The 57522-nt window shown below is 69.8% G+C and carries 42 protein-coding genes (1 of these 42 cut by a window edge); 15 read left to right on the top strand and 27 right to left on the bottom strand.

Annotated features, from left to right (window positions below; genetic code table 11):
* Positions 1–125: 125 nt before the first annotated feature.
* The 5 genes from ACFVH5_RS10880 to ACFVH5_RS10860 all read right to left on the bottom strand — a co-directional run bounded on the left by ACFVH5_RS10880 (position 126) and on the right by ACFVH5_RS10860 (position 9148).
* Positions 126–2597, bottom strand: coding sequence for a galactose oxidase-like domain-containing protein (locus ACFVH5_RS10880; RefSeq protein WP_385833203.1), 2472 nt, complete (start codon positions 2595–2597; stop codon positions 126–128).
* Positions 2597–3841 carry a glycosyltransferase gene (locus ACFVH5_RS10875; protein ID WP_385833202.1) on the bottom strand — a complete coding sequence of 415 codons (1245 nt, stop codon included), beginning with the start codon at positions 3839–3841 and terminating at the stop codon, positions 2597–2599. Before ACFVH5_RS10875 ends, ACFVH5_RS10880 begins: the two co-directional genes overlap by 1 nt.
* Entirely contained in the window at positions 3838–5544 is a 1707-nt protein-coding gene (locus tag ACFVH5_RS10870) for an ArnT family glycosyltransferase (protein ID WP_385833201.1), read from the bottom strand. Before ACFVH5_RS10870 ends, ACFVH5_RS10875 begins: the two co-directional genes overlap by 4 nt.
* Positions 5541–6917 carry a glycosyltransferase gene (locus ACFVH5_RS10865; protein ID WP_385833200.1) on the bottom strand — a complete coding sequence of 459 codons (1377 nt, stop codon included), beginning with the start codon at positions 6915–6917 and terminating at the stop codon, positions 5541–5543. The genes ACFVH5_RS10870 and ACFVH5_RS10865 overlap by 4 nt, the downstream gene beginning before the upstream one ends.
* A 200-nt stretch (positions 6918–7117) precedes the next feature.
* Positions 7118–9148, bottom strand: coding sequence for a thioredoxin domain-containing protein (locus ACFVH5_RS10860; RefSeq protein ID WP_385833199.1), 2031 nt, complete (start codon positions 9146–9148; stop codon positions 7118–7120).
* 635 nt (positions 9149–9783) lie between these two features.
* Here ACFVH5_RS10860 and ACFVH5_RS10855 point away from each other — a divergent pair.
* Entirely contained in the window at positions 9784–12987 is a 3204-nt protein-coding gene (locus ACFVH5_RS10855; protein ID WP_385833198.1) for a tetratricopeptide repeat protein, read from the top strand.
* A 127-nt stretch (positions 12988–13114) separates the two neighbouring features.
* Here ACFVH5_RS10855 and ACFVH5_RS10850 read toward each other — a convergent pair whose 3' ends face one another.
* Positions 13115–13396 carry a hypothetical protein gene (locus tag ACFVH5_RS10850; RefSeq protein ID WP_385833197.1) on the bottom strand — a complete coding sequence of 94 codons (282 nt, stop codon included), beginning with the start codon at positions 13394–13396 and terminating at the stop codon, positions 13115–13117.
* 1 nt (position 13397) lies between these two features.
* Positions 13398–14258, bottom strand: a complete 861-nt coding sequence (mca, locus tag ACFVH5_RS10845) for a mycothiol conjugate amidase Mca (RefSeq protein WP_384812519.1) — start codon at positions 14256–14258, stop codon at positions 13398–13400.
* 147 nt (positions 14259–14405) lie between these two features.
* On the opposite strand from mca, the gene ACFVH5_RS10840 reads away from it, so the two are divergent.
* Both ACFVH5_RS10840 and greA read left to right on the top strand, forming a co-directional pair.
* On the top strand, positions 14406–14798 hold the full coding sequence (locus ACFVH5_RS10840; RefSeq protein ID WP_385833196.1) for a DUF4307 domain-containing protein: 393 nt from the start codon (positions 14406–14408) through the stop codon (positions 14796–14798).
* Positions 14799–15067: 269 nt separating this feature from the next.
* Positions 15068–15565, top strand: coding sequence for a transcription elongation factor GreA (greA, locus tag ACFVH5_RS10835; RefSeq protein ID WP_385833195.1), 498 nt, complete (start codon positions 15068–15070; stop codon positions 15563–15565).
* Between the two features lie 93 nt (positions 15566–15658).
* Here greA and ACFVH5_RS10830 read toward each other — a convergent pair whose 3' ends face one another.
* The 3 genes from ACFVH5_RS10830 to ilvA form a co-directional block, all read right to left on the bottom strand.
* A complete protein-coding gene (locus tag ACFVH5_RS10830; RefSeq protein ID WP_384812459.1) occupies positions 15659–16516 on the bottom strand; it encodes an ABC transporter permease in 858 nt (285 codons plus the stop codon).
* Complete coding sequence (locus ACFVH5_RS10825; RefSeq protein ID WP_384812461.1) at positions 16513–17541, bottom strand: ATP-binding cassette domain-containing protein; 1029 nt, start codon at positions 17539–17541, stop codon at positions 16513–16515. The genes ACFVH5_RS10830 and ACFVH5_RS10825 overlap by 4 nt, the downstream gene beginning before the upstream one ends.
* A 215-nt stretch (positions 17542–17756) precedes the next feature.
* Positions 17757–18986: a threonine ammonia-lyase gene (ilvA, locus tag ACFVH5_RS10820; protein ID WP_385833194.1), complete on the bottom strand. Its 1230-nt coding sequence runs from the start codon at positions 18984–18986 to the stop codon at positions 17757–17759.
* A 162-nt stretch (positions 18987–19148) separates the two neighbouring features.
* Here ilvA and ACFVH5_RS10815 point away from each other — a divergent pair, with 162 nt between their 5' ends.
* From ACFVH5_RS10815 to ACFVH5_RS10805, 3 genes are all read left to right on the top strand, one after another.
* Positions 19149–19649, top strand: a complete 501-nt coding sequence (locus ACFVH5_RS10815; RefSeq protein ID WP_381833057.1) for a MarR family winged helix-turn-helix transcriptional regulator — start codon at positions 19149–19151, stop codon at positions 19647–19649.
* A gap of 193 nt (positions 19650–19842) precedes the next feature.
* A complete protein-coding gene (locus ACFVH5_RS10810; RefSeq protein ID WP_385833193.1) occupies positions 19843–20352 on the top strand; it encodes a sigma factor-like helix-turn-helix DNA-binding protein in 510 nt (169 codons plus the stop codon).
* A complete protein-coding gene (locus ACFVH5_RS10805; RefSeq protein WP_385833192.1) occupies positions 20349–20600 on the top strand; it encodes a hypothetical protein in 252 nt (83 codons plus the stop codon). Before ACFVH5_RS10810 ends, ACFVH5_RS10805 begins: the two co-directional genes overlap by 4 nt.
* 22 nt (positions 20601–20622) lie before the next feature.
* Here ACFVH5_RS10805 and ACFVH5_RS10800 read toward each other — a convergent pair whose 3' ends face one another.
* Complete coding sequence (locus ACFVH5_RS10800) at positions 20623–21777, bottom strand: cystathionine gamma-synthase (RefSeq protein WP_384812472.1); 1155 nt, start codon at positions 21775–21777, stop codon at positions 20623–20625.
* 221 nt (positions 21778–21998) lie between these two features.
* Here ACFVH5_RS10800 and ACFVH5_RS10795 point away from each other — a divergent pair, with 221 nt between their 5' ends.
* From ACFVH5_RS10795 to ACFVH5_RS10785, 3 genes are all read left to right on the top strand, one after another.
* Positions 21999–23120 (top strand): hypothetical protein, encoded by a 1122-nt coding sequence (locus ACFVH5_RS10795; protein WP_385833191.1) that lies wholly within the window; start codon positions 21999–22001, stop codon positions 23118–23120.
* A 101-nt stretch (positions 23121–23221) separates the two neighbouring features.
* Positions 23222–23956 carry a peptide-methionine (S)-S-oxide reductase MsrA gene (gene msrA / locus ACFVH5_RS10790; protein ID WP_385833190.1) on the top strand — a complete coding sequence of 245 codons (735 nt, stop codon included), beginning with the start codon at positions 23222–23224 and terminating at the stop codon, positions 23954–23956.
* Positions 23957–24010: 54 nt separating this feature from the next.
* Positions 24011–24604 (top strand): DUF4291 domain-containing protein, encoded by a 594-nt coding sequence (locus ACFVH5_RS10785; protein ID WP_385833189.1) that lies wholly within the window; start codon positions 24011–24013, stop codon positions 24602–24604.
* 77 nt (positions 24605–24681) lie between these two features.
* On the opposite strand, the gene msrA (ACFVH5_RS10780) is transcribed toward ACFVH5_RS10785, so the two are convergent.
* The 3 genes from msrA (ACFVH5_RS10780) to ACFVH5_RS10770 form a co-directional block, all read right to left on the bottom strand.
* Entirely contained in the window at positions 24682–25194 is a 513-nt protein-coding gene (msrA, locus tag ACFVH5_RS10780; RefSeq protein ID WP_385833188.1) for a peptide-methionine (S)-S-oxide reductase MsrA, read from the bottom strand.
* A 200-nt stretch (positions 25195–25394) separates the two neighbouring features.
* Entirely contained in the window at positions 25395–25946 is a 552-nt protein-coding gene (locus ACFVH5_RS10775; protein WP_385833187.1) for a DUF3455 domain-containing protein, read from the bottom strand.
* 281 nt (positions 25947–26227) lie between these two features.
* Positions 26228–26908: an NADPH-dependent F420 reductase gene (locus tag ACFVH5_RS10770; protein WP_385833186.1), complete on the bottom strand. Its 681-nt coding sequence runs from the start codon at positions 26906–26908 to the stop codon at positions 26228–26230.
* Positions 26909–27072: 164 nt separating this feature from the next.
* On the opposite strand from ACFVH5_RS10770, the gene ACFVH5_RS10765 reads away from it, so the two are divergent.
* Complete coding sequence (locus ACFVH5_RS10765; RefSeq protein ID WP_385833208.1) at positions 27073–27468, top strand: winged helix-turn-helix transcriptional regulator; 396 nt, start codon at positions 27073–27075, stop codon at positions 27466–27468.
* Positions 27469–27474: 6 nt separating this feature from the next.
* On the opposite strand, the gene ACFVH5_RS10760 is transcribed toward ACFVH5_RS10765, so the two are convergent.
* Both ACFVH5_RS10760 and ACFVH5_RS10755 read right to left on the bottom strand, forming a co-directional pair.
* Complete coding sequence (locus ACFVH5_RS10760; RefSeq protein ID WP_385833185.1) at positions 27475–29550, bottom strand: restriction endonuclease; 2076 nt, start codon at positions 29548–29550, stop codon at positions 27475–27477.
* Between the two features lie 67 nt (positions 29551–29617).
* The gene (locus ACFVH5_RS10755; protein WP_385833207.1) at positions 29618–30007 is read right to left on the bottom strand and encodes a VOC family protein; all 390 of its coding nucleotides are present in this window, start codon (positions 30005–30007) and stop codon (positions 29618–29620) included.
* Between the two features lie 192 nt (positions 30008–30199).
* Here ACFVH5_RS10755 and ACFVH5_RS10750 point away from each other — a divergent pair, with 192 nt between their 5' ends.
* From ACFVH5_RS10750 to ACFVH5_RS10740, 3 genes are all read left to right on the top strand, one after another.
* On the top strand, positions 30200–31273 hold the full coding sequence (locus ACFVH5_RS10750; RefSeq protein ID WP_385833184.1) for an ABC transporter substrate-binding protein: 1074 nt from the start codon (positions 30200–30202) through the stop codon (positions 31271–31273).
* A gap of 67 nt (positions 31274–31340) precedes the next feature.
* Positions 31341–32342, top strand: coding sequence for a FecCD family ABC transporter permease (locus ACFVH5_RS10745; RefSeq protein ID WP_385833183.1), 1002 nt, complete (start codon positions 31341–31343; stop codon positions 32340–32342).
* On the top strand, positions 32339–33460 hold the full coding sequence (locus tag ACFVH5_RS10740; protein ID WP_385833182.1) for a FecCD family ABC transporter permease: 1122 nt from the start codon (positions 32339–32341) through the stop codon (positions 33458–33460). Before ACFVH5_RS10745 ends, ACFVH5_RS10740 begins: the two co-directional genes overlap by 4 nt.
* A 191-nt stretch (positions 33461–33651) precedes the next feature.
* Here the strand turns inward: ACFVH5_RS10740 and ACFVH5_RS10735 are convergent, their stop codons facing one another.
* Positions 33652–34692 carry an NAD(P)-dependent alcohol dehydrogenase gene (locus tag ACFVH5_RS10735; protein WP_385833181.1) on the bottom strand — a complete coding sequence of 347 codons (1041 nt, stop codon included), beginning with the start codon at positions 34690–34692 and terminating at the stop codon, positions 33652–33654.
* Positions 34693–34875: 183 nt separating this feature from the next.
* On the opposite strand from ACFVH5_RS10735, the gene ACFVH5_RS10730 reads away from it, so the two are divergent.
* Positions 34876–35808 carry a helix-turn-helix transcriptional regulator gene (locus tag ACFVH5_RS10730; RefSeq protein ID WP_385833180.1) on the top strand — a complete coding sequence of 311 codons (933 nt, stop codon included), beginning with the start codon at positions 34876–34878 and terminating at the stop codon, positions 35806–35808.
* Positions 35809–35985: 177 nt separating this feature from the next.
* Here the strand turns inward: ACFVH5_RS10730 and ACFVH5_RS10725 are convergent, their stop codons facing one another.
* From ACFVH5_RS10725 to ACFVH5_RS10700, 6 genes are all read right to left on the bottom strand, one after another.
* Complete coding sequence (locus tag ACFVH5_RS10725; protein ID WP_385833179.1) at positions 35986–36765, bottom strand: antibiotic biosynthesis monooxygenase; 780 nt, start codon at positions 36763–36765, stop codon at positions 35986–35988.
* A gap of 126 nt (positions 36766–36891) precedes the next feature.
* Positions 36892–40140, bottom strand: a complete 3249-nt coding sequence (locus ACFVH5_RS10720) for a S8 family serine peptidase (protein WP_385833206.1) — start codon at positions 40138–40140, stop codon at positions 36892–36894.
* Between the two features lie 210 nt (positions 40141–40350).
* Complete coding sequence (locus ACFVH5_RS10715) at positions 40351–41034, bottom strand: ABC transporter ATP-binding protein (protein ID WP_384800007.1); 684 nt, start codon at positions 41032–41034, stop codon at positions 40351–40353.
* Between the two features lie 253 nt (positions 41035–41287).
* A complete protein-coding gene (locus ACFVH5_RS10710; RefSeq protein ID WP_385833178.1) occupies positions 41288–42772 on the bottom strand; it encodes an ABC transporter permease in 1485 nt (494 codons plus the stop codon).
* 194 nt (positions 42773–42966) lie between these two features.
* Positions 42967–44238: an Ig-like domain-containing protein gene (locus tag ACFVH5_RS10705; protein WP_384800013.1), complete on the bottom strand. Its 1272-nt coding sequence runs from the start codon at positions 44236–44238 to the stop codon at positions 42967–42969.
* A gap of 211 nt (positions 44239–44449) precedes the next feature.
* Positions 44450–44791 (bottom strand): hypothetical protein, encoded by a 342-nt coding sequence (locus tag ACFVH5_RS10700; RefSeq protein WP_210880640.1) that lies wholly within the window; start codon positions 44789–44791, stop codon positions 44450–44452.
* A 110-nt stretch (positions 44792–44901) separates the two neighbouring features.
* Between ACFVH5_RS10700 and ACFVH5_RS10695 the strand changes: the two genes are divergently transcribed.
* Positions 44902–45273 (top strand): cell wall protein, encoded by a 372-nt coding sequence (locus ACFVH5_RS10695; RefSeq protein ID WP_385833177.1) that lies wholly within the window; start codon positions 44902–44904, stop codon positions 45271–45273.
* 64 nt (positions 45274–45337) lie between these two features.
* Here the strand turns inward: ACFVH5_RS10695 and ACFVH5_RS10690 are convergent, their stop codons facing one another.
* The 4 genes from ACFVH5_RS10690 to ACFVH5_RS10675 form a co-directional block, all read right to left on the bottom strand.
* Entirely contained in the window at positions 45338–45787 is a 450-nt protein-coding gene (locus ACFVH5_RS10690) for a hypothetical protein (protein WP_385833176.1), read from the bottom strand.
* 33 nt (positions 45788–45820) lie between these two features.
* Positions 45821–52726 (bottom strand): polymorphic toxin-type HINT domain-containing protein, encoded by a 6906-nt coding sequence (locus ACFVH5_RS10685; RefSeq protein WP_385833175.1) that lies wholly within the window; start codon positions 52724–52726, stop codon positions 45821–45823.
* Positions 52727–52845: 119 nt separating this feature from the next.
* Positions 52846–56448: a LamG-like jellyroll fold domain-containing protein gene (locus tag ACFVH5_RS10680; protein ID WP_385833174.1), complete on the bottom strand. Its 3603-nt coding sequence runs from the start codon at positions 56446–56448 to the stop codon at positions 52846–52848.
* A gap of 80 nt (positions 56449–56528) precedes the next feature.
* Positions 56529–57522 carry the 3' portion of a VCBS repeat-containing protein gene (locus ACFVH5_RS10675; protein ID WP_385833173.1) on the bottom strand. Its footprint extends 509 nt past the window's final position, so the window shows 994 of its 1503 coding nt (coding positions 510–1503); its start codon lies beyond the right edge, outside the window; the stop codon is at positions 56529–56531.

The raw sequence follows: 57522 nt of genomic DNA, 5'->3' as shown, positions 1-57522 counted from the left end.
GGCTGAGATCAGCCCGTCCGGCGCTTGTGGTTCGCTTGCGCATACGGTGTCTGGTCGGGTGCGGGTGCGTCGTGGCTGGGCGCGCAGTTCCCCGCGCCCCTAAAAGCTCCCGGTCGCGCCCCGGTTCAGCGCTTGACGTCTCCCTTTCCGCATGCCACGCCGTCCCCGTTGCGGTCGAGGCGGAGTGGGTCGTCCTTGCCGTTGATCTTCAGGGGGCCGTAGTCGTTCGACTTCAGCCAGGTGCAGCGGGACGCCGTCGTCTTCTTGACCGTGTCCGGGAAGACCGTCGGGACGCAGACGTTCGCGGAGCCGTAGTGGCGGTCGCAGCCCGCGATGGTCGGGCTGACCTTCGCGGCGGCGCGCTTCTTGCCGGGCTTCACGACCTTCCCCTCCAGCGAGTCCGCGAAGGCGTGGACGTGGCCCGAGGCGGCCTCCCCTGAAGCGGCTGCCAGGGCGGACGGGCCCTGGAGGTGCACCCACTTCGCGACCGACGGCACGCCGTTCGCGTCGACCGCGAAGAGCATGTACCAGCCGGGCGGGGCGAGGTTCGGGTTGCTCGTGACGTTCAGGTCGACGTTGTTGCCGTCGACGGAGAGCGGCAGGTCCACGAAGCGCTGGTTCGGGTCGGAGGAGTGGGTCACCGCGGCCGGACGGATCAGTTCGGCCCTGGCGATGGGGCGGTCGACCGTGATGCGTTGCGTGTCGCCGTACGTCCACTCGTTGTCGATGACCGAAGTGATCGCCGGACGCGGGCCCTTGAGCAGGTAGGGCGGGGTGTAGACGGACACGTTGTGGTTCCAGGTGCCGTTGCCCGGGTTGTCGCCGGTGGCCATCACGCGGCCGTCGGGGAGCAGGAACGCGGACGAGTGGTAGCCGCGGGCCTCGGGGTCGGCGGCCACCGGGTCGAAGGTGTTCGTCGCCGGGTCGTAGAGCGACGACTCGTACACCGGGTTGGCGCGGTTGTGCAGGGCGCCGCCCGTCTCCAGGACCTTGCCGTCGGGCAGCAGCACGGCAGACACGTACATCTTGCCCTGGGCGCCGGTCTGCGGGACCTTGCCGTTGCCGAGGTCGACGGTGCCCTGCGGGAGCGGTGGTCCGGCGACGTACGCCGGGTTCGCGGACTTGAGGTCGATGACGTCGGTCAGCCGGTTCGCGTCGGGGTTCGAGTCGATGTTGCCGCCGCCGATGGTGAGGACCTTCTGGTCCTGGGCCGGGGGCAGCAGCACGCTGGCCGACTGGTCGCGTTCGTCCTTGCGCTGCAGGCCGGGCACCTGGGTGGTGGTGTTGGCGTCGTAGTCGTAGATCGCCGAGCCCGTGCCGGGGATGTTGTTGCCGAAGGTGTGGCTGCCCGTGTAGAAAAGGCGGCCGTCCTGCATGAGGACCATCGTCGGGTACAGGCCCCAGTACGACCAGGTCTGGTTGACCTGCCACAGCGGCAGCCACTTGTTCTCGGCGTCCGACCAGCGCTCGGCCGTGACGGAACCGGTCGAGTCCTCCTTCAGCCCGCCGAAGGAGATCACGTCACCGTTGCCGAGGATCGTCGCCGACGGATACCAGTGCCCGTCGTTCATGTCGTTGGTCTTGCTGTACGTCTCGGTGACCGGGTCGAAGAGGTACGAGTCCTTGTAGCCCTGGTAGCCGATCGTGCCGTCGGCGGACGGATAGCCCTTGTTGCCGCTCATGACGAGGACGCGGCCGTCGTCGAGCTGCACATGGCCCGCGCAGAACATGTCCTTGGGCGTGGGGATCTGCTTGTACGTGCCGGTCACCGGGTTGTAGACCGCGCTGGTGAACGTGCCCGCCTCGAACATCTCCTCGCTGTTGCCGGAGCCCGCGATGAGCAGCACCTTGCCGTTGTTGAGGACGACGGAGTGCATGGAGCGGACCGGGTTCTGCGTGGGCAGCACGTCCCAGCGGCCGTTGGCGCACTGCTCGGCCGTGCCGGTGCACACCGGGTCGGGTACCGGGTCGGCGACCTGGTCCATCGTGTAGTCGTCGGTGGTCACGGAGCCGGTGCCGTAGACGGAGACGCCCCAGCTGATGCGGTCGGTGCCCGCGGGGACCTCGGGGGTACGGACCGTCGCCTCGGACCAGTTCGCGCTGATCGGGAGCGTCTTGAGGTCGGTCCAGTACTGCCAGCCGGCGGTCGTGTCGTGCCGGAAGAGTGTGAGGGAGGTGTCCGGGGTCGTCGACCTGTACCAGAGCCCGAGGTCGTACTGCCTGCCGACGCTCACCACCGGCGCGCACGCGGCGGACTCGGTGATCAGCGCCTTGCGGTCGCCCTCGGTACGGCGGGTCAGTTCGACCTTCATGGCCTTGGAGCCGGTGTGGGCGCCGCCGACGGTGGAGAAGGTGAAGTCGTTGTCGCCCCAGCCGGACTTCTCCCAGCAGTACGGCATGCCGTCGCCGCCCGTGCCCGCGGTCTCGAAGCCCGGGTTCTTCACGAGGTTGGCGGCGGAGGCCGGCTGCGGGACGGAGAGGAGCAGCCCCGAGGTGAGGGCTCCGACGGCGAGCAGGGTGGTGGTACGGCGTCCGGGGCGGGCCGGGTGTCGGGGGCGGGCCGGGCGGCCCGACGCCGGAGCGGGTCTGCGGAACATCAGCTGGGTCTCCTTGCTGTGCGGCTCCTTGCGCGGCGGCTCTTCCCGGCCGCCGCTCCTCCTGTGCGCCCTCCCTTCCGTGGCAGGTAGACCAGCGCCTCCGTGCCCGCGAACCGCAGGACGAAGGTGGTCACCAGGGCGAGTGCCGTGGCGGTGAGCGCGTTCATGCCGAACCGGCCCACGAGCAGCGCGATCAGCGGGATGCGCAGGACGAGGTCGGCGTTGGCGAGCAGCGCGAACCGGCCCGCCCTGTCCCACCAGTGCCGGTGCTGCCGCCGGTCCCGGAAGCACAGGTGCTCGATGAGCAGGAAGTTCCAGGCGACGCCGAACTGGTTGGCGACGATCTCGGCGGGCAGATAGTGCATCCCGGCGGCCGTCAGGGCCCACAGGCCGAGGAGGTTGGGCAGGAAGCCCGTCGCGCCGATCAGCCCGAAGACCACCATCCGGGCCACCGGCGAGGCCGTGCGCAGTCCGGCGAGGTGCCGCAGGAAGCGGAAGCCCTCCTGCGCGCTCGACTTGGACTCCCCCGCGAACCGGTCCTGGAAGACGAACGGCACCTCGGTGACCTGGCGGGGCCGGGCCCGTACGGCCATTTCGAGCAGGATCTTGTAGCCGAGGGGCTTCAGGACGTCCGCGGTGACCGCGCTGCGGCGGATCGCGAAGAAGCCGCTCATCGGGTCGCTGATACCGCGCAGCCGGTGCGGGAACAGCGTCTTCGTCAGCCAGGTGGCGCCGCGCGAGACGGCGACGCGGTAGCCGCCCGCCAGTCCCTCGCGGCTGCCGCCCTTGATGTAGCGGGAGGCGACGACGAGTCCGGCGGGGGCGCGTTCGCCCGCGGCCACCAACTCCGGCACCAGGGACGGTGGATGCTGCAGGTCGCCGTCCATGACGACGATCCAGTCGGAGGTCGCCGCCTGGAGGCCCTCGACGACGGCCCCGCCGAGTCCGCCGACGGGCTCCTCGCGGTGCAGCACGGTCACCGGGTACGGGCAGTCGCGGGCGGCCTCGCGGATCACCTCGGGGGTGTCGTCGGTGGAGTCGTCCACGAAGACGACCTCGCAGGGCAGGCGCGCGGGCACCGAGGCGGTGATCTGCCGCAGCAACTCGCGGATGTTCGCGGACTCGTTGAAGGTCGGCACGACGATGGTGACCGCGCCGGGCTCGGGGAGCGGGGAGGCCGAGCGCAGTGCCGAGTCGCTCAACTCCCCCGGCAGCTCGCCCGGGACGATGGACTCGTACGTCATCGGTCGCCGCCTTCCGTGGCCGCGGCGCCCGTGCCGCTCGCCGTGCTCTCCCTGCTCGCCCTGCTCTCCTCGCCGCCGTTCTCGATCCTGCGGATCTCGATGCGGTCCGGTCCCTCGCCGAAGGTGGCGACCGGTGTCGAGTGCTTCATCGCCTGCTTCACGTTGGGCAGGTCGACGGCGTCGCGCCGCACGGTCGGGGAGGCGACGACGTAGTCGAGGTCGCGCCAGCCGCGCGGCATGGTCTTCGTCACCGCGGGGTCGAGGTCGGCCTTGTAGAACCAGATGACGCCGAGGCCGGGCCGGTAGCCGGCGTGCACGAGGTCGAGCCAGAGCGCGTCGTCGACCAGGACGCGGGTGTCCTGCGGGTCGTCGACCTCGGTGGCCAGCCACTTCGAGGCGGCCCGGTAGGGGGCGTTGGCGTCGGTGGTGGCGGCGGTGCGGGCGCCGTCGTACCAGCGCGGCACGACGTACACGGCCGAGACCGCGACGAGCAGCGCCGCGACCGCGTACCGGCCGCGGGTGACGTACGTGCTCTCGTCGGCGGCACGCCATCTGCGCAGCACCCCGTGGGCGACGCTCGCCGTGCCTCCGGCGAGGACCAGTGCGAGGAACGGCAGGGCCTGGATGACGTACATCGCGGGCAGGTAGCCGTTCGGGCGCAGGGCGACCAGGGCGAGGACGGCGACGGTCAGGGCGGGTCCGGCGAGCGCCCGCGCGGTGACCGACCAGCGCCAGGTGACCAGGAGGAGCAGTGCGCCGGCCAGGCCGCCCAGCGGCAGGATGCGGTCGTAGTAGAGCCAGGACCGCAGGACCTCGTACGAGCCGGAGCCCTGGTCGAGGATGAAGCCCGAACCGGGCCTGGTCAGCTGGTATTCGAGGCCGTCCCAGAGCGAGACGTGTCCGGCGCCGGGGAACAGCTCGCCCTTGAGGAGGGCGAAGAGCGGGTACGACATGCCGATCAGGACGCAGGCCGTGACGGCTCCGGTGAGGGCGAACTTGCGGGTGTCGCGGTGGCTGTGGCGCCACATGGTGACGAGCACGGCCGGCAGGACGAAGATCATCGTCTCTTTGGTGAGGACCGCCGCCGCCGCGGCGAGTCCCGCCCCGAAGTGGTGCCAGAGGTGGCGGCTCGGGGAGGCGGCGAGGCAGAACGCGAGCAGCGTCCACATCACCGCGATGTTGTCGAGGAAGATCTCACGCTGGAGGACCACGGACAGCGGGGAGAGCCCGAACAGCAGCAGCGCGAGCGCGGCGGCCCAGCGGGGCAGGGACAGTCGGCGGGCCAGTACGTAGACGAGGACCGCGCTCACCGCGCTGACCAGCAGCATCACGATCCGCATCGAGCCGACCGTCATCGACTCGGGGCTGAGCAGGGACGGTATCCAGGTCAGGACGGCTATCTGTATCCAGCCGAGGGGCGGGTGGTCGTACCAGTACGTGTAGTGGGCGAGGCCGTCGCCCTGCTGTACGGACCAGGCCTGCGCGAGGTAGGTGCCCTCGTCGTCGCTGAGGGTCGGGTAGTCGGCGATGTTCCAGCCCTGCACGGTCATGACGGCCACGAGGAGGACGCCGCACAGGATCAGGTCGGCCTTCGAACGGCGCAGCCGGGAGGGTGCTGTTCGAGGTGTCGAACCGGTGGTGGGGACAGGTGTGCGCTGCGCGGGGACCTTGGAGGTGGTCACCGCGGGGAGGGTGGAGGTCACGCAGGGACGTCCTCTCGGGACCCGCGGGCCACGGCCGCGGCTTCGGTGTCGGCATCGGTGGCGGCGCCGTTCACGGGTGCGGTGGCGGTGGCGATGTCGGCGCCCTTGCCGATGTCGTTGCCGGAGTGAGGGCCGGTGTCGGTGAGGTGCGCGCCGACGTGGCTGGTCAGCTCCCAGTCGTTGCGGCCCCGCTGCTCGCGCCAGACGGCCCGGACGGCCGCCCCGGCGAGGAGCACCTGGTAGAAGGGGCCGCCGACGACGAGCTTGAGGTAGTGGACGAAGCGGACGCGCAGCCCGTACTGCTTGCCGAAGTCGTGCAGTCCGACGAGTTCGAAGACGAACGTGACGAACGCGGTGACGGCCGGCAGGAAGGTGATGAAGGCGACGCCGACGGGGACGTCGAGGAAGAGCGCGACGGCCACGTTGAGCGGGATGATCACGCCGGAGATCGCCTGGAGGTACGGGGTCATCAGGGTGTAGCGGGCGAGCAGGCGCTGGCCGAAGCCGGGGAGCTGCTTCCAGTCCTTCTTGCGGTAGACCTGGAGGAATCCCTGGTTCCACCGGGTGCGCTGCTTGAGCAGCGACATCAGGCTGCCGGGCGTCTCCTCCTTGGTCACCATGTCGGAGTCGTACGCGACGACGACCTTCTTGCCGACGCTGGAGAGCCGTACGCCCAGGTCGCAGTCCTCGGCGAGGCAGTCGGGGTCCCAGCCGTCGGCCTCCCGCAGGACGTCCGTGCGGACGAAGACGGTGTTGCCGCCCAGCGGGATGAAACCTTTCTGCGCATGAAGGTGGAGCCGCGAACGGAACCAGAAGAAGTACTCCAGGCAGTTGCGCAGGCTGTACCAGCTGGAGTGGAAGTTGATGAGCTGGACGCCGCCCTGGACGACGTCCGCGCCGGTGGTGCGGAAGGCGTGGTCGACGTGCGCGAGCAGCTCCGGATGGACCTGGTCCTCGGCGTCGAAGACTCCGACGACATCGCCGCGGCAGTACGGCAGCGCCGTGTTCATGGCCTTCGGCTTGTTCTTCTTCTCGTGGGTGTCGACGACCACACGCACCCGCGGGTCGCGGGCCTCGGCGTGCCGGGCCACCTCGGTGGTGTCCGGGTCGTCGTGGCCGACGATCACGATGATCTCGAAGTCGGTGTGGCTGGATTCCAGCAGGCGCTGGATGGTGTGGTCGAGGACGGCCTGCTCGTGCCTCGCGGGCAGCAGCAGCGAGAAGGACACGTGCTCGCCCCCGTCCGGACTGCTGAACCGGGTGGAGGCGAGCACCTCGGGCGTGCGCCACGCGTGCATCTGCCACCACAGGGTGAAAGCAGCCATCCAGAAAAGGGCGAGCGAAACGACAGCGATGAAGACAGACGCCAGCAAAAGATCCCCCCAGGATCCCCAGAACCCCCTGTCACGACAGCGAGTCACTCCTGTCGTGTCCGGGACAGAGACTATGGGGATTCTGTGAAGTCCGGGAGGTGTTCTGATAAATAGCGTGTTTCGGAATGCTCGGTCGACTAGTAGGACGTATCCGAACACCTGCGCACATCGAACCTCGGCATGCCTGGTGTTTCCCCTGCTCAGCGCCCCAGTGCCGCCCGGAGGCGGTCGACGTCGGTCGTCGGGGCGTCACAGGTGAAATTACGGCAGACATACGCGGTCGGTTCATTGTCGACAAGTGACCGGTGTGCCAGCAGGGGCAGTTCGTCACTGTCCGCAGTGCCCACGGCGACGACCGCGCCGGGTGCGGTGGCGAGCAGCGCGGCGCGGTGCAGCTCCCCGGTGGCCGGATTGTCACCCGGTCCGACGACCGCCACCTCGCACGGTCCGTCCAACTGCGCCTCGGCGGTGGCCAGACCCCAGCCGATGAACCGCGGGGCGCGCGGCCCGAGCGCCTTGACCACGCCCAACGCCCGTTCCGCGGCCGTCCGATGGGGCTCCGAGCCGGTCTGGGCCGCATAGCTGAGCAGGGCGCCGGCCGCCGCGCTCCAGCCGGAGGGCGTGGCGTTGTCGGTCGGGTCCTGCGGGCGGCGGATGAGCTTCTCGGCGTCGGCCGCCGTGTCGTACAGGGCTCCCGACTTCTCGTCGGTGAACTGCACGAGGACGTGGTCGAGCAGGAAGCCGGCGAACTCCAGCCAGACGCCCTCGCCGGTCACCGAGGCCAGCGCGAGGAAGCCCTCCGCGACGTCCGCGTAGTCCTCCAGCACCCCCGCGTGCGCGCCGACGCGCCCGTCCTTGCTGGTACGGGCGAGCCGCGCGTGCTCGTCCAGATGGAGCCGTACGAGGAGGTCTGCCGCCGCGAGCGCCGCGTCGACGAGGTCGGGCCTCTCGAAGTACGCGCCGGTCTCGGCCAGCGCGGCGATCGCGAGCCCGTTCCAGGCGGCGACGACCTTGTCGTCCCGGCCGGGAGCGGGACGGCCGTCGCGCGCCTCCTTCAGACGGGCCTTGACGGACTCGACCCGTGCGGCGTCGAACACGCCCTCGCTCTGCGGCAGTTGCAGGACGGAGGCGCCCTCCTCGAAGGTGCCTTCCTCGGTCACACCGAAGTAGTCGGTGGCGAGGCGCGCGTCCTCGTCGCCCAGCACGTCACGCAACTGCTGCGGCGTCCACGCGTAGTACGCGCCCTCGACGTGCTGTCCCGTGCCGTCGTCGCTGTCGGCGTCGAGCGCGGAGGCGAACCCGCCCTCGTTCGTGCGCAGTTCGCGGACCATGAAGTCGGCGGTCTCCAGGGCGACCCGGCGGGCCAGGTCCGACCCGGTGGTGCGCCACAGATGCGCGTACACGCGGCACAGCAGCGCGTTGTCGTACAGCATCTTCTCAAAGTGGGGCACCACCCACTCACGGTCGACGGAGTAGCGGGCGAAACCGCCGCCGAGCTGGTCGTAGATACCGCCGCGGGCCATGTGCTCGCAGGTGTCGGCGGCCATCTGGAGCGCGCCCTCGGACCCGGTGCGGGCGTGGTGGCGCAGCAGGAACTCGACCGCCATGGACGGCGGGAACTTGGGCGCCCCGCCGAAACCGCCGTGGGTGGCGTCGTACTCGCGGGTGAGCCCGAGCAGCGCCTGCGCGAGGTCGCCCTCGCCGGGCAGCTGCGCGTCGCCGAAGCCGATCTCGCGGCCGGCGAGATCGCGCACGATCTTCCGGGCGACCTCGTCGACCTCGTCCCGCCGGTCGGTCCACGCGCCGCGCACGCCTTCGAGGACCTGCCGGAAGGAGGGGCTGCCGTGCCGGGGCTCGGGCGGGAAGTAGGTACCGAAGTAGAACGGCTCGGCGTCGGGCGTCAGGAAGACGGTCATGGGCCAGCCGCCCTGCCCGGTCGCCGCCTGCACGGCCTCCATGTACACGGCGTCGACGTCGGGGCGCTCCTCGCGGTCGACCTTGACGTTCACGAAGTGCGTGTTGAGGTAGTCGGCCGTCTGCTCGTCCTCGAACGACTCGTGAGCCATGACATGGCACCAGTGGCAACTGCTGTAACCGACGCTCAGCAGCACCGGTTTACCCGTCCGGCGCGCCTCCTCGAAGGCCTCGGCCGACCAGGGCCACCAGTCGACGGGGTTGTCGGCATGCTGCAGAAGGTAGGGGGACGTCTCGTGGGCCAGTCGATTCGACATGAAGCCCATCCTGCCGCAGGGGGAGGGGGGTGGTGGGAAGCGGTGGGGGGTGCGCGGCGAGCACGGCTGCGGCTGCGGCTGCGGCTGCGGCTGCGGCGAGCATGCCGGGCGCCACCGGCGCCCTTCAGGGGCGCGAGGAACTGCGCGCTCAACCCCCACCGGCCCGCAGCCGCACCACAACCCCAGCCTCCCCACCCCAACGGCGCAGGCAGCCACGGCGGCTGCGGCAAACACACAGGGCGCCACCGGCGCCCTTCAGGGGCGCGAGGAACTGCGCGCTCAACCCCCACCCGGCCGCAGCCGCACCACAGCCCCAGCCTCCCCACCCCAACGGCGCGGGCAGACACGCCGGGCGCGGCGGGCGGGCGCGGCGGGCACCGCCGACGGTGCCGGCACGGCGGACGGGCAAACGTGCCGGCCACAGATCACCCGCGCGCGTCGCCGAACACCGGTACGGCCCAAGGATCACCCGCGCGGCCCGCGGATCATCCGGTTCCCGCGGGGGTAGGTACTGGGTTCGGGCTCCCGGATGGGCGTGCGCATGCCAGGGAACGCGCCAGTGGGTCCCTCGCCTTCCCCGCTCATCCGCAGGACACTTGACCAGGAAAGCCGTTGTCGGCGGAGGGGGACGCGAAATGCGGGACAGCCATCGGGCGGAGGCCGAACGGCTGTTGGTGCGGGCCGTGGAGGAGGAGGTCCGGCGCTCGGGCGGGCGGGTCGACGGGAGCGTACTGCTGTCGCGGGCACGGGCCTCGCTGGACACGATGGCGCAGACGGCCGCCGAGGAGTACGAGGCCTACACGCAGGCGACGGACGAGGCCGAGGCGGGCCGGCTGACCTTCGGGCAGCGCTACGCGCGCGAGGGCGCCGGAACTCCCCTGCTGGTGGCGGCAGTCGCCGCGCTCACGGCCGTGGTCGCGGACCTGGCGCTGGGCGCTGGCACGGGCACGGCGGTCGGCGCGGGCGCGGTCGTCGGCGTCGTGGGCGCGGCGACCACGGTGGCGAAGGTGACGGCGTCCCATCTGCCGGCCGCGAGCCGCCGGGCGGGAGCCCTCGGCCAGCCCGGCGGTCCCGAACAGCTGCGCCTGACCTGGCTGACCGCCCTGGAGGTCCGCGGGATCCGGCCCTTCTTCGACCAGCAGCGCGTGTTCAACGCCGCCACCGGGGCGAAGAAGGGCGCACCCCAGCTGCGGCGCACGGACAAGAGCGCGGCGGCCCGGCGGCGCAGCGTCCTGGAGCAGTCGTTCGGGCAACTTCCCGAGCCGGTCGGGCCGTTCGCGGGCCGCCGCCAGGAGCTGCTGCGGATCGCGCAGTGGGTGCACGCGGCCCGCGCGAGCACCGAGACCAGGCCGACGGTGGTCGTCCTGCACGGCGCGCCGGGTTCCGGCCGCAGCACCCTCGCCGTCCGGGCGGCGCACGAGCTGAAGGACCAGTTCCGCGGCGCGTGCGTGGTGGACCTGCGGGGCGACAGCGCGGAGGAGCCGCCGCTGACCACCCGCGACGCGCTGCTCCACCTGTTGAACCGGCTGGGCGCGCCCCGTGAACAGCTCCTGTTCCGTGAGCGTTCTTCGCAGGACCAGCAGGTCAGGCGGCTCGCCGAGTTGTACCACCAGCATCTGACCGGCCTGCCGGTGACGATCGTGCTGGACGACGCCAGCGATCTGGAGCAGGTGCGCACGCTCGTGCCGGAGCGCTCCGACAGCCTGGTCGTCGTCACCGCCCGCAAACCCCTGGACCTGCCCGCCGACCTGCCCGCCTGGGTGCACCAGCTCGCGGTGGAACCACTGGCCGCGCCGGGCGCCGAGGAACTTCTGAAGGCGTCCGCCCAGGACGCCTCGGCCCCGTACGACGCCGAAGCCGCGGACGAGATCAGGGAGTTGTGCGGCGGACTGCCCCTGGCGCTGCGCGTCGCCGGCTCGTCCCTCGGCCCGCGCACACCGCGCCGGCTCGCCACCGACCTGGCGGCGTACGGTCCGGTCGAGCCGGTCGAACGGGTGCTGTGGCTGCGCTACACGGACCAGCCGGACCCGGCGAGGCGGCTGCTGCGGCGGCTCGCCCTGGCGGGCCGCGCCTCGCTGGGGGCCGCCGCGGCGGCGGCCCTGCTCGCGACGGACGAGGCGGAGGCGACCCGCCATCTGGAGGCCCTGTCCCGCGCGGGTCTGATCGACCACGTCCGCGGCAGCCGCTACCGCCTGCACGATCTCGTACGGGCCTTCGCGCAGGCCCGTCTCCTCGACGAGGAGGATCCGGCCGAGCGTACGGCCGCGCAGGAACGTCTCATCGTGAACTACGGCGAGCTGGCCGACTCGGTGATCCGCCTGGTCGACGGCAAGACGTCGACCCGCGCGGACCAGTTCGGACCGCACGGGTTCACTTCGCTGGACGCGGCCCTGCGCTGGCTGGACGACGAGTCGAGCTTCATCACGGCGGCACTGCGGCACGCGGAGGGCGTGAACCAGGCGGCGGTGCTCAACCTCCTGGGCGCCCTGTGCGACTACTGCCTGCTGCGCGGCGATCTCTACCGGCTGGGCGAGATCAGCGAGTTGACGCAGGCCGTCGACCAGGGGCTGCTGGTGCGCTCGGTCCAGTGGCGCACGGGCATCGCGGCCCGTCAGCTCGGCGAACTCGACAAGGCCCGTACGACCCTGACGTCGGTGGTCGACCTCTACTTCGAGGCCCATCACGACGCGGGCGCGGCACGGGCGTTGTGTTCGCTCGGGATCACCCTCCACCACCAGGGCAATCTCACCGAGGCGGCGGTGAAGCTCCAGGAGGCCCTGGACCTGCAGGCCTCCCCCGACCTCGCGGCGGACCGTGCCTGGACGATGCACGCTCTGGCGGCCGTGGAGCGCGACCGGGCGAGGCTGCGCGAGGCGCTCGACCTGCTCACGCAGGCCCTGGACCTGCACCGCGAGGGCGAGTCGGTGCACGGCGAGGCGTGGGCGCACTACCAGCTCGGCCAGCTCGGCCTGCGCATGGGCGACGTACCGCGCGCCGAGTCCGAACTGCGCGACGCGCTCGACCTGTACGGGCGTACGCGCGACGCGCGCGGCGAGGCGTGGGCGCTGACCCAGCTGGCCCGGGCCCGGCTGGTCGACGGCGACCCGTCCGCCGCCGTGGACGGTCTGCGCCAGGCGGCCTCCCGCCACCGCGAGAACGAGGACTCCCGGGGCGAGGCCTGGACGGTGTACTACCTGGGCCAGTCGCTGGAGGAGACCGGCAACCTCGACCAGGCGGTCCGTGAGCTGGAACGGTCCCGGACGATGTTCTCGCGCATCCGCGACGTCTACGGTCTGGCCTGCGCCCGCCACCACTCGGCCCGGGTGACCCGCGACCAGCGCGCCGCGCAGACCGGTTCGCTGCGCAACTCCGGCTTCGCCCGTCAGCTCCTGGTGGACGCGCGCGCCGACTTCCAGCGGATCGGCGTCGCCCACGGCGAGGCCTGGACCTGCCTGGAACTGGCGGTGGTCGACGCGGGCAACGCCCGTACGCAGTCGGGGCTGGCCCTGTGCGACGAGGCGACCGCGCTCTTCGCCTCCTACGGCGACCGCCGCGGCGAGGACTGGGCCCGCTTCCTGCGCTGCACGCTCCTGCCGTACGCGTCCCCCGGCGGCGTCGAGGTGGGCACGGCCGTGGCCCAGGAGGAGCTGTCCCAGCTCTCCCGCACCGGCCACCCGTCCCGCGACGGGAAACTGGACGACTACATCGAGGCGTACCAGCTCCTCCTGGAACGGGGAGCGGACCTGGAGTCCGGCTGGCAGGCCTGGCGCCTGGGCATGGTCCCGAACCGGCATGCGCGGGAGGTCATGGGGGTGGCGGTCTCGGCGGAGCGGACGTGACAGCGCCGTGCCCCGCGGCGACCCGCGGATGTGGCTGATCCGGCGATGCCTTCCGGGCATCACCGGATCAGGGCGCCGACGCCGACGCGGTCGTGACCGCGGTCACGATCGTGGTCGCGTCCGGGGCTCAGCCCTTAGCGGGCGAAGCCGTCCCCCCGGAACCGGAGCCGGAACCGGGGGCGGAGCCGGTCGAGCCGGATGCCGCCTTCCCGGCGGGTTCCGCCTTCGGGTCGGCGTCCTCCTTGAAGTCGACCCTTCCCAGCTGCCGGTTCATGGACTTCATCAGGCCCCAGACCGCCAGGGCCATCACCGCGAAGACGATGAAGCCGAGGACACCGGGGGTGACCTTGTTCTCGTCGACCTCCTTGGCGAGAGGGACGAGGTGCGTCAGTGCCAGGCTTGCGCTCATATCAGGCATTGTCGCGGATGCCCGCGAAGAGGTCGTCCTCGGGGAGGGATGTGTCGACGAGGGACTTCGCCAGCTCGTACTCCTCCGTCGGCCAGACCTCCTTCTGGAGCTCCATCGGGACGCGGAACCAGCCGCCCTCGGGGTCGATCTGCGTGGCGTGCGCGATGAGGGCCTTGTCGCGGATCTCGTAGAAGTCCGCGCACGGGACGTGCGTCGTCAGCGTGCGCTCGGCGCGCTCGAACTCGTCCCACCGCTTGAGCCAGTCCCCGTACGGCGACTCCAGGCCCCGGTCCAGCATGGCGTGGTGCAGCGCCTCGGTGCGCGGGCGGTTGAAGCCCTGGTTGTAGTAGAGCTTCTGCGACCGGAAGGCCGGGCCGAACTCCGACTCCGGGTACTTCTCGGTGTCGGCCGCGCCCTCGAACGCCACCATCGAGATCTTGTGGGTCATGATGTGGTCGGGGTGCGGGTAGCCGCCGTTCTCGTCGTAGGTGGTGATCACCTGCGGACGGAACGAGCGGATCTTGCGGACCAGCTCACCGGCGGCCTTGTCGACGTCCTCCAGGGCGAAGCACCCCTCGGGCAGCGGCGGCAGCGGGTCGCCCTCGGGCAGGCCCGAGTCCACGAAGCCCAGCCATTCCTGCTTGACGCCGAGGATCTCGCGGGCCTCGTCCATCTCCTTCTTGCGCACCTCGTGGATGTGCTCCTCGACGTACTTGTCGCCCTGCAGCTTGGGGTTGAGAATGGAGCCGCGCTCCCCGCCCGTGCAGGTCACGACCAGCACGTCCACCCCCTCGGACACGTACTTCGCCATGGTGGCCGCGCCCTTCGACGACTCGTCGTCGGGGTGGGCGTGCACGGCCATCAGTCGCAGCTGGTCAGTCAAGACTCAATCCTCAGTAAGTCGGCGCCCCAGTGTGAAACGGCGCGATCGGCCCTCCTATAGTGACCGAACCGGCGGGCGAAAAATTCCGGGCCCCGGCCCGGCGGCCCCGCCCCGGAAAGGACGATCATGAGTACGGTGCAGCTGCCCGAGGGCCGGTACGGTCGCTCCGCGGACGCGCGCGCCGACCGCAAACTCAAGGTCATCGGTTCCGTGCTCGGCGTGGCCCTGCTCGCACTGATCGGCTATTTCGCCTTCCACTACGTGGCCGGTAACAAGATCAGCGCCGAGGTCATCAGTTTCGACGCCTCGGACTCCGCCGTGAAGGTCCATCTCGAGGTCCGCAAGGACTCGGGTGTGACGGGCTACTGCACGATCCGCTCCCAGGCCGAGGACGGCGCCGAGGTCGGCCGCGCGGACTTCCGCTTCGACCAGGACGCGAACCGCGTCGACAAGGTCCTCACGCTGCGCACGACGGCCCCCGGCACGACCGCGGAACTCCTCGGCTGCCACGCGGACTGAGCCGCGGACCGGCCCTCGGGACCGGTTCACTCCGGGCCCCGCCCCACCGTGCGAACCGTGCGGCTCCGTGGCCGCGGCGGACCACACGCGACACTGACGGATGTCACTCCCGGCCCCTCTGCACTGACCTGCGTGGACGTAATTCTGATGGCTTATGTCCTCCCCCTTCGGCCCGTGAATTGTTAGGCTCGTGGTTTCGCCCACCCGAGAAGGAACATTCTTCTGGGTAGGGCGATGCTTTGTATTCCCAGTACCTACGAGGAGCACCTGTGACCCAGACCAGCGAGAACGTCACCTGGCTGACCCAGGAGGCGTACAACCAGCTCAAGGCCGAGCTGGAGCACCTGTCTGGTCCTGCGCGCGCGGAGATCACGGCCAAGATCGCGGCCGCGCGCGAGGAGGGCGATCTGCGTGAGAACGGCGGGTACCACGCGGCCAAGGAGGAGCAGGGCAAGCAGGAGCTCCGGGTGCGCCAGCTGACCCAGCTCCTGGAGAACGCCAAGGTGGGCGAGGCTCCGACGGCCGGTGGTGCGGTCGCGCCCGGCATGGTCGTCACCATCGCCTTCGACGGCGACGAGGACGACACGCTCACCTTCCTGCTCGCTTCGCGCGAATACGCGAGCTCCGAGATCGAGACGTACTCGCCGCAGTCCCCGCTGGGCTCCGGTGTGAACGGCAAGAAGATCGGCGAGGACGCCCAGTACGAGCTGCCGAACGGCAAGCTCGCCTCGGTGAAGGTCCTCGAAGCCAAGCCGTACGCCGCGTAACCCCGTCCACGGCGTCGCCCTGGCGAGCCCCCGGTGCCTGCGCGCCGGGGGCTTCTCCGTGCCTGTTCGACCGCACCTGCCCGACCGGGTCGCTCAGCCGTCCGCCTTGCGGTACTTGCGTACCGCAAGGGTGCGGAAGAGGACGATGATCAGCACGGACCAGATCACCGAGGCCCAGACGGGATGCTGCATGGGCCAGGCGCTGGACTCCACCACGCCCGGGTTGCCGAACAGCACACGGCACGCCTGCACCGTGGCACTGAACGGGTTCCACTCGGCGATGTGCCGCAGCCAGGGAGTCATCTGGCTGGAGTCCACGAAGGCGTTCGAGATGAACGTCACCGGGAACAGCCAGATGATCCCGCCCGAGGTCGCCGCCTCGGGCGTGCGCACGGACAGGCCGATCAGAGCGCCGATCCAGGTGAAGGCGTACCCGAGGAGGAGCAGCAGGGCGAAGGCCGCCAGGACCCTGGCCGCGTTGGTCGGCTCCGCGGAACCGGTGCGCCAGCCCACGAGCAGCGCGACGACCGCGAGGACGAGCAGCGTGATGGCCGTCTGGACGAGGTCGGCGACGGTCCGGCCGGTCAGCACCGCGCCGCGGGCCATCGGCAGGGAGCGGAAGCGGTCGACGAGCCCCTTCTGCATGTCGTCCGCGATACCGGCGGCGGATCCCGCGGTGGCGAACGTGACGGTCTGCGCGAAGATGCCCGCCATCAGGAAGTTCTTGTAGACGTCCGGGTCGGTGGTGCTCCCGATCTGCATCGAGCCGCCGAAGACGTACGTGAACATGACCACGAACATCACCGGCTGGATGATCCCGAACAGGATCATCTCGGGGATCCTGGTCATACGGATCAGGTTGCGCTTGGCGACGACCAGGGAGTCCCGGACGGACTGCCCGAGGGAGCCTCCCGGGGCCACGGTCCGCACGGCATCGGTGACGGCGCTCACTTGGCGGCCTCCTTCTTGCGCTTGGATCCCCTGGACCCCTTGGATCCCTCGGTGTCGGCGCTCTCGCCGTTCTCCGCGTCCTTCTGCTCGGCGAGGTGGCCGGTCAGGGACAGGAACACGTCGTCGAGCGTGGGGCGGCGCAGACCGATGTCGTCGATCTCGATGCCCCGGGCGTCCAGCTCACGGATGACCTCCGCGAGGAGCTTCGCGCCGCCGGAGACGGGCACGGTGAGCCGGCGGGTGTGGTCCTCGACGGTGGTCTCCCCCTTGCCGAAGCCCCGCAGGACCTCATCGGCGGTCGCGATGTGCTCGCGGTCGTGCACCACGACCTCCACGCGCTCGCCGCCGGTACGGGCCTTGAGCTGGTCGGAGGTGCCGCGGGCGATGACCTTGCCGTGGTCGACGACGCAGATGTCGTGCGCGAGGTGGTCGGCCTCTTCGAGGTACTGGGTGGTCAGCAGCAGCGTCGTACCGCCGGAGACCAGCTGTTTGATGACCTCCCACAACTGCTGGCGGTTGCGCGGGTCGAGGCCGGTCGTCGGTTCGTCCATGAACATGACCGGCGGCGAGACGACGAGCGCCGCCGCGAGGTCGAGCCGGCGGCGCATACCGCCTGAGTAGGTCTTGGCCGTCCGGTCGGCGGCCTCCGTGAGGTTGAACTGCTCCAGCAGCTCGACCGCGCGGACCTTCGCCTGCTTGGCCCTCATCTGGTAGAGCTGGCCGACCATGTGGAGGTTCTCACGGCCCGTCAGATACTCGTCGACCGCGGCGAACTGGCCGGACAGACCGATCGACCGTCGTACCTCGTTCGGGTGCTTCAGTACGTCGATGCCCGCGACGACCGCCTTGCCGCTGTCGGGCCGGAGCAGGGTGGTGAGGCAGCGGACGGCCGTGGTCTTGCCCGCGCCGTTCGGCCCGAGCAGGCCGAGGACGGTGCCCTCCGGGACATCGAGATCGACGCCGTCCAGAGCCCTTACGTCGCCGAAGGTCTTCACCAGGCCTTCGGCGTAGATGGCTCCTGGCATGTGAGTCTCCCAATGGTTGGGGATCCAGTGAAAAGTGATGGGTGAGCGACTATTTTCGCCCGTTTTGCTCCGGCGGGCGAGTGAATATCGCAGCTCACCCGGACAGTCAGTGACGAGAGACACACCATAACGCGATGTATCGCGTTTCCTCAAGCGGTTTTCCCGGCCCGGTTTCCGTGCGTTCCTCCCCCGTCGCGTTCCTCCCCCGTCCGACCTCAGTCGATGACCGTGTAGCCCGCCCGCCGCAGCGCCGAGTTCACCTCGGCACAGTGCTCGGGGCCCTTCGTCTCCAGGTGCAGCTCGACCTCCACCTCCGTGAGTCCGAGCCGCGGATCGGTCCGCACGTGACTCACGTCGAGGACGTTAGCGTCGACCACTGACAACACCCCGAGAAGCGTGGCCAGGGCCCCGGGCCGGTCCGTCAGCCGCAGCGTCACCGCGAGGTAGCGGCCGTTCGCGGCCATGCCGTGCCGCAGGATGCGCTGCATCAGCAGCGGATCGACGTTCCCGCCGGACAGCAGCGCGACGACCGGGCCCTCGAAGGCGCCCGGCTCGCTCATGATCGCCGCGACCGGGCTCGCACCGGCCGGCTCGACGACCAGTTTGGCCCGCTCCAGACAGAGCAGCAGCGCGCTGGACAGCGCGTCCTCGGACACCGTACGGATCTCGTCCACCAGATCGTCGATGAGCCGGAACGGCACGTCCCCCGGCCGTCCGACCTTGATCCCGTCGGCCATCGTCGCCGGATTCTCGACCGACACCGGACGCCCGGCCGCCAGCGAGGGCGGGTACGCGGCCGCCCCCGCCGCCTGCACCCCCACGATCCGCACGTCCGGCCGCAGCGCCTTCACCGCGACCGCGACACCCGCGGCGAGCCCGCCACCGCCGATCCCCACGACGATCGTGCGCACCTCGGGGCACTGCTCCAGGATCTCCAGGCCCACCGTGCCCTGCCCGGCGATGATGTCGGGGTGGTCGAAGGGGTGGATGAAGACGGCGCCCGTCTCGGCCGCGTACTCCTGCGCGGCGGCCAGCGTCTCGTCCACCACCGTGCCGTGCGTCCGCACCTCGGCGCCGTAGTGCATGGTCGCCGCGACCTTCGGCAGCGGGGCGCCCGACGGCATGAACACCGTGGAGCGCACACCGAGCAGCGAGGAGGCCAGGGCGACGCCCTGCGCGTGGTTGCCCGCGCTGGCCGCGACCACTCCGGCCGCCCGTTCCTCGGGGAGGAGCCCGGCGATCCGCACGTACGCGCCGCGCAGTTTGAACGAACCGGTGCGCTGGAGGTTCTCGCACTTGAGGTGGACCGGCGCGCCCACCAGGCCGGACAGATGCCTGCTGCCCTCCATGGCAGTCATCCGCGCCACGCCGGAGAGCATCTTCTGTGCGCCGCGCACATCGTCGAGGGTCACCGGCGGCAAGGGGTCGGCCGTGCGATAGCTCATGACCGTCAGTCTCGCAGTTCACAACCCGCCACAGCGGGCGTGACCAACGTCCGAGACCGGTTTCCTCAGCGCCGGTACGGCCCGCCCCCCGTCCGCGTACTCTGTCCCCCAACCCAGCCCCACGCATGAATAGAGCCCCCGGCCATGCCCACAACACCTGAAATGTCGATGGACATGACGACCGTCGGTGACACCGGTCTTCTCGAAACACTGCAGCACGAGGTCGCGGTGTTCGCCCGCCGTGCCGAACAGACCCGGCTCGGCGGAGTCGGACAGGTCCGCAACTCGATGGACCGCGCCGCGTACCTGCTGCTCAACCGCCTCGACAAGGAAGGCCCGATGGGCGTCAAGGCGCTCGCCGCGAGCATGGGCATCGACTCGTCGACGGTCACCCGGCAGGTGGCCCCGCTCGTCGACACCGGCCTCGTCAAGCGCACCTCCCACCCGGAGGACGGGCGTGCCGTGGTGCTCCAGCTCTCGCCGCGCGGCCTCTCCCGTCTGGACGAAGTCCGCTCCTCCAGGCGCCAGTTGATGGCGGAACTGACCCAGGAGTGGTCGCCCGAGGAGCGCGAGGCCTTCTGCACGCTGCTCACCCGCTTCAACGTCGCGCTCTCCACCCGCATGGCCGCGTCGCCGTCCGTAGAGGCACCGGCGACCTCCTGACCGCCCGCACGCCGCCCGCCGCCCACCACCGCGCCGGGCCGCGCCGTGCCGCACCGGACCGATCCGGGCGCACCGTCTCGTGCCGGCCTCTTGACCAGGGGCCCGCGCCTGGCCTCATATGAAGTCGGGTCCGGCGTACGCGACTGTGCACGGCGTACGTCTCCAGGGCCCGGTTTTCCCACGGGGAGGCGCGGTGCGAAAGCGGCAGGCGTCCCGGAACGCCCGCCGTGCCCGGGAGTTCGAGGCGTTCGTGGCGGGCGCGGCAGGGCGGTTGCTGCATGCCGCCACACTGCTCACCGCGGAGCCCCCGAACGACAACCCGCGCGCGCGGCGCCTGCTCACCGCGGCCCTGGCCCACACGTACGCCGTCTGGGACCGTCTGCACGGCGAGGACCCGTACGACCGGACCCGGCAGTATCTGGCGGTGCGCTTCGCGCGCGGGGCCTGGCACCAGTACGGCGGCCTCGGCCGGCCGTACCCCCGTGGCCGCCCCGCCCCCGACAGCGCCCTGCGCCACCTCACCCCTCAGGAACGGCTGATCCTCGTACTGCGCATGTACGAGGGAGTCGCCGAGGAACAGGCCGCCGCGCTGCTGGGACTGCCCACCGAACGCGTACGGGCCATCTGCGCGCGGGCCATGGCCACGCTGCTGCATCCGCCCCGGGAGGCCGCCGCGCCGATCGCGAAAGTGGTGCCTTCATGAGCCCCGTCAACCGCAGGGAGGCCGATGTCCGGCGCATCCTGGAGGAACCGCAGCCGCCCGTACCGCCGGATCTGTACACGGAGGCCGTCCGCAGGGGCGGGCGCATGCTGCGCCGCCGGACGCTCGCCCGGCGGCTGATGTGGCTGGTGCTGTTCGCGGCGACCGTGGCCCTCGTGGTGTGGCTGTCGGTCGCCGAGCCGTGGGTGGAGCCGCCGTCGGAGACGACTCCACCGCTGACCGGCTGGTGAGGCCGGTACCGGGCCGGCCGGGTTATCCGAGGGCCTGCTTGAGGTCCTCAAGGAGGTCGTCGACGTTCTCGATGCCCACGGAGAGGCGTACGAGGTCGGCGGGGACCTCCAAGAGGGAGCCGGCCACGGACGCGTGCGTCATGCGCCCCGGGTGCTCGATCAGGGACTCGACGCCGCCCAGGGACTCGCCCAGGGTGAACACCTTGGCGCGGTTGCAGACCTCGACGGCCGCCTCTTCGCCACCCTCGACCTGGAAGGAGACCATGCCGCCGAAGGACCGCATCTGCTTGGCGGCGGTCTCGTGACCGGGGTGCTCCGGAAGACCCGGGTACAGGACGCGCGTCACGCGCGCGTGCCGGGTGAGCATCTCGGCGACCTTGCCGGCGTTCTCGCTGTGCCGGTCCATCCGGACCGCGAGCGTCTTGATGCCGCGCAGCACCAGCCAGGCGTCCATGGGTCCTGCGACCGCGCCCATCGCGTTCTGGTGGTAGGCGAGCTCCTCGCCGAGCGCCTGGTCGGCGACCACGAGGGCACCGCCGACGACGTCGGAGTGGCCGCCCATGTACTTGGTCAGCGAGTGCACGACGACGTCCGCGCCGAGCGCGAGCGGCTGCTGGAGGTAGGGGCTGGCGAAGGTGTTGTCGACGACCAGCTTCGCGCCGGCCTCGCGCGCGACGTGCGAGAGCGCGGCGATGTCGGTGATGCCGAGGAGCGGGTTGGAGGGGGTCTCCACCCAGATCGCCTTGGTCTTCGGGGTGACGGCGGCGCGTACGGCCGCGGGGTCGCTGGTGTCGGCGACCGACCACTCCACCCCCCACCGCGAGACGACCTTCGCGAAGAGGCGGAACGTACCGCCGTACGCGTCATTGGGGATGACCACGTGGTCGCCGGGACTGAGCAGCGTACGCAACAGGCAGTCCTCGGCCGCCAGTCCGGACGCGAACGCGAGCCCGCGGCGGCCTCCTTCCAGGGCCGCGAGGTTCTCCTCGAGCGCGGTCCTGGTCGGGTTGGCGCTGCGGCTGTACTCGTAGCCGCCGCGCAGCCCGCCGACGCCGTCCTGCTTGTAGGTCGAGACCTGGTAGATCGGCGGGACGACCGCGCCGGTGAGGGGATCGGCGGTGTTGCCCGCGTGGATCGCCACGGTTTCGAAGTGCTGACTGATGTGCCTGTCGCTCATGGGCACCGAGGGTAGTGCGCCCGCGGGGTTTGTGACGGCGGACGTCCACGTCCTGGCCGGAGGCCGTCGCCGGGGTCGTCGTCGAGGCCGTCGCCGGGGCCCTCGTCGCGGCCCTCGTCGGGGCTCGGTGGAACTGCTCCCTCCGGCCCTCCGGGAAGGTTTTCCACAGGAGCCGGCGCCCTGGTTGGCCAATTGTCGGACGCGTCTGGTTCGCTTGTGGCATGGAAATTCTCTGGGTCCTGATGGCGCTGCTCATGATCGGGTTCGTCGTCGGACCGATCGTGTCGCGCAGGCGTGCCGGTGGTATCCAGCAGGTCGCCCCCGGCGACCCGGACGCAGCCGACCCGGCGAACTACGGTTTCCTGCGCCAGGAGGAGCTGGACATCCGCATGCCCGGCCCCGACCAGGACCTGCTGGAGGTCCTGGACCTGGTGCAGCGCAGCCAGGATTACCGCGCCGCGTCCCAGCTCCTCGCGGGTACGGAGGCGGAGGGCGAGCGGCGCTGGCAGCGCGTCCAGGCCTTCGCGGGGGCCGCGTCGCTGGAGCTGCAGCAGCGTCCCGGCGGGGTGAGCGACAACCCCGGCGGGCAGTGGCTGCGGGTGTGGCGGGCCGAGCAGCCCAAGGACGCGGGCGGCGCGGCGGTGCACGCGGAGTTCCTGGTGCAGCAGGCGTGGCGCACGTCGTCCCCGGGGACCGACGAGTTCCGGATCATCATGGAGGAGGCGCGGGCGGCCTGCGGTGACGCGGCGCTGCTGGCTCCGGGCGACCCGATCCCGTACATCATCGAGCTCTCCGTGGCCCGCGGGCTCGCCTATGCGCAGCCGGAGTTCGAGAAGCTCTGGCTGAAGATCCTGGACCGGGATGCCGCGCACATGGGGGCGCATCTGGCGGCGCTGCACTACTGGTGCGAGAAGTGGCACGGCTCGCGGGAGACGGCGTACTCGTTCGCGGAGGCCGCCGCGGCGCGTGCCCCGCGCGGTTCCCTGCTCGCCGCGATGCCGCTCTTCGCGGTCTTCGAGCACCTTCCCGAGGTGAATCTCGTCAGCGGCTTCTACCAGAGCGAGGTCGTGACGAAGGCGGTCCACGGCGCGCTCTTCGCGGTCCACGCGGCCCGCGCGGACGACCCGATGCTCGCTCACGTCCGCCATCTGCTGGTCTTCTTCCTGGTACGCGGCGAACGCTGGGCGGAGTCGATGAACCAGCTGGTGCACGTCGACGGCCATGTGGGCGCCCTGCCCTGGACGCTGACGCCGGACCCGGCGGCGGACTACGCGGTGTACCGGGCGCTGTCGGTGGCGGGCTACGAGGCGAACGGGGGCAGCCCGGCGACGCTGTCGCACTGAGGGGTGACATGGGCTCGCCCTCCGGTGCACCTCGGAATGCCGGAGGGACCGGGAAGGTTCCTCCCTCTGCCACCACGACCGCCGTTCGCCGAGGAGGACCAGTGTTCCTGGAGAGCCGCACCCCGAAGCTGCCGACCGCCGAGCAGGCGCTGCGGGGCCGCTCCGAGCCGATGTACCCGGTTCCCGAGCGGCACACGGTTCTCGACACCCCGTTGCTCGGCCCGTACCCCGAGGGCCTGGAGATCGCCGACTTCGGCATGGGCTGCTTCTGGGGTGCGGAACGCACGTTCTGGCGGCTCCCGGCGGGCGTCTTCACCACCCTGGTCGGCTACCAGGGTGGCTTCACCGAGCACCCGGCGTACGAGGAGGTCTGCTCGGGCCTGACGGGCCACACCGAGGTGGTGCGCGTGGTGTACGACCCGGCCGTGCTCTCGTACGCGAGCCTGCTGAAGGTCTTCTGGGAGTCCCACAACCCGACCCAGGGCTTCCGCCAGGGCAACGACGTGGGCACGCAGTACCGCTCCACGATCTACACCCACACCCCGGCCCAGGCGACCACGGCCGAGGCCTCCCGCACGGCGTACCAGAAGGTCCTGACCTACTCGGGCCACAGCACGATCACCACAGAGATCCTCCCCGCGGAGGGCCGCCCCTTCTATCCGGCGGAGGGGCACCACCAGCAGTACCTGTCGGGAAGCAAGAACCCGGACGGCTACTGCGGGCTGGGTGGGACGGGGGCCAAACTGGACGACCCACACGAAACGAACTGGGGAGCTTCCTGCCCGACGGGGATCGCTCCTGCGCCGGGGGCCCCGGACGCGCAGGTCACGCTGTGAACGGCGGGCGAAATTCAGTGGCCGCCTGAACCGGCCGCCCCCACGCTGTACGCCATGGAAGAACCGCAACACAGGATCCGCGCGGCCCACTCGGAATCCACGATCACCGTCTACCAGGCGTACTCCCCGGAGATCGGCCTGCCCGCCGTCCGCGCCGGGCGTTTCCCGGCCGCGTGGAAGCGGGACAGGATGACGTGGATCAAGCCGTCGTTCCTGTGGATGATGTACCGCTGCGGGTGGGGCGCCAAGGAAGGGCAGGAGGTCGTTCTCGCTGTCGAGATCCAGCGGGACGGTTTCGAGTGGGCGCTGCGCCACGCCTGTCTGTCGGGCTACGCCCGCGGGGTCCACCCGGACCGCGCCACTTGGCAACGACAGTTGAAGCGCGCGCCGACTCGCGTGCAGTGGGACCCCGAGCGGGACCTGCGCCTCCAGCCCCTGCCGTACCGGTCCCTGCAACTCGGCCTCTCCGGGGAGGCCGCACGGCGTTACGCGGACGAGTGGACGGTAGCCATCCGTGACGTGACCCCGCTCGCCCGTGAGATCCACGCACACGTCGGCAGCGGTGACCTCGACTCCGCGGCACGACTGCTGCCCCAGGAGCGCCCCTACCCCGTCGGAGACGAGCTTCTTGCCCGGCTGGGCGGGTGAAGGGACGGCCCCATGGGTCACAAAGCAGAGGAGGCCCGTCGGTCGCAGGTGGTGTGACCGGCGGGCCTTCCTCGTGGTCAGCCCTCCGCGCGGGCGGGGAGGCGCCAGCCCTGGCGGGGGAAGTGGCAGGTGTAGCCGTCCGGGTAGCGCAGCAGGTAGTCCTGGTGCTCCGGCTCGGCCTCCCAGAACGGGCCGACCGGCTCCACCTCGGTGACGACCTCGCCCGGCCACAGTCCGGAGGCGTTCACGTCCGCGATCGTGTCCTCGGCGATCCGCTTCTGCTCGTCGTCCACGTAGTAGATCGCCGAGCGGTAGCTGAGGCCCAGGTCGTTGCCCTGGCGGTTCTTGGTGCTCGGGTCGTGGATCTGGAAGAAGAACTCCAGGATCGTACGGAAATCGGTCCCCGCGGGGTCGAAAAGGATCTCGATGGCCTCCGCGTGCGTGCCGTGGTTACGGTACGTCGCGTTCGGCACGTCGCCCCCGGTGTATCCGACCCGGGTCGCCGTCACGCCGGGGAGTCGGCGGATCAGGTCCTCCATCCCCCAGAAGCATCCGCCCGCCAGCACGGCCCTCTGTGTCTGCGCAGCCATTGCGGCCCCTCCAAATTTCAGTCAGCTCGGTCACTCGGGCCGCTCGGCTCGCTCACCACCGGCATGCATGCCCACCCTCCTCAACGCACGAGGGCTCCGGGCGATTCCGTACCCGGACGAACGGGGGCAGGGACCCCCGATCTCGACCGGGAGTCCCTGCCCCTGTTCAGCTCGGCTCAGCTCGGCTCAGCTGCGGACCGTCACGCGGTGGGCTTGTAGAAGGTGTACGTGGCGGAGTACGGGACGCCGACCTGGTCGGTGCCCGTGCAGGCGGTCGTGGGGGCCACGCCGCCGTCGGTGGCGAGGCGCTGGATGTACGAGACGTCGGCGAAGACGCCCGTGCCGCGGGTGGCGGTGGACTTGAGCAGCAGCTCGGGGATGGTGCCGGTCTTGGGCGAGGTGGCGACGGCGGCGGCGTTCACGGCGCTGCCGTCCACCGTGGACACCCAGACCGGTCCGCGGGAGTGGAGGGCGACCGGGCGGTGCCGGGGGTCGCTCTTCACCGAGAGGGTCGCGGCGGGCTCCAGCAGCTTCCAGGCACCGTCCGTGCAGGTGTACGTCTGGACGCCGGTGGCGGCGAAGACGCCGGTGAGCCGGTTGCCGTCCGGGACCTTCAGCGCGTCGGGAACGTCGACGCCGACCCGTACGGGCTGCGAGACCGCGGCCTGGTCGGCCGACGCGCCGGAGAGCGTGCCGGCGGTCACGGCGGCGAGTGCCGCGGTGGTGAGGACAAGTCGCTTGGCGAGCTTCATCGGATGTGTCTCCAGGATGATTTCTGTACGAGGTCACGGGCGCGGGAGCCGGAGCGGCAACGGATGCGGGCGCGGATGCGGACACCGTTCCGCCGTGCGGGGACCATCGTCGGGACGACGGACCGAGGCGGCGACGGACCGAGCCGCCGGGCTGAGCGCGCAGCACGTGACGGAGCTACGGAGTATCACCGTCCTGTTCCGCCTTGGCGAGGGCCTGGAGGGCATACGGCCGGTCACGCCACGGCGGTCCCGGCGGACACCCCGCATGCCCCGTCACCTCTTCAAGAGACCTTGGGTACAGCGGAGTTGGGGTCGACGCCCGCGAACGCGAGACCTATGACGAAGCCCGCGACCTCCTCCAGCTGGCGGACCCGGTCCAGCGACCCCAGAGTCGCCGGGGCTCCGCCGACGTCGCTCACCAGCTCGCCGACGATCCGCAGGGCCGCCGGATCGTCACCACACATGGCGACGGTCGCCCGCGGCCGGCCGTCGTCGGCGGGGCTCGTCCACAGGCCCGCGGGGAAGAGATGGAACGCCTTCACCACGTGGGCGCCCGGTGCGAGCCCGGCGATCCGCATCGCCATCGACTCGCCGCGTTCGGTGAGCAGATCGCCGACCCCGTGCGCGACGGCGTTCGTGGGGTCGATGAGGGGCGTGCCCACGAGGACGCCGTCGGCCGCGCCCGCCAGTGCCAGCATGTCCCCGACGCCGTCCCACGACACGGCGAGGAGTACGGCGTCGCGGCCCGTGGCCGCCTCCCGCGGGGTGACGGCGAACGCCCCCTGCCCCAGGCGCCCCGGCCGCTCCGGTCGCCCCAGCGGCCCCAGTCGCCCCAGCCGTTCGGCGAGCTCGTCCGCCTTGACCTGCGAACGTCCGCCGATCCACACCTCGTGCCCCGCACGGATCCAGCCCTCGCCCAGGGCCGCCGCCAGTGTTCCCGTTCCCAGAATCCCGATACGCATCGTCGTTGCCTCTCGAACCGTGGTCGCCCACTGCCAGTTGGGTAGCCACGGTAGGAAGCCCGTCACGCACCGATCGGTGTGTGACCGCCGCGCGATGATGGCGGAGAGAGGGCAGAGAGAGGGATGACGGAGAGGTGGGTGACCGAGAGGTGGGTGAAGGCGGGATGGCCGACGACGGCTCACACTGCTACGAACTGGTCGCCGACTGCCGATTGCGTGCCGCCGCCGATCTGTTCGCCCACACCTGGGACCCCGTCGTCCTGGCGGCCCTGCGCGCGGGACCGTGCCGGCGCCGTGATCTGCGGGCCGCGATCGGCGGCATCAGCGACAAGGTGCTGACCGACACACTGCGCCGCCTCCTCGCCAACGGCCTGGTGACCCGCCGGGCCCATGCCGAGGCGCCGCCGCGCGTCGAGTACGCCCTGACCGCATTGGGACGGAGCCTGGTCGAGGGCCCCATGGCGGCGCTCGGCCAGTGGGTGACGGAGCACGGCGACGAACTCCTCGAAGCACAGGAGGCTCAGGAGGCACAGGAAGCCCAGGCGACCAGGGCGCGATAGACGGGGCTACTCCACCTCTATGCCATGGTCCTTGACGAGTTCCATCAGGCCACCCGTGTAGCCCTTGCCGCCGAGGACGAAGTCCCAGTCGCCGCCCGCCCGTCGGCGGAAGGAGCCGAGCACCAACGCGGTCTCGCGCGGTCGCCCGTCGGAGACCTCCAGCTGTCCCAGTTCGGACATCTCCGGGTCGAGCAGCCGGATACGGGCGTCGGTGAACCCGGAGAGGTCGGCGTCCGGGTTGGCCTCGGGGTCGACCGCGGCCACGAGGACGAACCGGTCCGCCCGCTCCGGCAGCCCGTCGAAGGACACGCAGATCGCGGCCTTGTCGGACCCGGTGGCGGGCAGGGTGCGCACCGAACCGTCGGGGGTCTGCGGGTTGTTGAAGAAGACGAAGTGCTCGTCACTGAGGACGCGGTTGCCGGCGCAGACGAGCGCGCACACGTCCAGGGCGACACTGCCGGTCCACGACATGCCGAGGACGTTGTAGTCGTCGGGCAGCCGGGTGCCGGTGTCCGCAGGTGCCGCCCCCGCCGACCTCGTGGCGCCACCACCCGCCCGGTCGCCCTCCCCCAGTCGCCCCCGCAGCCCGTGCCGGTGCAGCAGATCGACGAGCTGGGGGCCCGAGACGAGTTCCAGCGGCTTGCCGTTGGCGAAGGTGTGCGAGCCGGGGCCGAAGCCCGAAGTCGTCACCAGGACGCCCTTGTTGGCACCGGCGTCCTGCACGGTCCCGTACAAGTCCCTTACGGCGGTGGGCGGAACGGTGTTGCGGTACCGCTTGACCTGTACGACGATCTTGCCGCCCCGGATCGGTGCCGGGTCCAGCGCGTCGACGTCCACGCCACCGTCGCCCGAACGCTGGGTCGTCACCGCCTGCATCCCCATGGCCCGGAAGAGTTCGGCGACGAGGTTCTCGAAGGCGATCGGGTCCATGGCGTACAGGTCGGGTTCCTCGTCGCCGCCGTGGGCGACGACACGGTTCCCGACGTCCTGCGGTCGCCGCCCGGGCCGTACCGGAGTGAGCTGGTCCGGCCGCGCCGAGAGCTGTCCTCGCAGCGCGTCGGACAGGCAACTGCCCGCCTCCACCTGTGCGAGGTGCAGATCGCGGAACGACGAGCGGGAGGCCATGACGGTCGCGAGGAACATCTGGCCCGGCCGGCCCGTCGTCGGGTCGTGTCCGTCCACGAAACCGTTCAGGGTCACCGATTCGAGCGCGCCCAGTTCGTCCGCGGCGAAGAGTTCGTGCAGGACGAGCAGCATGCACTGCGCGAGAACGTCCCGGTACAGCGCCCGCCGCTGGCTCACGGGCCGCGGGGTCTCCTTGTCCTGGTCGGTCCCGGCCACGTATCGGACGGACTTGACCTCGGGGACGATGCCGAAGTCGGGCAGCTCCCAGTCCAGCACCAGTTCCCTGGCCGCCGGGTCGTAGGCTGCCGCGACCTGGCGGGGCAGGTCCTCCGGCCATGCTTTGGAGGCGTAGAGAGCGGCGGAGAAGTACTCGATCACCGCGTCGGGATCCAGCCGCCGGACGCCCTCGGTCACCTCGGTGACGCCCGCGTTGTGACGGCGTACGTCGGCCAGCTGGGCGTCGGCCCACTGCTGGTACTGCCGCTGGTAGGCGGCCAGTTGCCGCTGCCGCTGCGCCTCCGCAGCCTGGGCGGCGTGCCAGTCGTGCTCGAAGCGCGCCCGTGCCTCGGCCTGCGCCTGGGCCCGGCGATTCGCGGTCCAGCCGCTCTGCACCTGGTACTGGGCGGCGTCCGGCATGCGTACCGGCTGCGCCAGGGGCCCTGGGGCGAAGGGCTCGACCTCCTCGGGCCGCAGGAGCGAGGACGCCCTGAAGGGAGGAGTCCGGCAGCCCGCGGCGAGCAGGCCCTGCAACGAGGCGACCTGCGCGTCCAGTTCGTCGGTACGGCGTTGGGCCTCGGCCTGCCGGTACTGGCGGTGGCTCTGGGCCGCCCGCCGCTGGTAGGCGAGCGTCTGCTGTTCCGCCCGCCTCCGTTGCCTGGCTTCGACTTCCAGCTGGCGCTGCTGCTGCCGTTGCACTTCGGCCCACACACCGACAAAACCAGTAGAGCGACGAGACATGTGCCGCAGGCCCTCCCCAGGACAATGGCAGCCTAAAAGCACATAGTAGGCGTGCCGACCGCCTCAGTTACCCCCGCATCCCACTCCCATAAGGCCGGGTAAGGATCTCCAGGCTGTGGCCGTTCGGGTCCTCGAAGTATGTGCCGCGGCCGCCGTCGTTCGTGTTGATCTCGCTGACGCGGTGGTGGAACGGGTCGGCCCAGTAGGTGAGTCCGGCGTCCTGGACGCGGGCGAAGATCGTGTCGAAGTCGTCCTCCGAGACCAGGAACGCGTAGTGCTGGGGCGGGATGGACCCGACGGCGTCCATGTAGTCGAGGGTCACCCCGTTCGGGATCTGCACGGGGACGAAGGGGCCGTACGCGGGGCTCACCTCCAGGCCCAGGATGTCGGCGAGAAAGCGGGCCGACGTCTTCTTGTCATGGGCGGCGACGATCGTGTGGTTCAGCTCGACGGTCATCGTGCGGACCTCCTCGGTTCGTCGGCTCGGCATTTTCCTTGCTGTCGTACACGTCCACGCTAGGCGCCCGTTCGGCGGGACGGCAGCCCCCCGCAGCGCACACAGATCCGGCAGGTAAGGTAAGCCTTGCCTTAGATGGCGCTCGGCCATCGGTGATCCAGGCAATCGACAAACGACATACCGGAGCAAGTTGTGCGCACGTCGGTGGTGAAGGCCGTCCTGGCCGTGTCCGTGGTCGGCGGACTGATGGCCGGGTGCTCGGCCTCCGCGGGTTCCGCGGACTCGGGAGCCTCCGGCAGCGGGAGCGGGAGCGGCGAGAACGGCGGTGACCGCAACCTCGTCGCCGGTGCATCCGAGGGCCCCTCCACCGCCCCCAGCGCCCTCGCCGACGGCATGGGTACGAAGGCAGCCGACGGCGAGTTCCCCCGTACCGTCGGCCATTTCAAGGGCCGGACGGAGATCGGGGCCGCGCCGAAGCGGATCGCCGCGCTCAGCACCGGGCAGCTCGACGACCTCCTCACCCTCGGAGTCGTACCGGCCGCCACCACCCGCGCCGACAACGCGGGCCTCGTACCCGACTACCTCGCCGACGCCTTCCCCCAGTACAAGAAGGCGCTGGCGAAGACGACCGACGCGGGGACGCGGACCGCGCCCAATCTGGAGACGCTGGCCGCCGCGAAGCCGGACCTCATCCTCGCCAACGACTCGCTCGGCGACCTCTACCCCAAGCTGTCGAAGATCGCCCCCACCGTGATCACCGCGGGCAACGGCGTCAACTGGAAGCGGGACCTGCTGCTCGTCGGCGACGCCGTCGGCAAGGGCGAGCGGGCGCGGAAACTCCTCGGCGAACACGCCGAGGACGCCGCCGCGGCGGGCGCGAAGACCGGCGGGGCGGACACCTCGGTCTCCATGGTGCGGTTCACTCCCGACCGGACCCGGATGTTCGGCGTCTCGTCCTTCACCGGTTCGATCGCCGTCGACATGGGGCTGGGACGGCCCAAGTCCCAGCAGTTCAAGGCCATTTCGCAGGACATCGGAGCGGAGAGCATCGATGTCGTCGACGGCGACTGGATCTTCTACTCCGTGCAGGGGGACGAGGGGCGGACCGACGCGGGGAGCGTGCTCGCCGGACCGCTGTGGAAGTCCATGAAGGCGGTCGGGGCCGGGCACACCGTCAAGGTCGACGACGACCCCTGGTACCTCAACGCGGGCCCCACCGCGGCACAGCTGGTCGTACGACAGCTCACCGACTCCCTCAGCAAGTAGCAAGTAGCAAGCAGAGACAGAGCAGTGAGCAGCAGGGGCACGAGAGACCATCCGTGAAAGACCATCTGTGAAAGACCGTCCGACCGTACGCATCGCCTGGCTGGCCACCGCCCTCCTCCTCACCCTCGCCACGGTCGCCCTGAGCCTCGCCGTCGGCACCCGCCAGGTACCGCTGTCCGCCGTGCTCGACGCACTGCTGCACGGCGGCGGCTCACGGGACGCGCTGGTCGTACGGTCGCTGCGGCTGCCCCGTACCGAGGTCGGGCTCGCCGCCGGGGCCGCGCTCGGCCTGTCCGGGGCGGCGCTCCAGGCCGTCACCCGCAACCCGCTGGCCGATCCGGGCATCCTCGGACTCAGCCAGGGAGCCGCCGCCGGGGTGGTGTTCGCGATCGCGGGCGGTCTCGCGAACGGCTTCGGCGGCTACGTCCGGTACGCCTTCACGGGCGCCGTGGCAGCCGCGTTCCTGGTGTACGCCGTCGCCTCACGCGGCCGGGGCGGCGCCTCCCCGGTGAAACTCGCGCTCGCCGGTACCGCGCTGTCCGCGATGGTGGCCGGTGCCACCACCGTGGTCCTGACGTCGAGTTCGGCGACGCTCGACCAGTTCCGGTTCTGGCAGGTGGGCGCGTTGAGCGGACGCGACGCGGGGACGGTCGGCCAGATGCTGCCCTTCCTCGCGGCGGGCGCGCTGCTGGTGCTCGTCTGCGCCCGCGGCCTGGACGCCCTCGCGCTCGGCGACGACACGGCCCGCGCCCTGGGCCACAAGGTCCAGCTCGTACGGGGTGGCGCGGCGCTCGGGGCGACGGTCCTGACCGCCGCCGCGGTGGCCGCCGCCGGACCGATCGCCTTCATCGGCCTCGCCGTCCCGCACCTGGCCCGCCGGCTGATCCGGGGCGGCCACCGCTGGACCCTCCCCCTGTCCGCGCTGCTCGGGGCGGCCCTGCTGCTCGCGGCGGACGTGGCGGGCCGGGTCGTACGGGCCCCCGCGGAGGTACCGGCAGGTGTGATGACGGCACTCGTCGGGGTGCCCGTACTGGTGGTACTGGTCCGCCGGAGAACGGTGGCGACATGACGACGGCACCCCCGGTACCCCCGGCACCCCCGGAACGCCCCCGCCACCCCGGCTGCCCCGGCTGCCCCGACCACCCCGGCTATCCCGGCTCGGCGGGTCTCGTCGCCGTCCGCCGAGGCTCCCTCTCCCTCCTCCTCCACCGCCGCTCGGCAGCGGTGGTGGCCGTACTCGTCGTCCTCCTCGCGGGGGTGATGCTGCTCGCGGCCTGCGTCGGTCAGACGTACGTTCCGCCCGGCGAGGTCTGGCGGGTCCTGCGCGGCCACGGGGGCCCGTACGACCTGATCGTCGGTGAGCTGCGGGTGCCGCGGATCGTGCTCGGGGCGCTCGTCGGTGCCGCGCTGGGGATGTCCGGGGCGCTCGTGCAGACCGTCACCCGCAACCCGCTGGCCAGCCCGGACGTCATCGGCGTCGGACACGGGGCGGCGGCCGCGACGGTCCTGGCACTCGCCACCGGAACGGTCGCCTCGCCGGGCGCGCTCCCGGCCGTCTCCGTCGCGGGCGGTCTCGCGGCAGCCGCACTCGTGTACGTGCTGGCCTGGCGGCACGGGATGCAGCCCAGCCGTTTCGTACTGACCGGGGTCGGCATCGGTGTGGCCCTCTCCGCGGTCGTCCAGCTCTACCTCACCGAGAGCGAACTCGCGGCGGCCGAGCAGGTCAAACTGTGGCTGACCGGCAGCCTCAACGGACGCGGCTGGGACCAGGCGGTCCCCCTCGCCTGGATCCTGCTGCTCTCCCTGCCCGCACTGGTGTGGGCGAGCCGGGCGCTGCGCCCGCTGGGCCTGGACCCGGACACGGCCGCGGCGCTCGGCGTCCGCGTGCACCGGACGCAGCTCGCGCTGACGGTCCTCGGCGTGCTCCTCGCGGCGACCGCCACGGGAGCGGCGGGGCCGATCGGCTTCATAGCCCTCACAGCCCCCCAGCTCTCCCGCCGCCTGACCCGCTCCCCCCAGCTCCCCCTCACGACCTCGGCCCTGACGGGCGCGGTGATCCTGGTGACCGCGGACCTGACCGCCCGCACGGCAGTGCCCCCACTGGAAATCCCGGTGGGGGCACTCACAGCCCTGGTGGGCGGCCCGTACCTGCTCTGGCTACTGACCCGAACCAACCAGCCCCGCTGAAGCTGCCAGGCCCCCGATCCCAGAACCCCGATCAAGGGGCGCGGGGAACGGCGCAATCTTGTGCCTTTGGCTTTCAGGGGCGCGGGGAACTGCGCAGTCTTTTGTCTTGAGGGGGCGCAGCCCCCAAGGGGCGCGGGGAACGGCGCGACCAGCCACAACGGCCCCGCAGAGAACAACGCACCCCGGCGGAGCTAGATCGTGGCAGCGTCGATCACGAACCGGTACCGCACATCACTGGCGAGCACCCGCTCATACGCGGCGTTGATCTCCGCCGCACTGATCAGCTCGATCTCCGCCCCGAACCCGTGCGCGGCGCAGAAGTCCAGCATCTCCTGCGTCTCCCGAATCCCCCCGATCCCGGACCCCGCAAGCGTCTTGCGCCCGCCGATCACGGAGAACAGGTTCAGGGAGACGGGCTCCTCGGGCGCGCCCACGTTCACGAACGCGCCGTCCGTCCGGAGCAGGGACAGGAACTTGTCCAGGTCCAGCGGAGCGGAAACGGTCGAGAGGATCAGATCGAACGACCCCCGCAGCTTCTCGAAGGTCTCCGGGTCACTGGTCGCGTAGTAGTGGTCGGCGCCGAGCTTCAGCCCGTCGTCCTTCTTGCGGAGCGACTGCGAGAGCACGGTCACCTCCGCACCGAGCGCGTGCGCGATCTTGACGCCCATGTGCCCGAGGCCGCCCATGCCGAGGATCGCGACCTTCTTGCCGGGCCCGGCGTTCCAGTGCTTGAGCGGGGAGTACGTGGTGATGCCGGCACACAGCAACGGCGCGGCCTCGTCGAGGGCCAGGCCCTCGGGGATACCGACGGTGAAGGCCTCGTCGACCACGATGTGGGTCGAGTAGCCGCCGTAGGTGTTCTCGCCGCCGCGGTCGACGGCGTTGTACGTGCCGGTGTTGCCCTCGACGCAGTACTGCTCAAGGCCGGCCTTGCAGTTCTCGCACTCGCGGCAGGAGTCGACCATGCAGCCGACACCCACGCGGTCGCCGACGGCGAACTTGGTGACACCGGAGCCGACCTCGGTGACGATGCCGGCGATCTCGTGGCCGGGGACCATCGGGAAGATGGCCTCGCCCCAGCCCTCGCGTGCCTGGTGGATGTCGGAGTGACAGATACCGGCGAACTTGATCTCGATCAGGACGTCCTGCTCGCCGACCGGGCGACGCTCGATGGTGGTGCGCTCCAGCGGAGCCTTGGCGGCGGGGGCGGCGTATGCGGCGACAGTGGTCATGCGGAGGGTTCTCCTAAGGAGTGGATCTGCGCCCGGCCTGCCTTCCGGCCGGGTACGGCGTCCAGCCTGCCCCGTTTGCCGACCTTCACCCAGACCACGGTGTTTCGTACGTCCACTGGTCCTACTACTGGCGGGGGCAGGCTCGTATGCGTACGACCGTGTAGCAGCGTGAATACTGGACGTATGGACGAACAGCCCTCTCAGGAGCCCGCCGGCGGGACCGGACAGGAACCGGGACGGCGGCTGGGGGACCGGCGCGCCGAGCTCAGCGAGTTCCTGCGCACCCGCCGGGCCCGGCTGAAGCCGGAGGACGTGGGGCTGCCGGACTTCGGGCGGCACCGCAGGGTGCCGGGGCTGCGCCGCGAGGAGCTGGCGCAGCTGGCCGGGGTGTCCGTGGCGTACTACACCCGCCTTGAGCAGGGCAACGGACGGAACGTGTCGGCGGAGGTGCTCGACGCGATCGCCCGCGCCCTGCGGCTGAGCGGCGCCGAGCACGCGCATCTGACGCATCTCGCGAAGCCCAAGCAGCACAAGAAGAAGGTGTCGGCCCGGCCGCAGCAGGTGCGGGTCGCCATGCGGCAGCTGATCGACTCCTTCGACGGTGTGCCCGCGTACGTCGTGGGGCGGCGCTCCGACATCCTCGTGTGGAACCGGATGTCCGCGGCCGTCTTCGGGGACTGGTCGCAGCTGCCCGCGCAGGAGCGGAACTGGGCGCGGATGGTGTTTCTGCGGCCCGAGTACCGCGAGCTGTTCGTGGAGTGGGAGCAGAAGGCGTCCGACATGGTGAGTTTTCTGCGGATGGACGCGGGCTGTCATCCGGACGATCCGCGGTTGTCCGCGCTGGTCGGGGAGCTGTCCGTGAAGAGTGAGGAGTTCCGGCGGTTGTGGGCGACGCATGACGTCAAGGAGAAGAGTCATGGGGTGAAGCGGCTGCATCATCCTCTGGTGGGTGAGCTGACGCTCTCCTTCGAGACGTTCAAGCTCGTCGACGACGAGGAGTTGTCGATGGTGACGTATCACCCGGAGCCGGGGTCGGCCTCGGCGGAGGCGCTCCGCTTGCTCGCGAGCTGGGGCACGGACGCGGTCCGGGCGGGTTCGTCCGCGCCACGCCCCTGACTCCCCTCGCCCCCGCCGCCCCTACCCGTTCCCGTCACCCCTCAGGGGCTCCGCCCCCGAACCCCCGCTCCTCAAACGCCGGAGAGGCTGAAAGCCCTTAAGGGGCGCAGCCCCGCCGCTAAGGGGCGCGGGGAACTGCGCGGGCGGCCCCCACCGGGCCCGCGGCCGGAATCCCCCTCAGGCCCCGGCCTGCCGGTACGGCGGAGCCGAGCCCCACGACCACTGCGGAACCGGCTGCTCCCCCGGAGCCACCGCGTCCGGCCCGGAGAAGTACACGGCCAACCGCGTCCCCCACTCCGCGTAAGCGAGGAACGCGGACCGGAACTCGGCGTCCGAGGGCAGCCCCGCGTCGTCCGCCGCATCCTGCAGCAGGTTCACCCAGCGCCGCCGCTGCACCTCGGTGATCCCCTTCCCCAGGTGCTTGGCGACCATGTGCCCGTGTCCTCCTTGCGTCTCGGAGTACACGGGCGGCCCCCCGAAGACCTCCCCGAACCAGGACGCCACATGCGCGGCGTGCTCGGCGGCGAGCCCTTCGAAGACGGGGGCGAGGATGTCGTCCTTGAGGACCTTGTCGTAGAACGCCTCGGTGAGGCGGGCGAAGGCCTCGGCTCCCCCGGCCCAGGCGTACAGCGTGGGCACGGCCGCCCCTGCCCCCCGTACCGTCGTCGGCTTGTAGTGGCGTGTCTCCTCCACGAACCGGGTGAAGGGGCCGATCTCGGCGACGAAGTCGGTGAAGAGCTCGGACTCGCGGAACCCCTCGACATGATCCTGCGTGGACGTCCAGGTGATCCGGAGCACGTAGTGCTGGAAGTCGTCCTCGCAGCGGGCCAGCTCGTAGTCCACGCACTGCGGGGCCGCCGCGAGGTGCGAGGCGGCCCGGGAGTAGGCGGCGAGGAACAGCGCCGACTGCTCCTCGGGGATGAGGTACCGGATGTATTCAACGGTGTGCGCGGTCATACCCCCCGCCTACCCGAACGGCCCGCCGGCAGCTCTGCTTCCGGCGGGCCGTTCTCACGCGTGCTCACACGTCCTTACGTATCAGCCGCGTCCGTGCCTGTCAGCGTTCGGTGGGCGACCCTTCGGTCACTTCCCGTAGTACGCGTTGTAGATCGAGATCGTCGACTTGTTGCCCTTCTTGTCGGCGATCTTGGCGTGGAACGAGATCCCCTTGCCCTTGGCGGGGTTGGTGATCGCGATCTTGCCGTTCTTGACGGTGACCTTCTTCCAGGTCTGGCCGTAGTCGTACGACACGTACACGGCGAGGGACTTCAGGTTCGAGCCCGCCGCCGAGCCCTGGACGGTCACCGGGACGGAGACCTTCTTGTCCGCCGGAGCCCTGCTGTCCAGGCCGACGGCCGCGTCGAAGCGGACCGAGGACGCGGGCAGTTTGGCCAGGTCGGCCTTCTTGGAGCGGAAGGTCCAGCTGGCGTCGACGCGGGTGGAGGCCGCGGCGACCTTGACACTCCGCTTGACCGAGGTCGTCAGCTTGTACGCGGCGTCACCGGCCGGAACCGTGAAGGCTCCGCCGACCAGCGGGTCGCTGTTCGAGCCGACCTTCACGTCGTTGCGGTAGAGGGTCGTGTTGACGGACGAGTAGGTCGAGGCTCCGGCGTGGGTCTTGCCGTCGGCGAACAGCGGCAGATAGCCGTAGATGCCGTTGCCCTCGCGGAAGATGCCGTAGGCGGAGCCGACGCGTGGGCCGAAGACCGCCGTGTTGAAGGTCTTCTCGTACTTCTTGCCGGCCTTGAACGTCTGCGGGTTGCCCAGTGTGTAGTAGGCGTCGAGGGCGGGGTAACCGTCCTCGCCGACCGCCCCGTACTGCTCGAACTCAAGCCCCCACTTGACCTTGTCGCCCGTCGACAGGTGCAGCGTCCGGGAGCCGGGCAGCTTCTGCGGGAAGGGGGCGCCGACGGTGAAGTCCTCGGGCAGCTCACCGATCGGCAGGAGCACACCGGTCTTGCCGGAGGTCGAAGAACCGAGACTGTTCTTCACCGTGGCGAAGTCACCAGCCTTGTAGTGCTTGACCTTGTCCCCCTGGAACCGCTTGACCTCGGCCGTGGTCGCCACGTCGTACTCGGCGTCCGCTCCCTTGGTCCACTGGCCGCCCCAGGTCTGGGTGAGCCCGGTGACGTCCGCGCCGACGTGCGCCACGCGCAGATCGGCGAACGACGCGAGGCCCGCTCCGAGGCCGAACCCCGCGGGACTGTAGTAGTACGAGACCGACGCGGACAACGGCTTCGCCCCGGCGTCCGGCACCGTGATGTCGGCCGACTTGGCCGTGCGGGCGTCCAGAGTCACCGAGAGGTTCTTGTCCACGCTCAACTTGGGCTGGACCAGCCAGTCGAGGCCGCCCTCGAAGGTCTCGAAGTTCTTGGCGATCCAGGAGTCCAGCAGATACGTGCCCTTGGGCACGCGCACGGTGACCGCGCCGTCGCCTTCCGGTGCGGAGAAGCTCCGGTCCTTGCCGAGACCCGCGTATCCGATCAGGTCGGTGAGGTAGGTCGGCGCCGCCCCGCCGTCGCGGCCGATGTGCTTGAGTGTGACGTCGTACGACTCCACCTCGCGCTGCACCGCCGCCGCCGTGCGTACGCTCTGGCCGCCGCCGGTCGCGGTCACGTACGCGGAGTAGGCGCCGTCGAGCGTGCCGCCGAGTTTGCTGTTGGCCGTGAGGTCGGCAGTAGCCGTGCCGCCCGCCGGGACGGTGAGCGTCTTGGCGCCGAGCGTGAAGAAACCGGCCGGAGCGGCCTGCCCCTTGGGGTCGGTCGCCGCCACCGTCAGGCTCAGCGTGACGTCCGTCTTGCCGAGGTTGCGGTACGTGACCTTCCTGGTGACCGGGGTGTCGTCGGTGTGCGGCCACTGCTGGATGCCGAAGCTCACCGACGACGGCTCGGCGACCACGCTCTGCTTGATGGCCTGGTCGACCTGGATGCGGCCCGCACCCTGCTGGAACGGCGTGTACGCGCCGCCCTTCGCGGAGCCGGTCAGCGCGCCCTTGAGCTGGGCGTACGTCCAGTCGGGGTGCTGCTGCTTGAGGATCGCCGCGGCGCCCGCGACATGCGGGGTCGCCATCGACGTACCCGAGATCGTCACATAGCCGGCCGGCTTCTCGCCGACCTCCTGCGCGATGACACTGCCCGGCGCCGAGGCGGCCGTGATGTCCACGCCCGGCGCGGTCACATCGGGCTTGATCTGCCCGTCGAGACCGGGACCCCGGCTGGAGAACGAGGCCAGCTTGTCCTTGTCGTCGACCGCGCCCACGGTGAGCGCGGCCTCCGCGCTGCCCGGGGAGCCGATCGTCTGCTCGCCGAAGTCACCCTCGTTGCCCGCCGCAATGGCGAAGAGGATGCCCTTCTCCTTGGACAGCTTGTTGACCTGCGCTTCGAGCGGGTCGATGTCGGGGGTGTCCCCGCCGCCCAGGCTGAGGTTCACGACATCGGCGCCCTGCTCGGCCGCCCAGTCCATCCCGGCGAGGATGCCGGAGTCGTCCCCGTAACCGCTGTCGTCCAGCACCTTGCCGTTGAGCAGCTTCGCACCGGGCGCGACGCCCTTGTACTTGCCGGCGGACTTGGCGCCCGTACCGGCCACGATGGACGCGACGTGCGTGCCGTGACCGTACTTGTCGCTCGCGTCCGGGGCGGCGGAGAAGTTCTTCTCCGCCACGACCTGGTTCTTCAGATCGTCATGGGCCACATCGACACCCGTGTCCAGGACGGCGACCTTGACGCCCTTGCCGTCGAAGCCGGCCGCCCACGCCTTGTCGGCACCGATCTGCGGAACGGACTTGTCGAGGCTGGCCTTGCGGACCCCGTCGAGCCACACATGCGCGATACCCGAAGCCGTCCTCGCGCCGCCGGACCGTGTGTCGGTGACCGCGGCCCACAGGTCCGGCGCGTCGCCCTTGGGCGTCAGCACCGCGTCCGCGTTCAGCGACTTCAAGGTCCTGCGGACCTTCGTGTCACCCGCCCCGCGGACATCCGCCTTCGCCGCCGCAGCAGCGCCGCTGTAGCCGACGATCAGCTTCAGGCCCTGCTTCTGCGCCCTGCGGCTGGCCGACTTGTTGAGCTCGGTGACGTCGAAGAGCCGCCGGTCGAGCTTGCCGCCGGCGATCAGCCGTGCCGCGTCGGCCGGCACGACAAGGGTGTGCCCGCCGGCCTTGCGTATCTGAACCGGTATCCCCTCACGGCCCTTGGCGCGCTCCAGGCCCAGAACACGGCCCTTCGCGTCGACGACGACACGGTCACCGGTGATCAGCGTGACACGGTGCTTGGGCGCGGTCTGCACGGCCCGGTCTGCGGCCGTACGCTCGGGCTCCGCCGACGCCGGGCTGGTCATGCCCGCCGCCAGAGCCACGGCAGCCGCCGTGGCGATCGTGCCCGCGCACGCTCTTTTCACTTGTCTGCGCAAGTCTCCCCCTGGAGATCAGGTCCGGGATGAACCCCCGTTCACCCGGCCGGGGGACATCCCGTACGCATGCTCGCGCGTAACCCCCCGGAATACTCAGTATGCCGGGGGGTGAACTGGTGCTCAATAGTGAGACCACAGTCAAGAGTTGGCGTTTTCCTTGACGGTGATCTTTCCCTTCCGGATCGTGGCGACCCTGGGGGCCTTTTTCGCGAGTGCGGAATCGTGCGTGACCATGATGAAAGTGAGCCCGTGCTCCTTCCACATGGTGTCGAGTACGTCCATGATCTCGTCGCGCATCGACTCGTCGAGGTTGCCGGTCGGTTCGTCGGCGAGCAGCACCTTCGGCTGCTTGACCAGGGCACGGGCGATGGCGACGCGCTGCTGCTGGCCGCCGGACAGCTCCGCGGGCAGGTGCCCGGCCCGCTCGGCGAGCCCTACGGACTCCAGTGCCGCGGCGGCCCTTTCCCGCCGTTCCTTCACCTTCACCTTCAGCGGTACGAGAGCGGTCTCCACGTTCTCCTGGGCGGTGAGGGTGGGAATGAGATTGAAGCTCTGGAAAACGAATCCGATGTTCTCGCTGCGCACGTTCGTCAGTTTGGTCTCGGACAATCTGGCGAGATCTGTTCCGTCCAGCTCGATGCTTCCGCCGGTGGGGCGGTCGAGGCCGCCGAGCATCTGGAGGAGGGTGGATTTGCCGCCGCCGGTGGGGCCCTGGATGACCAGGCGGTCGCCGTCCGCGATGGTCAGGTCGACGCCCGCGAGGGCGTGGACGGTCTCCTTGCCCCGCTTGTACTGCTTGGTGATGCCTCTTAGTTCGTACACGTGTGGCTCCTGGGCCGGGCGCTCCGCGAGGGGCGCGGTGTGAAAAAGTGCGGGCCGTCCGTGGCTGGTCGCGCAGTTCCCCGCGCCCCTGACGGGGGCGGGTGGTGGCCGCCGTATGCGAAGTGCGGGTCAGTCGTGGCTGAGCGCGCCGTTCCCCGCGCCCCTGACGGGGGCGGGTGGTGGCCGCCGTATGCGAAGTGCGGGCTGTGCGTGGCTCAGCCCGCCGTTCCTCGCGCCCCTGACAGGGCCGGGGTTACTCGACCCGGCGCAGCGCGTCCGCCGGGCGGAGGCGGGAGGCCCGCCAGCCGCCGAACGCGCCGGCTATCAGGCCGCCGGCCACCGCGAGGCCCACCGCGATCGCGATCGTGTTGAGGGCGACGGGTGCCGTGAGGGTCACGTCGAGGGCCTTGGAGGCCGCCTGGCGGGCCGGGCCGCCCATGCCGCCGCCACCGGGGCCTCCACCGCCGCCGGGGCCGCCCATGCCCCCGCCCGTGGACGCGAGTTCGGCCTGGAGCGTCGGGCTGATCGCGGTGACGGCGTACGCGCCGCCGAGGCCGAGGGCGATCCCGAGGACACCGCCGACGAGGCCGTTGACGACCGCCTCCCCGACGACCTGCCGGGTGACGCGGCCGGACTTCCAGCCGAGCGCCTTCAGCGTGCCGAACTCCCGTACGCGCCGGGACACGGCGGACGAGGTGAGCAGTCCCGCGACCAGGAACGCGGCCACGAGCACCGCGATCGAGAGCCACTTGCCCACGTTCGAGGCGAGGTCGGAGGCGGTGGACAGGGACCCGGACACCGTGTCCGCGAGGTCGGCGGAGGTCGTCACCGTCGTACCGTCGATGTTCTTCTGGATCGTCGACTTGACGCTGTCGATCTGCTGCGAGTCGGACGCCTTGACGTAGATCGTGGTGACCTTGTTCTTGGAGTCACTGATCGTCTGCGCCTGCTTGAGCGGGATGTACAGGTTGGCCGCCGCGTCACCGCTGTCGGGCGTCGCGATGCCGATGACCTTGTACTTGACGCTCTTGACGGTGACGGTGTCGCCGAGGGCGAGCTTCTTCTCCTTGGCGTAGGACTTGTCGGCGACGACGACCTTCGCGTCGGTCTCCGAGGTCTTGAACGTACGGCCGCTGGTGATCTTCGAGGAGGTCAGCGGGCCCAGGTCGGGCTTGGTGACGTCCGTGCCGTACACGGAGTAGTTGTTGACGTCGAAGTCGGCGCCGCCGCCCTCGACGCGGCCCTGCGGGGACTGCTGGGCACCGGGGCCGCCACCCTGCTGGTTGCCACCGCCGCCGCCCTGCTGCTGGTCCTGCTGGAACTCGCCCCGCTGGAACTGGCCGCTGACCTTGATGACTTGGAGACTGAGCCCGCCGACGGCGTCCGAGACTCCTTTCTGCGTATCGACCTTGGAGACCGTGCTCGATGCCAGGGTCTGGAAGCCCTGCACCATGACGCGGTCGCTGCTCTGCTCCTCGTCGGAGTCACCGTCCCGGGCGTCGAACTGGAAGCGCGGGCGCTCGCCCGTGCCCGACTGGGCCTGGGCCGCCTTGGTGACCGTCATGTCCGTGCCCAGCCCGTACAGCGACTGGAGGACCTTGCCCTGCGCCTTCTCCATGCCGGACGACACGGAGCTGACCACGATGACCAGGGCGATGCCCAGGGCGAGTCCGGAGGCGACGACGAGCGCCGCCTTTCTGCGGCGGCGCAGTTCGCGCCTCAGATAGGTGAAGAACATGGCCGCAAGCTAGGGACGGCGTGTGATGGCGGGATAAGCCCCGCATAAGAGAAGGATGAGAAGGCTGTGCAGAACCCCGGAAAGGCCCCCCAGCGGGCTGTGCTGGCCCCGGGAAGGCTGTGAAAACGCCGAGGGCGGCTGCTCGTGGTGAGCAACCGCCCTCGGCGCGAGGAGTGTTCGGGTCGGTCGACGGGTCAGGCGGCCGAACCGGCCTTCCACGCCGCCCAGTCCAGGTTCCAGCCGTTGAGGCCGTTGTCCGGGGCGACGGTCTTGTCACCGGTGTTCCGCACGTCCACGACGTCACCGACGATCGAGTGGCTGTAGAACCAACCGCCCGGGGAGTTCGTGTCGTTGGCACCCTTGGTGTCCGACAGGCCCACGCAGCCGTGGCTGGTGTTGACGCTGCCGAAGATGGACTTGGCGCCCCAGTAGTTGCCGTGGATGAACGTGCCGGAGTTCGACAGACGCATCGCGTGCGGTACGTCCTTGATGTCGTACTCGCCCTTGCCGTCGTCGTCCGTGAAGCCCACGGTCGCGCCGTTCATCCGGGTCTCCTTGAACTTCTCGGAGATCACCATCTGGCCCTGGTACGTCTTGTTCTCGGGCGAGCCGGCCGAGATCGGGATGGTCCGGATCGTCTTGCCGTCCTGCATGACCTTCATCGTCTTCGTCTTGGCGTCGACGATGGAGACCTGGTTGCGGCCGATCTTGAAGGTGACCGTCTTCTGCTGCACACCGAAGACACCGGAGGCACCTTCGACACCGTCGAGGTTCAGCTTCAGGGTGACGGTGGAGTTGCCCTTCCAGTACTCCTCGGGGCGGAAGTCCAGGCGGTTGGCGTTGAACCAGTGCCCGACGACCTCCTGGCCGCTGGTCGAGGAGACGGTGATGCCCTTCTGGACGTCCGCCTTGTTCGTGATCGCCTTGTCGAAGTTGATCGAGACCGGCATACCGACGCCGACGGTGGAACCGTCCTCGGGCGTGAAGTTGCCGATGAAGCTGTTGGCCGGCGAGACCGTCGTGAACGACGCGTTCTCGTGGGCGGCGCGGCCGTCCGAGTCCTTGGCCGTCGCGGCGATCTTGTAGGCGGTGGCGCGCTCCAGCTGACCGCTGGGCTTCCAGCTCTTCTTGTCCGCGGATATCTCGCCCTCGACGGCGGCACCGGCCGCCGTCTTCATGGTCACCTCACTCAGCGTGCCCTTGGTCACAGTGACCGCGGCGGCGCTGTTGATGGAGGCGTTGTCGGAGCCGTCCTTGGGCGTGATCTTGATCTGGGCCTCGGACGTCTTCTTCGCCGCGGCCTCGTCGACCTTCGACTGCGAGGAGCCGTCCCCTTCGTCGTCGCCCTTGGGGTTGTCGCCGCCCCCTCCGCTGCACGCAGAGAGCATCAGCACCCCGCCGAGCAGTGCGGACGCGACCGTCAGGCCCTTGCGCCGCTTACTGTCCGTCATCACACGCTTCTCCATCGTTGCCGAATCCCCTGAACCACGAGAGTCCCCGTAACACCAATTAACGCTACGACCGGTTCGTCCCGTTCCACATCCATCACGGGTGTGGGGCATGCCACGTCGTTCCACAGGGATACGCCTGGTGCGGGTGTCGGTCACTGCGTCCCATGAGACGACAGAACCCCGGGTGGCGGTTGCCGCCCGGGGTCATGAATTCTCCCGAGCGGTGTCAGCCGGTCGCTTCTTTCTCGTCCGAGGCGTCATCATCCTCGTCCAGGTCCCAATCCGGCGAATCGGGGTCGTAGTCGATGTGCTCGCTGCTCCACGAGGCCTGGGCGAGTTCGACCCCGGGCAGGTCCGCGACCAGGTCGAACGGGTCGACGAGGTACGCGAGGGCCTCGGCCGTGTTGTGCGTCACTGTGCTCTCGGCGTGGGCCCGCTCGTCGGCCGGGATCTCGGAATCCTCGGCCATGCGGGTCAGCGCCGCCTTGGTCAGTGCGTTCTCGTCGTCCACCTCGACGACCAATTCGACGTGCAACCGCACAAAACGTGATGTCTCAGGTGTGCTCATACCCCGGAGCGTACGACTCCTGGCCACCGTGACTTTCCCGTGACCCGCACCTTTCACTAACATCGCCTCTCACGGCCAATTCGCCAGCGTCACAAGGGGATCGATATTCCGTGTCCGCACGTCGATCGTTGCTGACCGCCACCGCCGCGGGGACCCTCCTGGGTGCCCTGTGGTTCGTCCCGTCCGCCAACGCGACGGACGACAAGCCGGCGGAGCACACCACACGGACAACGACCACGACGGTGGTCCGCACCGCGGCACACACCTCCACGGACACGTCCGGGGAGGCCGCCACGAACACAACAGACACCACAACCGAGACAACCGACACGACTGATACGACCGACACGACCCAGACCCGCCTGGCCGACACGGGAAGCTTCGACACGACCCCGTACGTGGCAGGCGGAACGCTGTTCCTGGCCCTGGGAGCGGGTTTCGTCGCCTACTCGGTCCGCAGGGAGCGCATGACGGAGTACTAGCACCGGCTGTCCGACCGCGCAGCCGGCCGTCCGCCGACTCCCTCTTACCAGCAGTACCGGGCCGTCAACCTGCCGGAGAGCTCCAGTTCTCCGCTCGCATACGCGTGAACAGATCCGCAGCCTCCTGCAGCGTGGATGTCAATGCGGCGGTCGCAGCTGTTCTCCGCTGCAACAACACCTCATCAGGGGCGTCGAGCTCCCCGATGGAATCCAGTTTCTCCCACGCCTCGTAGACGATCCGTGCCTGCTCCATCGGGACCTCACGAAGCTGCGCCTTTTTCTGCATGTCCCACCCAGCAGTTTCCACGGCCGCAACAAACCACATGCCATAAAGCGCCTCCTCCGAAACGAAGCGCCCGATCTGAGCGCGCACCTCAAATCCGAGGAAATCGCATGAGAGCAGCTGTATCGCCAGGTTGACCTCTGGGTATGGAGTAGGACTTTGCAGTTCGGGTGGCGCCTCCCACTCATCCGGCAGATCGTTGAGCCACTCCCACCCTGGCGGAACGGGCATCACACAGCCTCCTTCCGAGCCTATGTCGGACGCTCATCCGAGTTGCTCGATGAACCATTTTTGCGCCGCACCCGGAGTATTCGGCACTCCTGCTACCCCGCCCGCTCGCAGCACATTCGCACAGTAAGTGACACAGCTCTGACTTCTCAGGCTGTATGCCGGATAAGTTCCCTTCGCCGTCTTGCCCATCATAACTTCCGTGTACGCCATAGCAGCGTCCGCATTCGGCAGACGAATCTTAACGTTGAGAGTCGTCTTGGGATCAAGGTCCGAGGCGTCAAAAGTCTCGACCCCGGCGCGTGGACTTTGTGTACTGCCGAACTGATGCGAGGACATTACTTCACCTGCATCGCTCCTGACCGTGATGAGCGCATGCTTCGCATCAGGGTTGCTGAAGTCCAGGTGGACTATCGCCTCGCCGCCGCAATTGTGAACAAGTAGCGGTGAGGCTCCCGCCAGCACATAGTACGTATGCACGTTGCTGACCGTGAGGTTATGAACCGTGGCCGTCGGCGCGGTCCAGCGCTTGACCGCGCTGATCTGGACCCTGGTGCCCGAGCCGGTGCTCAGCCACTCCCCGGTCGTCAGGTCGGTGGCGTCGATCCACTCGCCGAGTTCCGGGACCCAGAAGGGATGGCCGTCGGTCGCGGTGACCGAGGACGTCTTGCCGCCCTTCTTGCCGTCCGTGTCGATCGTGACCTTGACGAGGTGCTTGACGCCCTCGCCCTTGATCTCGGCGGTGACCGTCTCGGCGCTCGTCTCACCGGTCTCCGGATCGGTGGCCAGGACCTTGTCGCCGATGTCGACGTCTCTGATGGCCTTCGTCGTGCCGTCGGCCATCAGCACCCTGGTGCCAGGGATGAAGCTGTTCACCGCGCAGGACTCCGCCGCCTCCTCCGCGGCTCGGCTGGTCCTCTTCCAGTCCTTGAACGCCCCCCAGAGCTGCTTCCCGAGAGCGACTATGCGTTTGCCGAGCGCCCACGCCTTGTCGACGCGATACCAGTACTTGGCGACCAGCCTGCCGATCGGACCACCGCTGATGAGCGATGAGACGACGTTGACGATGGTGGCCCCGCAGGCGCCCAGACTGCCCGTGGTGAAGCAGTCCAGGGCATCGGTGAGCCCCAGTTCGTCCGCGATGATCTTGCCGAGTTCCTTGGCGACCGCGATCGCGCGCTGCTTGGTCGCATCCGCCTCGCGCTGCTTGACGGCCGCGGCGGAGGAGTGGCCGATGGCCTGCGCGAGTGTCACCCCGGCGGCCGCCGCGTTGGCGGACACCTTCGGCGGGCCCGGTACCACCCCGGGGGTGGTGTTCTCGCACTGGGCGCACGGCCGGGTCGGGCAGTCGATCTCGGCGCACATACCGGTGGGGTCGGCGATGGTGACCGGGTTGTTGTTGCCGTACGCGTAACCGTTGATCTGCTGGGGATTGTCCACGTTCAGCACCGGGTCGGCCGAGACGAACCTGCCGATCGCGGGGTCGTACTCGCGTGCCCCGAGTCTCACCAGGCCTGACGTCTCGTCGTTCGTGCCGCCGACGAAGCCCTTGTCGTCCACCCACTTCGACGGGTCCGACGAGGCGCTGTCCCGCCCGTTGCCGAACGGGTCGAGGCGGCGGCGCTGTGTCTCGCCGGTGACGGCGTCGATGGCGAGCTGCGCGGTGCCGTGGTGATCGCCGGCCAGGAAGGTGACACCGTCCGTGTCGCGGACCGCGACCGTCTGGCCGCCGACGGAGTAGTAGCGGGTGGCCTTCACCCCGCCCGACGACTTGTCGAGGCGCAGTTCCATCCCGGGCAGGTAGAACGTCGTCTCCGACGCCGACTTCCGCAGCACCCGGCTGCCCGAGGCGTCGTACACGTACGACGATTCGCTGCCGTCCGCGTTCGTCACCTTGGTCAGATCGTTCTGCTTGTCCCAGGTGAGCGACTGGGTGTCGCCACCCAGCACACGGGTCTCGGTGTTCCCCGCGGCGTCGTAGGAGTACGTGTTCTGCGAGGTGACGGCGGGTGTCGTGGACGTCGCCGCCGTCTCCGCGACGACCTTGGTCAGCTGGTGCGGACCCTCACCGTTCTCGCCATAGGTGTAGGTCTTCGCCGAAGTCGCCGTGCCGCCGATGCCGTGCGCCGTCTCGGAGGTGCGGTTGTTGAGCGCGTCGTAGCCGTAGCTGTGCCAGTAGGGAGCCGTTCCGCCGACCGTGGCCGCCGACGGGGCGGAGGCACAGGCCGCGTCCGCGCTCCCCGTGCCGGCCTTGCCGTCGGGCGTCACCTTGGACGTCCAGTTCTCGGTCGTCCGGCGCAGGTTGTCGTAGGCGAAGCACTGCGCGTCGCGTGTACCGCCGGTCGGATCGTCGACGATGGACAGGACGTTGCCCGCCGCGTCGTACGTGTAGTCGGCGTCGTAGGCCGGCGACGACGCACCCTTGACGGTGACCTGAGCGTTGGTGAGGCGCTGGGTCCCCTGCTCGTACTCGTAGTGCAGCAAGGTCTTCTTGTCGGAGGAGCCGCCGGTCGTCAGCTCCATCCCTTCGAGCTGGTTCGTGGGGGAGTACGAGACGGACGGGACGTAGGTACCGCCGCCGAGGGAGGTGTTCAGGGCCGTGGGACGTTGCAGGGAGTCGTACAGGTAGGACACGGACTCGGCCGCGAGACCGCCGACGGCCGGGAAGTTCTGGCCCGAGACGGTGCCGTCGTCGTAGTACTGGGTGTTGAACGAGTAGGTGCCGCCCAGTTCCGGCTCGGCAGTCTTGGACAGGAAGTAGCTCGTCTGGCTGGGCTTGTAGTCGTTGTTCTCCTCCAGGACCGGGTAGGTCACCGAGGAGTGGACCGCGCCGTCCTTGTAGGAATAGACGCCGTACAGCACCCCCTTGGCGGCGGTGTCGTACCTGGTCACCGACAGTCTGGTGCCGGTGTCGGCGGCACCCTGCCAGGTGGAGACGGGTCGGCTCAGGCTGTCGTACACCGTCGTGGTGGTGTTCTTGCGGGAGTCCGTGACGGAGGTCAGGCGGTCCAGGTCGTCGTACGTGGACGTCGCCTCCCCGGTGTCGGGGTCGACCGTTCTGACCTTGCGGTGGCGCTGGTCGTACTCGTACGTCCATGCGTTGCCGCCACTGTCCTCGACGCCGGCCAGCTCACCGGCGGGCGTGTAGCGGTAACTCGTGGCGGTGTAGTCCGCCGACGTGCCGGACGGCACGGGGGCGGCACCCTTGTACTGGCGCAGCTCGACCGTGCGCTGACGTGCGTCCGTGATGGTCGTCGTCGCGGTCTCGCCGGTCGGCGGGTCCACGTGGACCCGGTCGCCGCCGTAGGCATAGGTGGTGCGGTACTTCTCCACCTGGGCGACCTTGAAGATCGAGGCCGTGGTGCGGCCCACACCGTCGAACTCCGTGACCGTCTGTGCGTCGATGTCCTCGCCCAGCGGTGCGAAAAGGGTCGGAGTCGGGGCCTCTTTCGCGTAGTAGGTGGCGTTCGACTTCACGATGCGGCCGGAGCCGTCGTAGTACGTGTCGGCGATCAGGCGACCGCCGTTCTGGCCCTTGGCCTGGATCTGACGCGGCCTCAGCAGCCCGTCGTACAGCGTGTACTCGACCCCGTACGTGCCGCCGTTCTCCACTCTTTCCGTACGCACATAGCTCGGGTCGGTGGTGCGGATCCCGTACGCGTACTTGATCGACGGGGAGTAGGTGGCCTTGGCCCGGTCGGGGAGCCAGACGGACGTCAGCCGGCCCATGCCGTCGTAGGCGAGGTCCGTGCGTTTGTTGTTCACGTCCACCTGGGCGGAGGCCCGCCCCCATTGGGGGGCGTACTCGGTCGTGGCGACCCAGCCCAGGTTGTTGGTCTCCTTCTTGGCCGTCGCGAGGCCGTAGGTGTCGGTGTAGGTGATGGTCTTGGGGGTCTCCTTGGCGTCCTTCAGAGTCAGCGGACGGCCGTACTTGTCGTACGTCGTGGTAGAGACCGTCTGATAGCTCGCCGCCGTGCCGCTGTGCGAGGAGAGCCTCTTGAGGACGGTCGGGTTGCCCACGGTGGGTTCGGTGCCCACGCCGGTCGAGCCGTCATAGAGGGTCAGGTCGTCGGAGATGACGTTCTTGGAGCGGTCGGGGGTCGTGCCGCAATCGACGGCGACCGTCTCGACGCGGGAGACGTACGCGTACATGTGCTTGGCCGCGTTGTCCGCGTACTCACTGCGGATGCACTGGTTGTCGGCCACCCCGGTCTCGCCGTAGTCGGCGACCTGGGTGATGCGCCCCGTGATGTCGTCGTAGCTGTTGCTGGTGGCCACCTGGCGCCAGCCGCCCGAGGCGAGGGCGGTGTAGACGTCCGTCCTCGCCGGCCGGATGAACCGGGCGGTGCGGGTTCCCCAGTCCTTGACCCGGGTGGCGGTGACCTTGTTCCAGACGGTGTTGACCGTCTTGGAGTCGACCTTGGTCCCGTCGTAGGTGAGCGTCTCCAGTTCCAAACCGGACTTCCAGTCGGAGTCCGTGTGACTGGTGCCCGTCGAGTCGGTCACCGACGACGACCTGGTGCCGCCGTCAGGATCCGTGTCCCCGTCCAGTCCCTGGAAGAAGACGTGGTCTGCTCTGGTGTTGGAGGCGCTGGTGGAGCCGTCGGACGTCTCGACGCGGACCTTCCGGTAACCCCGCCAGTCGCTCCAGGTCAGGTACTCGGTCTTGCTCAGCCCGTCGGGCTTGGCCTTGCGCCAGCCGGCGTCCCCGACATAGGTGTACGACGTCGTCTGATCCGGGCTCCCGCCGACCCGGTCCGTCTCCACGACGGAGGCGACCACATATTTGTGGAACCAGTCGGTGATCGGATCGGTCACACCCGGCGGATGCCATTTCACGGGGTAGCAGGCAGCCGTGCTCTTGCCAGGAGTGGGCAGGCTCGATGCCTTGCACGCCGCGTCGGCGTAGTTGACGGACAGAACGCCGCCGGACTCGTTCTCGACCGAGGACATCCGGAAGCGGATGAAGGGCTGGATGTTGTCTCCGGCCACATCGACCCGGTTCGCGAGCTGCTTGCCGTGCAGTTTCACCGAAGGGACCGACACGTCGGTGCCGACGAGCCCCGTGTGGTCGATGGAGTCGAGCCACAGGGACTTCGAGGCGTCGCCGTTGTCGGTGAAGAGGTGGCCCAGCGCCCAGGAGTCGACGTCCTCGTACGAGCTGTCGCCGTTGCGGATCTGGGTCGTGATCTTCGCGAGCTGCTTGCGGGTCCAGAAGGTGGGGGAGTTCTGCCCGACGCACTTCGTGTCCGCCTTGCAGTTGCGGTCCCACGGCACGTCGGGCCAGTCGGCCGCCGTGGAGTCGGTGAGCGCGGCGGCGGAGCAGTCCGTCAGGTCACCGATGCAGCGTTCCTCGGTGCCGAAGACGATACGGGCCGACGCCTTGGTGCCGTACACCTCGCCGGCGCGCTGACCGTAGTCGGCGCGTTTGAGGTATCCCCCGCGGACGTACGACTTTCCGTTCTCGCCGGTCTTCAGGCCCTGGGTGTAGTGGTTGGTCTCCTTGTTGTAGAAGTACGACATGGCGTTGCCCTGCGGGTCCACCACGTAGTCGAGGTTCCAGCGCCAGGCCTGCGTGCAGAAGGCGTCGGCGAAGGTCTCGTCGTAGCACGGTTCGCCCGAGTCGTCTCCGTAGACGGGAACGGTCCAGGTGGAGTCGGTCTCCTCGTTGCCCGTGGCGAAACCGGGCAGCTGGTTGAGGCCGAAGAAGTACTGGGTCCCGTCGTCGGACGTGACCTTCCAGTGCTCGCCGTTGTTGTCGCCGTTCGTCGCGTCCTTGAGCCGCTCGACCTTGCTGAAGTCGTCCGAGGCGATGCGCCACTCGCCGGTGGTGTCGTCCTTGACGATTTCTCCCGAGGAGCCGCTCGCCAGGGAGATGGTGGCGTTGGCGCCGCCCCAGCACTGGTCCCCGTTGGTGTCGTCGTGGCCGTCGTCGCTGCACGGCTTGTAGCGGCGTTCGATGAAGCCGGGCTCGTAGGAGAAGCCCTGCCCGACCCAGGACCCCTGGTTGTTGGTGGTCGCGGTCTGGCCGTCGATGGACTGCGAGGTGTAGCCGAGGGCCACCTGCGGGGCCAGGCCGCCCGGTACGGGTGGGGCCGTGATCGGATACGACCAGTTGAAGGCACCGGAAGCGGTCGAGACGCTCCACTGCGAGGACGGCTGCAGTGAGGTGGCGCCGAAGTCTCCGTGGTCACCGGAGGCGCCGGCGGTGGCGGCGAGGACCGTGACCGAGGAGTCGGCCGCCTCCGTGCCCGGTCCGGCAGCGGAGCCGGAACTGTCGGCGGCTGCGGTGACCCTGGCGGTCAGGGTCCGCTCCACCGCGTCGTTGGTGCTGTCCAGTGGTTCGGGAGTGGAGCAGGCCTTCTCCCGCGGGGTGGTCAGTACGCAGGCCGGGAACTGGACCAGGCGCAGCCGGGAGCCGTATCCGGCACCGTAGGCGTCGGCGAATCCGGCGTAGTCGAGGGCGACCTGGACCGGCGCCCTGCTCGCGGCGCCGTCCGTGCGGGCCACCGTGAGCAACACGCCGTCGACGCCCGCGGCTTGTGCCTTCTTGCGGCCGAGGACCGCGACGCGCACCGAGTCTGGGCCGGTGGTACCGGTGGCGGCGATCTCGACCGGGAGACCGGCGGCCTTGACGGGTCTCTTCTTCTCCCCCGGCAGAGCGACCTCGTCCGAAGCGGCCTTCGGCCAGTGGGTCTCGGCGGCGGACTTCACGGCCGCTTTCTTCGCCGGGTCCGGTTTGCCGTACGTGCGCGCCTTGACGTCCTTGCCGCGGACAGGGTCGTCCGATGTCGTCTGTGTACCGGACCGGGTCCGGTCACCGTTCGAGGCGGCTGCTTCGGGAACGTACTGCGGCAGAAGGCCGACGGCCAGTGCGACACCGAGCGCGAGCACCGTGCTGCGCACGGGTGCCCGCAGTCGCGAGCGGAAGGGCGAGCGCATGACAACTCCGTGGGAGAGGAAGTGAAGGCGATGAAGGAGCAGCGCGAGAAGGGGACGGACGGGCGCCTCCTCCGGTCCGGGCGACCAGGGCAGGGGGAGGCGCCCCCCGTGTCATGCCGTCACGTCACGGTCTCCTCGACGCTCGCGCCGGCCGGCAGTACGGCGACGGTGGGCACGATGCTCGCGTCGAGCGCGCCGCGGTACATCCGGAGTTCGTCGACCGCGCCCGAGAAGTAGCCGGCTCCTGTCGACCCCGTCAGCGTCCGGCCGACCTGGAGCGAGGCGGTGGTGAAGTCCCACGCGTTGTCCCAGGGGGCCTGGGCGACAAGGGTGCCGTTGACATAGAGCAGGACATCGCCGAAGACCGCCGAGTAGACGAGCGCGAGATGGTCGCCGTCACCTTCGCTGCTCGGCAACACCCCGGTCGCGTTGACTTCGGTGGTGGTCGCGCCCGGCGCGTCCTTGTCCGTCATGGTGAGCTGCCACCGGCTTGCCGAGGCCAGATAACGCACGGTGATCGCACTGTTGTCGGCGCCGGCCAGTGCCAGGACCGTCTGGTCCCTCGTCGAACCGGCGGCGGCCAGGCGTGCGCGGGCGGTGAGCGTGAAGCTGTCCTCCTTGGCCAGCAGACCGGCCGCTCGTCCGGCGAACGCGTCCGTACCGTTCAGAACCAGGTGCCCGTCACCCCAGAGGGGTTCGGCGGGTGGCACGCAGTCCGGGTCGGCCCCGGGGTCGCAGGAGTCGTCCGGAAGATAGATCGCGGCGTCGCCGCCGAGCGACAGACCCGTACCTCCGCCCTCCTCCGGGGCGAGTCCCGTGGTGGCGCTGTCGACCTGCCAATAGGCCAGCTGGGTCGCGGAGATGCCGCCGAGGTCCTCTCCCTCGGCCTCCGGCACCACCCGGTCGAAGACCTTGACGTCGGCGATGCGGCCCTTGAAGTTGCCGGTGTAGCCGTCCAGCGACAGCTTGCGGCCGATCTGAAGGGCGCCGGTCGCGTTCCAGGTCGTGCGGCGCTTCTGGACGTCGCTCTCGATCAGGTCTCCGTTGACGAACAGGCTGAGCGTGCCGAGCTCACCGTCGTACGCACCTATGAGATGGGTCCAGCTGCCGGGTACGGCTGTTGCTCCGGACACCTTCCAGGAGCCCATCGACTCCATGTCGTTGATCGGGGTGCGGAAGGTCCATGATTCCGTGTCCACGTCGTAGCCGAGGTCGAAACCGGGGCTCGCGGTGCCGTCCTGGCTTACGACAGTGACGTCGTCGGACGGCCGCTCGGGCAGGTTCACCCATGCGCTCACCGAGAACGTCGCACTCGTGTCGACAGCGGGACTCCCGGCGTCCAGATAGGAGTTCTCGGTTCCGTCGAGGGAGGCGGCGACGTCCGCGGCGCCCAGGGGTCCCTCCGCGCCGAAGGTCACGCCTGCCCCCGGGACGGCGTTGGGCGCGCCGCTCATGCCTGCCGCGGAAGCCGATCCTCTGGCGTCGCCGAGCGCCCAGCCCGCGGCCGGGGCCCTGCCGTCGCTGACGAGGAACACGTACGAGTTCGCGGTCTTCTGCGCGTTACCCGCTCCGTCGACCGCCTTGGCCTCCACGAACATCAGACCCTCGTCGGGCGGCATCCAGCGCACGGTGGCCGGACCGCCCGTGGACTCGGCGTTCACCGTCGTCCAGTCGCCGTCCTTGAAGCGGTACTTGTAGTGCGTGACGTCGGCGGACGGTGAGTCGAACGTGAAGCTGCCGTAGTCCCCGATGCCCGCGTGCCAGGCATCGTCGTTCGGGTACTCGGTGGAGGTGATCACCGGAGCCTTGGGGACCGTGGAGTCGTGGATGAACTCGCAACGCGTCGCGTCCCCGGCGGTGCTCCAGGGGCCCCACCCCGTGCCGTCGTAGCCACGTACCGCCCAGCCGATGGTGACGTTCTGCGGGATCGTGTAACTCGCGTCGTCCGGGTCGGCTTCGAGGTTGCTCCCCACGGTGTACGAGAAGGAGTTACCGCCGGTGTTGCCGCTCTTCGACGCGTCGACCGTGGTCTTCGGCCCCGTGGTGGCGTATCGGTCGTAGGAGGTGCCGCCGACCGTCCAGAAGACGTGGAACTGGGCTCGAAGGCTCTCGGTGTTGCCGCCGGCGTCGCCGTGGTCGTAGTCCTTGATGAACGCGGTCAGCCTCGGCGCCTCGGAGACATAGTGCTCAGCGGCGTTGCCGTATTCGCAGGCTCCACCCGGCGTCATCTTCAGGTCGTCCGTGGCAGGTTGCAGCGGCGGCCTGTTGTAGGTGACCGAGAGGTGCGCGTTGCCGCAGAAGCGCTTCCAGTACGAGTAGTCGCCCTCCTCGACCGCCTTGAGCCGGAACGTCGTGGTGTCCCAACTGCTGTCCGCGGCCTTCTGGACCGTGCTCTTCACGTTGAACCGGACGTTCTGGTTCGTGGACGAGCAGGAGCCGGCCGGGTTGGTGGGCGACTGTGTGGCGATGGCGTCCTTCGAACCGGGTTGGTTGCCCCAGTTCGTGGAGGAGCTGATCGCACTCGCACCCGTCGAGTTGACCCGGCTCAGCTGGACGCCGCGTGCGGAGTCCGAATAGGTGTGAACCATCGTCACCGCGAACTCGGCCGACACGATGTCCTTGCCCTCGAAGGCCCCTGTCGGTATCGCGAAGAACTGGCGCTTGGTGTCGTCGGCGGTGTCGGAAGCGCAGAGGGCGGAGATGTTCCTCGGGCAGAGGCCCACGCCTTCGTCCTTATCGAACTTCCAGAACTCGGCGGACGAGTGGTAGGAGGACACCATGGTCCAGCCGGTACGGTTCGCGGTCCTCACGACGGGGTCTATGTACACCGGGTAGACGGTGTCCTTGCCGGTGAGGAGCTCGGCGTCGGGCTTCAGCGTCATCGTTCCGGCAGTCGTGTCCACCGCGACGTCCGCTATCCGCGTCCCGTCCGGCGGAACCACCGCGTCGCTTCCCCCGGTGCCGGGCCCCGCAGTGGATGAGCCGGTGGATGCTGCCGCGCCCGACTGCCCGGAACCCTTGCTGGAGTCCCACATCACGGGCTGTGGCGCCTCGAAGACAGTGCCTCCGCTACCGGTGTCCCGCGCTTCAAGGCCCCCGTTCTCCGTCGTCGCCAGCTCGACGGACCCGGTGTCGACCGGTAACTCAAGATCGGCCAGCTCGGGATGTGCGGCAGCCTCGGCGCTCTTGACGACCAGGACGTGCGAGAAGCCCTCCGCACTCGCCGTGACCTGGAGGTCGACGCCGTCAAGAACGTCGCGGTACGTGGCGGTGGATCCGTCGATCTTCGGCGTGGGCAGCGCGTGCGGCCAGTGCAGACCGAGGGCACGCCCGTCCTTCTCGATCCTGGCGAACGCCCCCTTCCCTCCTCCGGAGAAGGTCATGGCGGTCAGCGCGGCCTTCGGTGCGAAGTCCCCGCTGCGCTGCCTCACCAGAGTGGTGTCGATCTTCGTCCACTCGCCGTCCTTGCGCGTACGGACAGGCTGGACGTACTCGGTGGTCGTGAAGGTGCCGTCGGGGTTGGCGACAGTGGTGCTCCGCTCGTCCCGCAGCGCAAGCACCTCGACTTGCGTGCCGGAGGCGGCCGCCTCGGCCTGCGCGTCGGAGGTACCGAACGCTCCCTGCTTCCCCCCGGCCGCCGCTGCCGCCCGGCTCAGCTCGCCGTCGGCACCGGGTACGACCCCAAGGCCGGTGGCCAGCAACGCGGTCAGAACAGTGGTCACGACAGCGACCCGCCGGCGTCTTCGGATGCTGATCACGTGACGCCTCACCGTGGTGTTCCTCTCTCTCGCCATGTCGCGGGTCACCCGACCACGCCGAAGGCCGTGCCTGCGTCGGGAATCCCGCCCGCACCGGGCTGGAAGGTCGTCGTGCCGGTGTTCGTGGAACCGTCGACGACAGACCAGGGAATGGCGTAGAGCACACCCCGTGGGGTGGCGGAGTCCTTGCTGTAGGGCACGCCCAGGTAGAGGTTGGCGCCGCCCGACGTCATGCTGATACCGGTGTAGTCGCGCGAGGTGGCCGTACCCGGCAGTGCACCTGCGCCGGTTGCCCGGCTGAGGATCTTGTCGTTCGCACCGATCGAGGTGTCCAGCGGACGGAGAATCTGCACGGCTCCGGCGTCCTTGGCCGATCCGACGTCACGCCCGGGAATTCCTACCGCCAGCCGGATCGTGGCGTTGCTGCTCACCACGGTCGTGTCGGTGTTGGCGATGGTCACCCGTTGGCCGAAGAAGTCGCCTGTGGTGGGAAATCCCTCCACGCCGTCGGTGCTGGAGTCGACCGCGGCCAGCTCGGTGTAGGCGCCCGACGGCTGGATACGGATGACGGATGCGGCACCCGCGCCCGTCACCGAGCCCACCGCCTCACCGGGCACACCGATAGCCAGCAAGGCGTCCGAGTTGTAGGTCTGGTCGCCGGGCCGGAAGTTCGTCATGTCCAACGCGGTGCCGAACTGGTCATCGGGCTCGGCCACACCGGCCAGCCCCTCGCTCGTGGCGCCCTGGTCGAGCCCGGCCAGGGCGGTGGGCACGTTGTTGGCAATCGTGTGGTTGAAGACCGTGACCGCACCGGCGAAGGTCGCCTCCGCGCCGATCGTCTCGCCGGGAGCACCCACCGCGAAGTAGCGATTGGTTCCCGTGAGTGAGTAGCCGAAACGGTCGTGAGCCTCGACGGTTCCGGGCACTCCGGCGTCGTCCTGATTGACCGTGGTTCTCGTCGTGCCTTGCTGGTAGTGGATGCAGCCGGCGTCCGCGTGATCGACTCCGCCGCTGCCGACGTTCTCTCCCGGTACGCCG

The organism is Streptomyces sp. NPDC127119 (assembly GCF_042677425.1).
Lineage (GTDB): Bacteria > Actinomycetota > Actinomycetes > Streptomycetales > Streptomycetaceae > Streptomyces.
Note: the sequence above shows the minus strand (reverse complement) of the source record. Positions and strands in the feature narration are given on the sequence as shown.

What these genes read in the sequence shown, in the direction of transcription:
- ACFVH5_RS10880 (WP_385833203.1), bottom strand. Translation starts at nt 2,597, where the DNA reads ATGTTCCGCAGACCCGCTCCGGCGTCGGGCCGCCCGGCCCGCCCCCGA.
- ACFVH5_RS10875 (WP_385833202.1), bottom strand. Translation starts at nt 3,841, where the DNA reads ATGACGTACGAGTCCATCGTCCCGGGCGAGCTGCCGGGGGAGTTGAGC.
- ACFVH5_RS10860 (WP_385833199.1), bottom strand. Translation starts at nt 9,148, where the DNA reads ATGTCGAATCGACTGGCCCACGAGACGTCCCCCTACCTTCTGCAGCAT.
- ACFVH5_RS10855 (WP_385833198.1), top strand. Translation starts at nt 9,784, where the DNA reads ATGCGGGACAGCCATCGGGCGGAGGCCGAACGGCTGTTGGTGCGGGCC.
- ACFVH5_RS10850 (WP_385833197.1), bottom strand. Translation starts at nt 13,396, where the DNA reads ATGAGCGCAAGCCTGGCACTGACGCACCTCGTCCCTCTCGCCAAGGAG.
- mca (WP_384812519.1), bottom strand. Translation starts at nt 14,258, where the DNA reads ATGGCCGTGCACGCCCACCCCGACGACGAGTCGTCGAAGGGCGCGGCC.
- ACFVH5_RS10840 (WP_385833196.1), top strand. Translation starts at nt 14,406, where the DNA reads ATGAGTACGGTGCAGCTGCCCGAGGGCCGGTACGGTCGCTCCGCGGAC.
- ACFVH5_RS10825 (WP_384812461.1), bottom strand. Translation starts at nt 17,541, where the DNA reads ATGCCAGGAGCCATCTACGCCGAAGGCCTGGTGAAGACCTTCGGCGAC.
- ilvA (WP_385833194.1), bottom strand. Translation starts at nt 18,986, where the DNA reads ATGAGCTATCGCACGGCCGACCCCTTGCCGCCGGTGACCCTCGACGAT.
- ACFVH5_RS10815 (WP_381833057.1), top strand. Translation starts at nt 19,149, where the DNA reads ATGTCGATGGACATGACGACCGTCGGTGACACCGGTCTTCTCGAAACA.
- ACFVH5_RS10805 (WP_385833192.1), top strand. Translation starts at nt 20,349, where the DNA reads ATGAGCCCCGTCAACCGCAGGGAGGCCGATGTCCGGCGCATCCTGGAG.
- ACFVH5_RS10800 (WP_384812472.1), bottom strand. Translation starts at nt 21,777, where the DNA reads ATGAGCGACAGGCACATCAGTCAGCACTTCGAAACCGTGGCGATCCAC.
- ACFVH5_RS10795 (WP_385833191.1), top strand. Translation starts at nt 21,999, where the DNA reads ATGGAAATTCTCTGGGTCCTGATGGCGCTGCTCATGATCGGGTTCGTC.
- ACFVH5_RS10785 (WP_385833189.1), top strand. Translation starts at nt 24,011, where the DNA reads ATGGAAGAACCGCAACACAGGATCCGCGCGGCCCACTCGGAATCCACG.
- msrA (WP_385833188.1), bottom strand. Translation starts at nt 25,194, where the DNA reads ATGGCTGCGCAGACACAGAGGGCCGTGCTGGCGGGCGGATGCTTCTGG.
- ACFVH5_RS10775 (WP_385833187.1), bottom strand. Translation starts at nt 25,946, where the DNA reads ATGAAGCTCGCCAAGCGACTTGTCCTCACCACCGCGGCACTCGCCGCC.
- ACFVH5_RS10770 (WP_385833186.1), bottom strand. Translation starts at nt 26,908, where the DNA reads ATGCGTATCGGGATTCTGGGAACGGGAACACTGGCGGCGGCCCTGGGC.
- ACFVH5_RS10765 (WP_385833208.1), top strand. Translation starts at nt 27,073, where the DNA reads ATGGCCGACGACGGCTCACACTGCTACGAACTGGTCGCCGACTGCCGA.
- ACFVH5_RS10760 (WP_385833185.1), bottom strand. Translation starts at nt 29,550, where the DNA reads ATGTCTCGTCGCTCTACTGGTTTTGTCGGTGTGTGGGCCGAAGTGCAA.
- ACFVH5_RS10755 (WP_385833207.1), bottom strand. Translation starts at nt 30,007, where the DNA reads ATGACCGTCGAGCTGAACCACACGATCGTCGCCGCCCATGACAAGAAG.
- ACFVH5_RS10740 (WP_385833182.1), top strand. Translation starts at nt 32,339, where the DNA reads ATGACGACGGCACCCCCGGTACCCCCGGCACCCCCGGAACGCCCCCGC.
- ACFVH5_RS10735 (WP_385833181.1), bottom strand. Translation starts at nt 34,692, where the DNA reads ATGACCACTGTCGCCGCATACGCCGCCCCCGCCGCCAAGGCTCCGCTG.
- ACFVH5_RS10730 (WP_385833180.1), top strand. Translation starts at nt 34,876, where the DNA reads ATGGACGAACAGCCCTCTCAGGAGCCCGCCGGCGGGACCGGACAGGAA.
- ACFVH5_RS10725 (WP_385833179.1), bottom strand. Translation starts at nt 36,765, where the DNA reads ATGACCGCGCACACCGTTGAATACATCCGGTACCTCATCCCCGAGGAG.
- ACFVH5_RS10720 (WP_385833206.1), bottom strand. Translation starts at nt 40,140, where the DNA reads ATGACCAGCCCGGCGTCGGCGGAGCCCGAGCGTACGGCCGCAGACCGG.
- ACFVH5_RS10710 (WP_385833178.1), bottom strand. Translation starts at nt 42,772, where the DNA reads ATGTTCTTCACCTATCTGAGGCGCGAACTGCGCCGCCGCAGAAAGGCG.
- ACFVH5_RS10705 (WP_384800013.1), bottom strand. Translation starts at nt 44,238, where the DNA reads ATGGAGAAGCGTGTGATGACGGACAGTAAGCGGCGCAAGGGCCTGACG.
- ACFVH5_RS10700 (WP_210880640.1), bottom strand. Translation starts at nt 44,791, where the DNA reads ATGAGCACACCTGAGACATCACGTTTTGTGCGGTTGCACGTCGAATTG.
- ACFVH5_RS10690 (WP_385833176.1), bottom strand. Translation starts at nt 45,787, where the DNA reads ATGCCCGTTCCGCCAGGGTGGGAGTGGCTCAACGATCTGCCGGATGAG.
- ACFVH5_RS10685 (WP_385833175.1), bottom strand. Translation starts at nt 52,726, where the DNA reads ATGCGCTCGCCCTTCCGCTCGCGACTGCGGGCACCCGTGCGCAGCACG.